Below are 57671 nucleotides of genomic sequence, written 5' to 3'. Positions count from 1 at the left end.
AGGTCAGCGAGATGCGCGCGAAGATGCGCGACAACCTGGGCACCCCCGCGACCGCCGCCGGCACCGCGCCGAATGCCTTCGAAGCCGCGGCGCCCTTCGATCTCAAGCAGGATGCCGGTGGTATCGTCGATATCGAATTTATGGTGCAATATGCGGCCCTTGCCTGGTCGTGGCAGCACCCGGAGTTGCTGCAGTTCACCGACAACATCCGCATCCTGGAAGGGTTGGAGCGGGCTGGCCTGATCGCCAGCGAGGACGTCCGTTTCCTGCAGGAGGCCTACAAGGCCTATCGCGCAGCCGCGCACCGTCTGGCGCTGCAGAAACAGCCAGGGGTAGTGGGCGGCGACCGTTTCCATGAAGAACGCCGCGGAGTGATGCGGATCTGGCGCGAGCTCGAGCTCGCCTGATCCCGGGCAGTACGCACAGGTCGCCGGCGGGGCTGGGTTCCGCGGCGACCGGACGACGAATTTCTGTGAGGAGCTGGCAAATATGTCGATGGCCGATCGTGATGGCGTGATCTGGTATGACGGCGAACTGGTGCAGTGGCGCGACGCGACCACCCACGTTCTGACCCACACCCTGCACTACGGCATGGGCGTGTTCGAGGGCGTGCGCGCCTACAACACCCCGCAGGGCACCGCGATCTTCCGCCTGCAGGCCCACACCGACCGTCTCTTCGACTCGGCGCACATCATGAACATGAAGATGCCGTTCACCAAGGAAGAGATCAACGAAGCGACCCGCGCCGCGGTCCGCGAGAACAACCTGGAAAGCGCCTACATCCGCCCGATGGTGTTCTACGGAAGCGAAGGCATGGGCCTGCGCGCCGCCGGCCTGAAGGTCCACGTGATAGTCGCCGCCTGGCACTGGGGCGCCTACATGGGCGACGACGCCCTGGAGCAGGGCATCAAGGTGCGCACCAGCTCCTTCACCCGCCACCACGTGAACATCTCCATGACCCGCGCCAAGTCCAACGGCGCCTACATCAACTCGATGCTGGCCCTGCAGGAAGCCATCTCCGGCGGCGCCGACGAGGCCATGATGCTCGACCCCGAAGGCTACGTGGCCGAGGGTTCGGGCGAGAACATCTTCATCATCAAGGACGGCGTGATCTACACCCCGGAAGTCACCGCCTGCCTGAACGGCATCACCCGCAACACCGTGCTGACCCTGGCCAACGAGCTGGGCATCAAGGTGATCGAGAAGCGCATCACCCGCGACGAGGTGTACATCGCCGACGAGGCCTTCTTCACCGGCACCGCCGCCGAAGTCACCCCGATCCGCGAGGTGGACGGCCGGCAGATCGGCATCGGCCGCCGCGGCCCGGTGACCGAGCAACTGCAGAAGGCCTACTTCGACCTAGTCACCGGCAAGACCAGCGCCCATCCGGAGTGGCGCACACTGGTACGATAAGCTGCAAGCATCGAGCCTCAAGCCGCAAGCGGGAGCACTTCCGGCTTGCGGCTTGAAGCTTTCAGCTTGAAGCTTCCCGACTATGAATATTCTGATCGTAGGTCCCTCCTGGGTCGGCGACATGGTGATGGCGCAGACGCTCTTCGAGTGCCTGAAGCGCGAACACCCCGACTGCCAGATCGACGTGCTGGCGCCCGACTGGAGCCGGCCGATCCTCGAACGCATGCCCGAAGTGCGCCAGGCCCTGAGCTTCCCGCTCGGCCACGGCGTGCTCGACGTCGCCGCGCGCCGGCGCATCGGCAAGTCCCTGGCCGGCCGGTACGACCAGGCGATCCTCCTGCCCAACTCGCTCAAGTCCGCCCTGGTGCCGTTCTTCGCCGGCATTCCCCGGCGCACTGGCTGGAAGGGCGAGATGCGCTTCGGCCTGCTCAACGACATCCGCAAGCTCGACAAGCAGCGCTACCCGCTGATGATCGAGCGCTTCATGGCCCTGGCCTACCCGCCGGGCACCGAGCTGCCCAAGCCCTACCCGCAGCCGCGCCTGGCCATCGACCCGGCCAGCCGCGACGCGGCCCTGGCCAAGTTCGGCCTGAGCCTGGACCGCCCGGTGCTGGCGCTGTGCCCCGGGGCCGAGTTCGGCGAGGCCAAGCGCTGGCCCGCGGAGTACTACGCCAAGGTCGCCGAGGCGAAGATCCGCGCCGGCTGGCAAGTGTGGATCTTCGGCTCGAAGAACGACCACCCCGGCGGCGAGGACATCCGCTCGCGGCTGATCCCCGGCCTGCGCGAGGAGTCGCTGAACCTCGCCGGCGAGACCGCCCTGGCCGAGGCCATCGACCTGATGTCCTGCGCGTCCGCCGTGGTCAGCAACGACTCCGGCCTGATGCACGTGGCCGCCGCGCTGAACCGCCCGCTGGTGGCGGTGTACGGCTCCACCTCGCCGCAGTTCACCCCGCCGCTGGCCGATGCCGTGGAAATCGTCCGCCTGGGCCTGGAATGCAGCCCCTGCTTCGACCGCGTGTGCCGCTTCGGCCACTACAACTGCCTGCGTGAACTGCCGCCCGGGCAGGTACTGCAGGCACTCGACCGCCTGGTCGCGGACCCGGTCGACGTCGAATGAGGGTACTGCTGATCAAGACGTCGTCCCTGGGCGACGTCATCCATACCCTGCCGGCGCTCACCGACGCCGCCCGGGCCATCCCCGGCATCCAGTTCGACTGGGTGGTCGAGGAAGGCTTCGCCGAGATCCCGGCCTGGCACCCGGCGGTGGCCCAGGTCATCCCGGTGGCCATCCGGCGCTGGCGCAAGAACCTCTGGCAGACACTGAAGAACGGCGAGTGGCGGCGCTTCAAGAAACGCCTGCGCGAGGTCGACTACGACCTGGTGATCGATGCCCAGGGCCTGCTCAAGAGCGCCTGGCTGACGCGCTACGCGAAGAAGGTGCCGGTCGCCGGGCTGGACAGGGAATCCGCGCGCGAGCCGGCGGCCAGCCGCTTCTACGACCGTGGCTACCGCGTCGCCTGGGGCCAGCATGCGGTGGAGCGCGTGCGCCAGCTGTTCGCCCAGGCGCTGGACTATCCATTGCCCGCGGGCGTCGGTGACTACGGGCTGGACCGCGGCCTGCTGATCGATCAGAGCGCCGGCGAGCCTTATCTGGTCTTCCTGCACGGCACCACCTGGGTCACCAAGCACTGGCCCGAGGCCTACTGGCGCGAGCTGGCCGAGCGCATGGGCGAGCGCGGCTGGTCGGTCAGGCTGCCCTGGGGCAACGACAACGAGCGCCAGCGCGCCGAGCGCATCGCCCAGGGCTTGGAAAACGCCTCGGTGCTCCCCAAATTATCCCTCGCAGGCATGGCCAAGGTCCTGGCCGGCGCTTCCGCCTGCGTGGCGGTGGACACCGGGCTCGGACACCTGGCCGCCGCCCTGGACGTGCCGACGCTGTCGCTGTTCGGCCCGACCAACCCCGGGCTGACTGGCGCCTATGGGCGTTCCCAGGTGCACCTGGCCAGCGACTGGCCCTGCGCACCCTGCCTGCAGAAGACCTGCACCTACCAGCCGACGGCCGAAGACAAGCGCCAGTTCGACCTGCGGCAAGAGCAGCCCCTGTGCTTCACGCGCCTGAACCCGCAGCGCGTGGCACTGCAACTGGAGGCGTTGCTGCTGGCCCCGGAGACGCTTCGATGACCCTGGCTTTCGTCCTGTACAAGTACTTCCCGTTCGGCGGGTTGCAGCGCGACTTCATGCGCATCGCCCTGGAATGCCAGAAGCGCGGCCATGGCATCCGCGTCTACACGCCGATCTGGGAAGGCGAGGTGCCGCCCGGCTTCGACGTGCGCGTGGCGCCGGTCAAGGCACTGTTCAACCATCGCCGCAACGAGAAGTTCAGCGCCTGGCTGGCCGCGGACCTGGCCCGCGACCCGGTGGACCGGGTGATCGGCTTCAACAAGATGCCCGGCCTGGACGTCTACTACGCCGCCGACGGCTGCTTCGAGGACAAGGCGCAGACCCTGCGCAACCCGATCTACCGCCGCTGGGGCCGCTACAAGCACTTCGCCGATTACGAGCGGGCGGTGTTCGCCCCCGAGTCGAAGACCGAGGTGCTGATGATCTCCGAGGTGCAGCAGCCGCTGTTCATCAAGCACTACCACACCCCGATCGAGCGCTTCCACCTGCTGCCCCCGGGCATCGCCCAGGACCGCCGGGCGCCGGCCAACGCCGCGGAAATCCGCGCCGACTTCCGCCGCGAGTTCAAGCTGGCCGACGACGACCTGCTGCTGGTGCAGATCGGCTCGGGCTTCAAGACCAAGGGCCTGGACCGCAGCCTCAAGGCCCTGGCGGCGTTGCCGCGGGCGCTGCGCAAGCGCACCCGGCTGATCGCCATCGGCCAGGACGACCCCAGGCCCTTCCTGCTGCAGGTCAAGGCCCTGGGCCTGTCGGACCAGGTGCAGATCCTCAAGGGCCGCAGCGACATCCCGCGCTTCCTGCTCGGCGCCGACCTGCTGATCCACCCGGCCTACAACGAGAACACCGGCACCGTGCTGCTGGAGGCCGTGGTGGCCGGGCTGCCGGTGCTGGTCACCGACGTCTGCGGGTACGCCCACTACATCGCCGAGGCCGATGCCGGCCGCGTGGTGCCTTCGCCCTTCGAGCAGGACGCCTTCAACCGCATGCTGGCGCAGATGCTCGAAGACGACGCGGCGCGCGCCGCCTGGTCGCGCAACGGCCTGGCCTTCGCCGACACGGCGGACCTGTACTCCATGCCGCAGCATGCCGCGGACGTGATCCTCGCGGAGCGCCCATGAACATCCAACTCCCCGCTCTCCCTGCTTTTCCCGTAGGAGCGAGCTTGCTCGCGAACCCGCTTGACGCCACACCCATCGGGAAACGCGTTCGCGAGCAAGCTCGCTCCTACGAAGGGCTCCCGCCATGAAGCTCGAGCTGCACGAGCCCTTCGAGCGCCTGTGGGCCGGCAAGGACCCCTTCGTCGAGGTGGAACGCCTGCAGGGCAAGGTCTACCGCGAGCTGGAAGGCCGCCGCACCCTGCGCACCGAGGTCGATGGCCGTGGCTACTTCGTCAAGATCCACCGCGGCATCGGCTGGGGCGAGATCTTCAAGAACCTGCTCAGCGCCAAGCTCCCGGTGCTCGGCGCCGGCCAGGAGCAGCGCGCCCTGGAGCGGCTGCACCAAGCGGGCGTCGCGACCATGACCGCGGTGGCCTATGGCGAGCGCGGCAGCGACCCGGCGCGCCAGCACTCGTTCATCGTCACCGAGGAGCTGGCCCCCACCGTCGACCTCGAACAGCTCTCGCTGAACTGGCTGCGCGAGCCACCGGCGCCGCGCTTCAAGCGCGCGCTGATCGACGAAGTGGCGAAGATGGTCGGCACCATGCACCGCGCCGGGGTGAACCACCGCGACTGCTACATCTGCCACTTCCTGCTGCACACCGACCGGGCGCCGACGCCCGACGACCTGCGCCTGTCGGTGATCGACCTGCACCGCGCCCAGACCCGCGCCGCCACGCCGCGCCGCTGGCGCGACAAGGACCTGGCCGCGCTGTACTTCTCGGCGCTGGATATCGGCCTGACGCAACGCGACAAGCTACGCTTCCTGCGCGGTTACTTCCGCAAGCCCCTGCGCGACATCCTACGCGAGGAGGCCGCTCTGCTCGCCTGGATGGAGCGCAAGGCCGCCAGACTCTACGATCGCAAGCAGCGCTACGGAGACCTGCTCTGATGTCGGGCTGGACCCTGGAACCCGCCTACAGCCACCTGTCCGCCGACTTCGGCAGCCTGGACGCGGTGTTCGCCCTGCAGGGCGAGCGCCTGACCAAGGACCCCAAGTCCGAAGTGATCCGTATCGAGCGCGACGGCGTGCGCTACTACGTCAAGCGCTACAACAGCGCCGGCAAGGGTTACCACCGCTACCTCGCGCGGCCGCGGATCAAGGCCGAGTGGCAGAACCTCAAGCAGTTCGCCAAGTGGGGCATCCCCACCGCCGAAGTGGTGGCCTGGGGCCTGGAGCGCCGGCGCGGCGCCTTCGTCCGCGGCGCCATGATCACCCGCGAGGTGCCGGGCACCGAAGACCTGGCCGCGCTGGCCCGGCGCAACGACCCGCGCCTGCGCGACCGCGCCTGGGTCGACCACGTCAGCCGGCAGCTGGCGGCGCACACGCGGCTGATGCACGACCACCACTTCACCCACAACGACCTGAAGTGGCGCAACATCCTGGTCGATTCCGCCGGCACCGTGTATTTCATCGACTGCCCGATCGGCGACTACTGGGTCAGCTTCATGCTGCGCCACCGCATCACCAAGGACCTGGCGACCCTGGACAAGGTGGCCAAGCACCACCTCACCGCCACCCAGCGCCTGCGCTTCTACCTGCAGTACCGCCGGCGCGAGCGGCTGAACGCCTCGGACAAGCAGCGCGTGCGGCGCATCGCCCATTTCTACGAGGGACGCGAGTGAACGACTTCATCGCCGACGACGACCGCGAGCGCCTGCAAAGCCAGGGCCTGGCCGGCTTCGACGCGCTCTGGACGCTGCCGCTGGAGGCAGTGGACGAGCCCAACACCGAGCGCGGCGGCTGGAGTAGCGTGTTCCGCCTGGAGCTGGACGGCGGCGCGTACTACCTCAAGCGGCAGAGCAACCACCTCACGCGCAGCCTGCTGCGCCCGGGCGGCGAGCCGACCTTCGCCCGCGAGTTCCGCAACATCCAGCGCTACCAGCAGCTGGGCATCCCAGCGTTGCAGGCGGCCTTCTTCGGCGAGCGCCGCGAGGGCGGCGAACGCCGCGCCATCCTGGTGACCCGCGCGCTGGACGGCTGGCGCGACCTGGACGCCTGGCTGAAGGACTGGTCCGGCCTGCCGCCCGAGCGCCGCCAGGCGATCCTGCACGCCTGCGGCATGCTCGCCCGGCGCCTGCACGAGGCCGGGCAGATGCACGGCTGCTTCTATCCCAAGCACATCTTCCTGCGCGAGGCCGGGGACGGCTTCCAGGCCTGCCTGATCGACCTGGAGAAGACCCGCCCGCTGTGGTTCGGCCTGCGCGACCGCGTCAAGGACCTGGAGCCGCTGCTGCGCCGCGCCCCCGACTGGAGCGAGGTGGACGTGCGCCAGCTGCTCGCCGCCTACCTGGGCAGCGCGGCCAGCGGCGCCGAGGTGGACCACTGGTACAAGCGCCTGGGCGCGCGCCGGCGCAAGAAGGAGAAACGCGGGTGAGGCTGGGCGAACTGCGTAACGCCGGGCGCCAGCCGACGCTGCCGCTGCGGCTGGAACTGGCCGATGGCGCCGGCCCCGCCGAGCTGCGCCTGGACAGCCTGCTGCGCGTGCTGCCGGGCCGGCGCTACGTCGGCGCAGGCAACTGGCGCGGGCGCCAGGTGCTGGCCAAGCTGCTGGTCGGCGGCAAGGCCGCGCGGCACTTCCAGCGCGAGCTGGCCGGCGTGCGCCTGCTCGCCGAGCAGGGCCTGACCACGCCGCTGCTGCTGGCCGACGGCCTGGGCGAAGGCGAGGGCGGCTGGCTGCTCTTCGAGTTCCTCGACGGCGCCCACAGCCTGGGCGACGCCTGGCGCGCGGTGGAGGCCGAGCCGGCGTTGTCCGACGCCCAGCAGACGGTGCTCGGCGAGGCCCTGGCGGCCATCGCCGAGCTGCACGCCAAGGGCCTTTGGCAGGAAGACCTGCACCTGGACAACCTGCTGCGCCACGACGGCCGCCTGTACCTGATCGACGGCGCCGGCATCCGCGCCGAGACGCCCGGCCAGCCGCTGTCGCGCAAGCACGTGCTGGAAAACCTCGGGGTGTTCTTCGCCCAGCTGCCGGCCAGCCTCGACCCCTTCCTCGAAGAGCTGCTGGTGCACTACCTGCTGGTCAACGGCGAGCACGCGCTGCCGCTGGAGGCCCTGCAGAAGGAGATCGCCCGGGTGCGCCGCTGGCGCGTCGCCGACCTGCTGAAGAAGATCGGCCGCGACTGCAGCCTGTTCAGCGTGCGCCGCGGCGCCTTCGGCCTGCGCGCGGTGCGCCGCGAGGAAGAGGCCGGCCTTGCGCCGCTGCTGGCCGAGCCGGACGCTTTCATTGACCGGGGGCATGTCTACAAGACCGGCGGTGCCGCTACCGTGGCGAAAGTGGAGCTGGCTGGCCGGCCGCTGGTAGTGAAACGTTACAACATCAAGAACCTGCTGCACTGGCTCAAGCGCTTCTGGCGCCCCAGCCGCGCCTGGGCGTCCTGGCGCGAGGGCAACCGCCTGGAAGCCCTCGGCATCGCCACCGCGAAACCCCTGGCGGTGCTGGAACGGCGCTGGCTGTGGCTGCGCGGGCCGGCCTTCCTGATTACCGATTACCTGGGCGGGCAGGATATAATCGCCCGTTTCAAACCCCATCTGGACGATCCGGACGGGGCCGGCATGCCGCCGGAGGCCGAGCTGAAGGCCCTGGACAGCCTGTTCGCGGCGCTGCGGCGCGAGCGCATCAGCCACGGCGACCTCAAGGGCCACAACCTGTTCTGGCAGGGCGAGGGCGATGGGGGGCGCTGGGCGCTGATCGACCTCGACGCCATGCACAAGCACCACGGCCAGGCCGGTTTCGAACGCGCCTACGCCCGCGACCGCGCACGTTTCCTGCGCAACTGGCCGCAGGACAGCGCGCTCCACCGGCTGCTGGATGAACGCATACCCAAGGCCGGCGTCCAAGCGCAAGACCGACCCGGGAAGTGAAGGCTCCGACGAGCCGACGAAGATCATCGCCTGGGCCCCGCTGACGGGGCCGGGCTTTACCAAGAGGCAACACCAGTGGCATTGACCATCCTCGGCCTGTCCGGCGCCGTAAGCCATGACCCTTCCGCCGCCCTGTACATCGACGGCAAGCTGGTCGCGGCGGTCGAAGAAGAGCGCTTCGTCCGCGACAAGCACGCGAAGAACCGCATGCCCTACGAGTCGGCCAAGTTCTGCCTGGAGCAGGCCGGGATCAAGCCGTCCGACGTCGACGTGGTGGCCATTCCCTTCGCCCCCATCAGCCTGTTCGGCAAGGCCCGCTGGCACTACGCCAAGCGCTACGCCTACGCCCCGGACCGCGCGCTGGACGCCATCCTGCTCGGCAACCGCCGCTACAAGCGCTACTACAAGCGCATCGAATGGTGCCTGCAGCAGTTGGGCTTCGACCTGAAGAAGGTCAAGATCCAGCCGGTGGAGCACCACCTGGCCCACGCCTCCAGCGCCTACCACTGCTCCGGCTTCAAGGAGAAGACGGCGATCCTCGGGATCGACGGCAAGGGCGAGTACGCCACCACCTTCTTCGGCTGGGGCGAGAATGGCAAGATCCACAAGATCAAGGAATTCTACGACCCGGACTCCCTCGGCGGCCTGTACGGCGCGATCACCGAGTACCTCGGCTTCGACATGCTCGACGGCGAGTTCAAGGTCATGGGCATGGCGCCCTACGGCGATGCCAGCAAGTACGATTTCTCGCGCCTGGCCAAGTTCGAGAACGGCGAGCTGATCATCAACACCGACTACGCCAACGTCATCGGCTTCCGCCGCTACAAGGAAAAGGGCAAGGGCTACTACTTCTCGCCCAAGCTGATCGAGTGGCTGGGGCCCAAGCGCGAAGGCGACATCGCCGACGACCCGTACATCCACTACGCCGCCAGCATCCAGGCGCTGTTCGAGAAGCTGGCGCTGGAGATGATGGACTACTACCTGGGCGACATCCTCCGCGAAACCGGCAAGATCGCCTTCGCCGGCGGCTGCGCGCTGAACGTCAAGCTGAACCAGAAGATCATCTCGCGCCCGGAAGTGAAGGAGCTGTACGTGCAGCCCGCGTCCAGCGACGCCGGCACCGCGGTCGGCGCCGCCGCCTACGTGTCCTGGGAGCGTGGCGTGCCGGTGGAGAAGATGGAGCACGTCTACCTCGGCCCGCAGTACAGCAACGAAGACGTCATCGCCGCCTGCGCCCGCCACGCGGCGGCGCCGGCCTGGCGCAAGATCGACAACGTGCCCGAGCTGATCGGCAAGGTGCTGGCCGACGGCAACCCGGTGGCCTGGTTCCAGGGCCGCATGGAGTTCGGCCCGCGCGCCCTCGGCGGGCGTTCCATCCTCGGCTGCCCGAGCGTGCCGGGCGTGGCCGACCGGATCAACGCGCAGATCAAGTTCCGCGAGCGCTGGCGGCCGTTCTGCCCGTCGATGCTGGATACCGTCGGCCCGCAGATGTTCAAGATCAACCACCCGGCGCCGTTCATGACCTTCACCTTCGAGGTCAACGACGAGTGGAAGACCCGCGTGCCGGAAGTCGTCCACGAGGACGGCACCTCCCGCGCCCAGGTGCTCAAGCGCGAGTTCAACCCGCGCTACTACGACCTGATGAAGGAGCTGGAGAAGCTCACCGGCAACGGCGTGGCGCTGAACACCTCGCTGAACCGCCGCGGCGAGCCGATGATCTGCTCGCCGACCGACGCGCTGAACATGTTCTACGGTTCGGACCTGCAGTACCTGATCATGCAGGACATCCTCGTGGTCAAGGAAGGTGCGCCGGCCTATGACTCGTTCGGCTGAACCGCGGGTACTGCAATTCTGCCACGGCTATGACGGGCCTTTCCTCGACTGCGCCCGTCAGTACGCCAGCCTGTTCGCCGGCACCGGCTACCGGGTGACCACGGTGTTCCTCACCGGCGCGCCCGACGCCGAGGTGGCTGCCGGCTGCGCCAGCGACGAGGTGCTGTTCCTCGACTACAGCTCGAAGGACGTGCGCGGCCTCAAGCTGCGGGCCATCCGCGACCTGCGCGAGATCGCCCGCTCGCGCGACTTCCGCTTCTGCATCGCGCATCGCTTCAAGCCGACCTGGGTGGCCATGCTCGCCACCCGCCTGCCGGTGATCGGCGTGCACCACGGCTTCGGCGACTACCGCCGGCTCGGCCGCAAGCTGTTCGCCAAACTGTTCGCCAAGCGCCTGAGCCTGCTGGCGGTGTCCAACGCGGTGCGCGACGAGCTGCGCCAGTGCCTGCCGGCCTGGCCGGCCGAGCGCATCGAGACGCTGTACAACCGCGTCGACGTCGACGCCCTGCAGGCCGAGCAGGTGGAGCGCTACCCGGCGCGCCAGCACCTGCGCCTGGCGGACAACGCCTGGGTGGTCGGCAACGTCGGCCGCCTGCACCCGGACAAGGACCAGGCCACGCTGCTGCGCGGCTTCGCCGCGGCGCTGCCGCAACTGCCGCCGGCCGCGCTGCTGGCGATCCTCGGCAAGGGCCGCCTGGAGGAAGACCTCAAGGAACTGGCCCGCGAGCTGGGCATCGCCGAACGGGTGCTGTTCCTCGGCCAGGTGCCGGACGCGCGGCGCTACTTCAAGGCCTTCGATGTGTTCGCCCTGAGTTCCGACCACGAGCCCTTCGGCATGGTCCTGCTGGAGGCCATGGCCGCCGGCGTGCCGCTGATCTCCACCGCCGGTGGTGGCGCCGGCGAGATCGTCGAAGGCCTGGGCATCCTCTTCCCGCTGCGCGACGACGCGGCGCTGGCCCAGGGCCTCGGGCACCTCGCCGCGCTGGATCGCCAGCAGCGCGAGGCCTGCGCCCGGCTGATGGACGAGCGCCTGCGCAGCCGCTTCTCCGACGAGGCGGTGCGCCGGGAGTTCTGGAGCCTGCCGCTGGTCCGCGCGCTGACGCGCGGTGCTTCCGAATAGACTGCCCGCTGGCCGGGATGCGAAAAGGTGAGTCTTGAAAGTCCTGTTTCTGGTTCAGAAAGAACAACGCGCCATTCTCGACCGCCTCTACGACGGCATCGCCGAACACTGCGAATGCGACCTGCGCTGGCTGAGCAGTGACGAGCAGGCCAACCTGCGCCGCTACTTCCGCGAGCAGGTGGACGTCACGCGCTACGACCGCATCCTGTTCTTCCTGCGCTTCAAGAAGGAAATGCGCCAGGCTTCCTTCATCGCCAGCGTGCCGAACCTGGTGATCCTCGAACACGACGCCTACCAGAACTACATCCCCTGCAAGTACACCGGCAAGTTCAGCGCCCACTACCGGCGCATGCCCTGGGCGCGGGTGATCAGCTCCGGCGCGGTGGTCGCCCGGCGCCTGCGCGAGGAGGGCTTCGACGCCGTCTTCGTGCCCAAGGGCTACGACCAGGACCTGCTCCACGACCTGGGCCGCGAGCGCGACATCGAGCTGGCCTTCGTCGGCAGCACCGGCAGCGTGGCCTACAGCGGGCGCAAGGCGCTGCTCGACGAGCTGGGCAAGGTGGAGAACCTGCTGGTCACCAAGACCAACTCCGGCGCGGACTACCTGAACACGCTCAACCGCATCCGCTTCTTCGTCAGCGCGGACGTCGGCATGGGCGAGTACATGATCAAGAACTTCGAGGCCATGGCCTGCGGCTGCGTGCTTTTCGCCTACGATCAGGGGGAAGAGGAGAACCGCGCGCTGGGCCTGGCCGACATGCAGAACGTCGTCTTCTACCGCGACATCCCCGAGCTGCGCCGCAAGCTGCAGGTGCTGCGCGAGGACCCCGCCCTGGCCGCGCGCATCGCCGAACAGGGCCGCCGGCTGGCCGAGGAAGGCTTCGGTTTCAGCCGCATCGGGGCGCGCATCGTCGAGGCGATGGCACCACCCTTGCGCCCTCGCCCGCAACCGGGCAGGCTGGAACGATTACGCCGGGTCTTGGGAATTTGAACATTCATGCGTCGAAGCTTTCGCGGCGGCCGTCGGGGCCGGAGGTGGTCGTGGCCAAGCCGCTGATCTCCGTGCTGGTACCCTGTTACAACCGCGAACGCTACATCGAGGAGGCCCTGCTGAGCATCCTCGAGCAGGACTACCCGAACTTCGAGCTGATCGTCGTCGATGACGGCTCCCAGGACGCCAGCGCCGAGAAGATCGAGGCCTTGCGCCAGCGCTACGGTTTCCAGTTCTACCGGCAAGCCAACCAGGGCGTGAGCGCCGCCCTGAACACGGCCCTGGGCCATGCCCGCGGCGAGTTCATCGCCACCCCCGACTCCGACGATGTGATGCTGCCGGGCCGCCTGTCGCTGCAGGCCGCCTACCTCGAGGCGCACCCGGATGTCGGCTGTGTCGGCGCGCGGGTGATCTACGTCGACGCCGAAGGCCGGCGGCTGAAGGCCGAGGAGGGCAAGCCGCTGCGCAGCTACAGCTTCGTCGAGCTGCTGTCCCGCGCCCACGCCATCGGCGCCCCCGTGGCCATGTATCGACGCGAGGCATTGGACCGTGCCGGCGGCTATGACCCGGAGATTCGCATCCAGGATTTCCAGATCACCCTGAAGATCGCCCGCCTGGGTTATCGCACGGATGTGTTGCCGGAGCTGGTGACGCTCTACCGCAGGCACCCGGGCAACATGTCCAAGACCGCCTACCAGCGGCAGCTCGACTACGACCTGATGGCCATCGCCCCCTACCGCGGCCAGCCCGGCTACTCGCAGGGTTTCACCTGCGTGATCAACAAGGCGCTCAAGCACTCGGTGGTGTCGGACAAGGCCTATGCCCTGCGGCTTCTGCTGAGGCTGCCGCCGTGGCGCTGGAACCGCGTGACCTGGCGCCGCCTGCGCCACCTGTTGTTCAAGTTCCACGAGGGATGAGCGCGTTCGGGATGAAGTCGATGTTATTGCAGGCATGGCAGACCTGGCGGCCCGCCGCGGGCCGGGGTGGCGTGCCTGTCGCCCGCCGGGACCGCGTGGCCGAGGCGATGCTGGGGTTCGGCGTGTTCTGGACCCTCGCCGGGGTGCTGCTGACGCCGACCATGAAGTTCTACTACACCATGGTGGCGCTGTTCGTGTACCTGCCGGCGCTCTGGCTGGTGATCGCCCGCCGCGCCGAACTGGGGCGGCTGATCGGCGAGCGCAGGGAAATGTGGTTGTTCCTGGCGCTGTTCGCCTGGGCCAATCTCTCGCTGCTGTGGGCCGTCGGGGATTTCGACCGATTGTCGCGGGTCAAGCAGTCGAGCCTCTTCGTGTTGCTGGTCTGCGGCTGGTTGCTCTGGGCGCGGGCCAGCGAGCCACGCCTGCGCGGTACCCTGATAGCGCTCGGCCTGCTCAACAGCCTCTATTGCCTGGCCGCGCTGCTCTGGGCCCCGGCCTACGCGCCCGGGCGCCTGAACGGCTTCGGTGGCTTCCTCGACAATCCCAATGCGGCCGCCTACGCCACGGCCTTCCTGCTGGTGATGGCGCTGCCGCTGCGCCCGGCGGGGCGCGGCTGGCGGCTGGCCTGGTTGCTGCTGCAGCTTCCCCCGCTGTTCTACGTCGCCCTGTGTGGCAGCCGCGGAGCGTTGCTGGCGCTGATGGCCACGGCGACGTTCTGCCTGGTGCTGCTGCCGGGCTGGCGCTGGCGCCTGGCTGCCCTGTCGACCCTGGTCGGCGGGGCCGCGCTGTTCTGCCTGGAGCCGAGCCTGATGGAACGGGGGGATTCGGAGCGGCTGGAACTGTTGCGCAGCGCCTTGCCGATCCTGCGCGAGCATTTCTGGATCGGCGTGGGCTATGGCACCACCTACGAGGTCCAGGGCTGGGCCGGCGGTTACCATGGCAGCACCCACAACTTCCTGCTGCATACCGCCTTGCAGTACGGGATTCCGGCGCTGCTCGTCTGGCTGGCGCTCTGGGCGATGCTGGGGCTGCGGGCCTGGCGTAGCCGCCATACGCAACTGGGCCTGGCGCTGCTGCTGCTGTGGGTCTTCGCCAGCGTGGCCATGCAGTTCGACGTGTTCAGCCTGTGGGAGCGCACCCGCGCCATGTGGCTGATGCCCTGGGCGGTATTCCTGCTCGGCCTGAGCCTGGAGCGCCCGGCCGGGGAGGCCGGCGGCGAACTCAACCGGCGTTGAGGATGCCCTGCAGTTCGCGGGCGTCCCAGCGTACCTTGCCGTGGCGCAGGTAGCCCGCGCTCAGCTCGTTGCCCTTGTCCGCCAGCAACCACTGCCGATCCTCGGCGTAGCGCAGCATATGCGCGAAGTTGCGCTTGCGCTGCAGGCGGCCGAGGGCGCGGCGCTGGGTCTTCATGTCGGCGATGTCGATCAGCCCCAGTTCGCCCTGCGGGGTCTGCACCACGTTGCCCAGGTGCAGCGAGCGGAAGTACACGCCGCGTTCGTGCAGGCGGGCGATCAGCTCGCCCAGGCGCTCGCGCAGGGCGCCGTCGGCCTGGCCGGCGGCGATCAGCTGGCGCAGCGTCTGGCCCGGCAGCGGGCGGTAGTGCACCAGGTCGCGGGCGATGGCGGGCACGCGGTAGACGCCGATCACCTCGGGGCAGGGGATGCCCAGCCGCTGCAGGGCCTGGGCGTTGTCGGCGAAGCGCCGGGCATAGGGGTAGAGCGCCGCCGAGGAGACCAGCCGCTTGCGCCGGAACAGCTTGACGAAGTTGCCGTCGGGCAGGCGCAGGACCTTGTCGCCATGGCCGTCGGCTTCCAGCACGGTGGCACCGGCGCGCAGCGATTCATAGGCGGGAAGGTCTAGCTGTTGCATACCGGGGTTCCTGGACGGGGCCGGCTATAGTAGCCCAGGCGCCGGGCAAACGAGAGGCCTGTGTTATAATCGCCGGCCTTTTCAGCGTGCGATTCTTTCATGACCGGCAAAGACACCGCAGAGCCCTCGAGCCTGAAGATCTACTTCCGCCTGCTCACCTACGTGCGGCCCTACTGGGGCATGTTCGCCCTGAGCATCGTCGGCTTCCTGATCTTCGCCGCCACCCAGCCGATGCTGGCCGGCATCCTCAAGTACTTCGTCGACGGCCTGACGCACCCGGACGCCAAGCTGTTCCCCAACGCCCCCTGGCCCTGGCTGCGCGACCTCTCGCTGCTCTACGCGGTGCCGCTGCTGGTAGTGCTGATCGCGGTCTGGCAGGGCATCGGCTCCTTCCTCGGCAACTACTACATCGCCCGCGTCTCCCTGGGCCTGGTGCACGACCTGCGGGTGGCGCTGTTCAACAACCTGCTGACGCTGCCCAACCGCTATTTCGACAGCCACAACTCCGGGCACCTGATCTCGCGCATCACCTTCAACGTGACCATGGTCACCGGCGCCGCCACCGACGCCATCAAGGTGGTGATCCGCGAAGGCATGACCGTGGTCTTCCTGTTCCTCTCGCTGCTGTACATGAACTGGAAGCTGACCCTGGTGATGGTTGCCATCCTGCCGGTCATCGCCCTGATGGTGACCAGTGCCAGCCGCAAGTTCCGCAAGCAGAGCAAGAAGATCCAGGTGGCCATGGGCGACGTGACCCACGTCTCCTCCGAGACCATCCAGGGCTACCGCGTGGTGCGCAGCTTCGGCGGCGAGGCCTACGAGCGCGAGCGCTTCCTCGACGTGAGCCGGGAGAACACCGAGAAGAACCTGCGCATGAACAAGACCTCGGCGATCTACACGCCGATGCTGCAACTGGTGATCTACAGCGCCATGGCCGTGCTGCTGTACCTGGTGCTGCTGCTGCGCGGCGACGCCACCGTCGGCGACCTGGTGGCCTACATCTCCATGGCCGGCCTGCTGCCCAAGCCGATCCGCCAGCTCTCGGAGGTCAGCTCGACCATCCAGAAGGGCGTGGCCGGCGCCGAGAGCATCTTCGAGCAGCTCGACGAGAAGCCCGAAGTGGACCATGGCAGCGTCGAGAAGGAACGCGTGCAGGGCCGCCTGGAAGTGAAGAACCTCAGCTTCACCTACCCGGGCAGCGAGAAGCGCGTGCTCAACGACCTCAACTTCAGCGTCGAGCCGGGGCAGATGGTCGCCCTGGTCGGCCGCTCCGGCAGCGGCAAGTCGACCCTGGCCAACCTCATCCCGCGCTTCTACGACCACAGCGAGGGCAAGATCCTCCTCGATGGCGTGGACGTCGAGGACTACCGCCTGCGCAACCTGCGCAAGCACATCTCGCTGGTCACCCAGCAGGTCAACCTGTTCAACGACAGCGTGCTCAACAACATCGCCTACGGCGACCTCGCCAGCAAGCCGCGCAGCGCGGTGGAGAAAGCCGCCGAGGACGCCTTCGCCCGCGAGTTCATCGACCGCCTGGCCGAAGGCTTCGACACCGAGGTGGGCGAGAACGGCGTGATGCTCTCCGGCGGCCAGCGCCAGCGCCTGGCGATCGCCCGCGCGCTGCTCAAGGACGCCCCGGTGCTGATCCTCGACGAGGCCACCTCGGCGCTGGACACCGAGTCCGAACGGCACATCCAGGCCGCCCTGGAGAAGGTCATGGAGGGCCGCACCACCCTGGTGATCGCCCACCGCCTGAGCACCATCGAGCGCGCCGACCTGATCCTGGTGATGGACCAGGGCCACATCGTCGAGCGGGGCACCCACGACGAGCTGATCGCCCTCAACGGCTACTACGCGCGCCTGCATGCCAGGCAGTTCGCCGACGAGCCGGCCGAGGACGGCATCGGCGAGTCGGCCTGAATGGCCCTGCTCGATCGCCTGCGCGTCGTCCGCGAGCGCGGCTGGACACCCATCGACGCCGCGGCCTACGCCGAGGCCTGGCAGCGCTTCGGCGGCAGCGTGGCGACCCACCCGCAGGTGGTGGAGCGCCTGGCGGGCCTGGCCGGCATCCCGGTGCGCTACCTGGGCTGGGTCGCCGACGGCCAGCTGCGCGCCGCCATCCCCACCTGGGGCCGGCACCTGGCGCTGTCCAAGGAAGTGCTCAAGCGCGAAGGCAAGAAGGCGCTGTTCGACCTGGGCAATGCCGAGGTCATCCTGCCGATCGCCGAGGATGCGCGCATTGCCCTGCGCCATCGGGTGCGCTATCTGTCCGAGCTGAACCAGCCGCAGGTGACCGACGCCCGCCGGCAGGACGAGGAACTGGCGCTGAACCGCGCGCCGGCGGACTTCTCCAAGAAATTCCGCTACAACCAGCGCCGCGAGCTGCGCCTGCTGGAAGAGGCCGGCGGCGTGCTGCAGCCGATGGACGAGTTGAGCCCGGCCGAGCAGGCGCGCATCTACGCCGAGCTGTTCCAGCGCCGCTGGGGCTTCGAGGTGCCGGGCAAGGCGCGCCTGGCCGAGGTGCTCGGGCTGATGCGCGAGTTCATGCGCGGCTCGCTGGTGCGCCTGGACGGCGAGCCGGTGGCGATCCAGATCCTCTACCGCGTCGAGTCGCCGAAGTGGATCAGCGTCGAATACATCAACGGCGGCGTGGCCCCGGAGAACCGCGAGTTCAGCCCCGGCAGCGTGCTCACCCACGTCAACACCCAGCAGGCCTGGGCCGAAGCCGAGGCGCTGGGCAAGCCGCTACGCTATTCCTTCGGCCGCGCCGACCGCGAATACAAGGACCGCTGGTGCCACCGGGTGCCGGTGTTCCAGGTGTAACGGCACAATCCCGTCATTCCCGCGAACGCGGGAACCCAGTGGCTGTGTAGGAGCGGACTCCGTCCGCGATCGACCCCGGAGAACCCCATGAGCGCCCGCAAGCAGCAACTGCTCAAGGAACACCGCCGCAAGAAGCGCCTGGTGCTGCTCGTCGCGCTGTTGGCGCTGGTCGCCCTCGGCGTGTTCGCCCCCTGGTGGAGCGTGCCCCTGGCCGTGCTGCTGGGCTGGGTGGCCCACGAGGCCTGGTTCGCCGACCACCTGTTCTACTCGCCGCGCGACGACTACCGCTACGACTTCCCGGAAGGCCAGCTGAGCCTGCCGGCGTCCCTCGGCCCCCACGGCCTGCACGTCGCTACCGATGCGCTGCCCGGGGACTACGAGACGCTGCTCCTGCAGATCCGCGTCAGGGCCAACTGGCTGGGCCGCTGGCTCGACCCGCAGGTGCTGATCGAGGGCAACGAGGGCATCGACCGCCAGGACTTTGAGCGCGGCGTGAACGGCGTGCGCTACCTCAACCTGTCCGGCCAGGGCGCGGCCCTGCGTGGTGGGCACCTGCGCATCCGCGGCCGCCACTGCCGCCTCGACAGCCAGGGCACCCTGCACGCCTTCCACAACCCGGACTACGCCGAGCGTCGGCTGATGGTCATCGCGCCCCACGCCGACGACGCCGAGCTGGCCGCCTTCGGCCTGTACAGCCGCGCCGAGGAGGTGAGCATCGTCACCCTGACCCAGGGCGAGATCGAGGCCGGGTACTACCAGCGCCTGGGCCTGGACCAGGCCGCCGCGGCGCGCCTGAAGGGCCGCCTGCGCACCTGGGACAGCCTGGCCGTGCCGCTGTGGGGCGGGGTGCCGGCCAGCCGCTGCGTGCAACTGGGCTACTACTGCCTGCAACTGCCGGCGATGTGCGGCGAACCGGACAAGGGCTTCGGTTCGCGGGAGTCCGGCGAGAGCGACATCCGCGACCTGCGCCGGCACAACCCGCTGCAGCTGCCGGCCGACGCCGACGGCGTGCCCAGCTGGAACAACCTGGTGGCGGACCTGGTGGCGCTGCTGGAGCACTTCCGCCCCGAGGTGCTGGTCACCCCGCACCCGCAGCTGGACCCCCACGCCGACCACGTGCACGCCACGCGGGCGCTGCAGGAGGCCATCCAGCTCAGCGCCTGGAAGCCGCAGACCCTGCTGCTCTATGCCAACCACCTGCACGACAACGACCGCTGGCCCATGGGCCCGGCCGAAGGCGGCGTGGCCCTGCCGCCGTGCATCGAAGCGCTGCCGGCCGACGCCCTGTGGAGCCCGGCGCTGGACGCCGCCACGCGCATCGACAAGGCCCAGGCCCTGGCCATGCAGCACGACCTGACGGTCCCGCTGCCGGCCAAGAAGCGCCTGCGCCGGCTGATCCAGCGGGCCCTGGCCGGGCGCTGCTGGCCGGCCAGCGGCGAGGACGAATTCTTCCGCAAGGCGGTGCGCCGCCACGAGCTGTTCTGGGTGCGCCCGCTGCGCTGAACGACCGGTGCCCGGCGCGAGGCCGGGCGAGCGGCTATGGTATTATCCGCGGCGATTTCGACCTGCGGAGTTCCCATGAAACTGACCATGCCCCGTTTCGATCAGGCCCCTGTGCTGGTGGTCGGCGACGTGATGCTCGACCGCTACTGGCACGGCGCGACCTCGCGCATCTCGCCCGAGGCGCCGGTGCCGGTGGTGCGGGTCGAGCAGCATGAGGACCGCCCCGGCGGCGCGGCCAACGTCGCGCTGAACCTGGCCGCCCTGGGCGCCCCGGCCTTCCTGGTCGGCGTCACCGGCGAGGACGAGGCCGCCGCCAGCCTGGCCGACAGTCTTGGCGCGGTGGGCGTGACCACCCGCTTCCAGCGCATCGCCGGGCAGCCGACCATCGTCAAGCTGCGCGTCATGAGCCGGCATCAACAGTTGTTGCGGGTGGACTTCGAGGAACCCTTCAGGACCGACGCCCAGGCCCTGGCCCGCGAGACCGAGGCGCTGCTGGACCAGGTCCGCGTGCTGGTGCTGTCGGACTACGGCAAGGGCGCGCTGAAGAACCACCAGGCGCTGATCCAGGCTGCGCGCAAGCGCAACATCCCGGTGCTGGCCGACCCCAAGGGCAAGGACTTCTCCATCTACCGCGGCGCCAGCCTGATCACCCCGAACCTCTCCGAGTTCGAGGCCATCGTCGGCCGCTGCCAGGACGAGAACGAGCTGGTGGCCAAGGGCCTGAAGCTGCTCGGCGACCTGGAGCTGGGCGCGCTGCTGGTGACCCGCGGCGAGCACGGCATGACCCTGCTGCGCCCCGGCCACCCGGCGCTGCACCTGCCGGCCCGCGCCCGCGAAGTGTTCGACGTCACCGGCGCCGGCGACACCGTGATTTCCACCCTGGCCGGCGCCCTGGCCGCCGGCGAGGACCTGCCCCAGGCCGTGGCCCTGGCCAACCTGGCCGCCGGCATCGTGGTCGGCAAGCTCGGCACCGCCGCCATCAGCGCTCCCGAACTGCGCCGCGCGGTGCAGCGCGAGCAGGGCTCCGAGCGCGGCGTGCTGGGCCTGGAGCAACTGCTGCTGGCCATCGAGGACGCCCGCGCCCACGGCGAGAAGATCGTCTTCACCAACGGCTGCTTCGACATCCTCCACGCCGGCCACGTCAGCTACCTGGAACAGGCCCGCGCCCAGGGCGACCGGCTGATCGTGGCGGTCAACGACGACGCCTCGGTGGGCCGCCTGAAAGGCCCGGGCCGGCCGATCAACAGTGTCGACCGGCGCATGGCGGTGCTCGCCGGCCTCGGCGCGGTGGACTGGGTGGTGAGCTTCAGCGAGGACACCCCCGAACGCCTGCTCGCCCAGGTGCGCCCGGACGTGCTGGTCAAGGGCGGCGACTACTCCGTCGACCAGGTGGTCGGCGCCGACATCGTCAGCGCCTACGGCGGCGAAGTGCGCGTCCTCGGCCTGGTGCCGAACAGCTCCACCACCGCCATCGTCGAAAAAATCCGCCAGAAGCGCTAACGTCGATATCCCCTGGACGTAGGGCGTATAACCGTTCGCGGTTATACGCCGCCTGACCTTGGCTGAACCTCTGCTCGCTGCCAAACTCGAAGCGCCCCTCACCCGTCGCGTCAGACTCGGAAGCTCCGGCCGAATCCCATACGGACTCCAGGGCGCTCCGGGCTCGACCTCGAAGCCGCCGATGTGGCCGGGCGTAACGGCGTACAACCGCGAACGGTTGTACGCCCTACGTTTCCACTGACCCCTCTGCCATGCGTTCCCGGCAAAGCGGTCATGGTCCCCCCGCCGTCTCACGGCGCATGATCCCCGGCATCCCATCCCCCCGTGGAGCGAGATGCCATGACCACCGACGTGCAGGGCCGCGCCCTGGCCGTGCTCAACCGGGTGGCCCAGGCCGACTGGCCGGACCGCCTGAAGCTGCGCAAACCCTTCGAGAAGCTGCTCTACACCGGTAGCCGCACCGGCTTCCGCATGGCCAGCCAGCGTGCCGCCAAGCAAACCAAGACGCCGCGCAAGGTCGACCCGGACGAGCTCTTCGACCTGACGCTGTCCGACGAACAGCAGATGCTGGTGGACATGCTCGAAGGCTTCGCTGCCGAGGTGCTGCGCCCGGCCGCCCACGATGCCGACGCCGACGCCGGGGTGCCCGCCGAACTGCTCAACCAGGCCCTGGAACTGGGCCTGGCCTACTACGGCGTGAGCGAAGTGCACGGCGGCATGGCTGGCGAACGCACCGTGCTGACCAACGCGCTGATCGCCGAGGCCCTGGCCCGTGGCGACCTGAGCCTGGCCGCGGCGCTGCTGGTGCCGCTGTCGGCGGCCAACTGCATCCGCCGCTGGGCCAGCCCGCAGCAGCAGGCGCAGTGGCTGCCGGCGTTCGTCGGCGAGGACGGGCCGCCGCTGATCGGCCTCGCCGTGGGCGAGCCGCAGTTGCTGGCCGACCCCGCGCAACTGAAGACCCAGGCACGCAAACGCGGCCGCCATTACCTGCTGTCCGGCGAGAAGTGCCTGGTGGTACGCGGGCTGGATGCCAGCCAGTTGCTGGTCGCCGCGCAGACCGCCGACGGCCCGGCGCTGTTCCTGGTCGACGCCGCCGCCAAGGGCGTGGAGCGCCGCCCCGAGCCGGCCATGGGCCTGAAGGCCGCCGGCACCGCACGCATCCGCCTGAAGGGCGTGAAGGTCGACGCCGGCCGCCGCCTGGCCGCGGAGAAATTCGACTACCAGGCTTTTCTCGACCTCAGCGGCCTGGCCTGGTGCGCCCTGGCCCTGGGCACCGCGCAGGCGGCGCTGGACTACGTGATCGGCTACTGCAACGAGCGCGAGGCCTTCGGCGAGCCCATCAGCCACCGCCAGGGCGTGGCCTTCATGGTCGCCGACATCGCCATCGAACTGGACGCCATGCGCCTGATGACCTGGCGCGCCTGCGCCCTGGCCGAGCGTGGCCAGCCGTTCCACCGCGAGGCCTACCTCGCCCGCCTGCTCTGTGCCGAGAAGGCCATGAAGATCGGCACCGACGCCGTGCAGTTGCTCGGCGGCCACGGCTTCACCAAGGAACACCCAGCCGAGCGCTGGTACCGCGACCTGCGCGCCCTGGCCGTGATGGCCGGCGGCCTGCACCTCTGAGGAGCGCCTGCATGTACCTGGAAACCCCGAAGAAATTCCGTGGCCTGGTCAACCAGGCGCACCAGGTGGCGGAAAACTACCTGCGGCCGATCTCGCGCAAGTACGACAAGGCCGAGCACGCCTACCCCAAGGAGCTGGACCTGCTGGCCGCGCTGCTGGACGGCATGAACGCCGGCTCGCCGGACGCCGTGGGCGCCACCTCGGCCAGCAAGCGCAAGGGCGCGGCGGCGGAGGAGGGCGTGAAGAACGGCGGCAACCTCTCCGCCTGCCTGGGCGTGATGGAAATGTGCTGGGGCGACGTCGGCCTGCTGCTGGCCATGCCGCGCCAGGGCCTGGGCAACGCCGCCATCGCCGCGGTGGCCAACGACGAGCAGCTCAAGCGCTTCGGCGGCACCTGGGCGGCCATGGCCATCACCGAGCCGGGCTGCGGCTCGGACTCGGCGGCCATCCGCGCCACGGCCACCCGCGACGGCGACCACTACGTGCTCAATGGCGAGAAGATCTTCGTCACCTCCGGCGCCCGCGCCGACGCGGTGGTGGTCTGGGCCACCCTGGACCGCGGCCTGGGCCGCGCGGCCATCAAGTCCTTCGTGGTGGAGAAGGGCACCCCGGGCATGACCGTCACTCGCCTGGAGAAGAAGCTCGGGATCAAGGCCTCGGACACCGCCTCCATCAGCTTCAGCGACTGCCGGGTGCCGGCGGCCAACCTGCTGGGCAACGCCGAGATCGACGTGCAGAAGGGCTTCGCCGGCGTCATGGAGACCTTCGACAACACCCGACCGCTGGTGGCGGCCATGGCGGTCGGCGTGGCCAAGGCCTCGCTGGACCGCGCCCGCGAACTGCTGAAGAAGGCCGGCTGCCGCTTCGACTACGCCAGGCCGCTGCTGAGCGTGTCCCACGCCGAGGCGACCCTGTACCGCCTGGAGGCGGAATGGGAGGCCGCACGCCTGCTGACGCTGAAAGCCGCATGGATGGCCGACAACCGCCAGCCCAACTCCAGGGAGGCCTCCATCGCCAAGGCCAAGGCCGGGCGGGTGGCCAACGAGGTCACCCTGAAGTGCGTGGAACTGGCCGGAGCCCTGGGCTACGGCGAGGACGAACTGCTGGAGAAATGGGCGCGGGACTCGAAGATCCTCGACATCTTCGAGGGCACCCAGCAGATCCAACTGCTGATCGTGGCGCGGCGCCTGTTGGGCAAGAGTTCCAGCCAGTTGAAGTGACCGGAGCAGCCGTTCACATGTAGGAGCGCGCCCTGCGCGCGATTCGCAGGCAGGGCCTGCTCCTGCAGGTTGGGGACGTACGCAGGCGTAATGCTCTTCGTAGGATGGGTTGAGCTTGCGAAACCCATGCGGTCGTGGCGATGGGTATCGCTTCGCTCAACCCATCCTACGGGGTGTTGTGTTTGCCGGAAGGCGTAGGAGCGGACCTTGTCCGCGATAGCCGGAGGTTTCGGCGCGATTCGCGGATGAGATCCGCTACTACGCCATCCCACCCGCGCCATTCCGATGTAGGAGCGCGCCCTACGCGCGAATCGCGGGCAGGGCCCGCTCCTACAGGGGGGCCTTCAGGCCGTGCGCCGGCCCTTGCCGGAATTGCCGTTGGCCGGCGGCAGGCTGTCGAGCCAGTCGCGGAAGCGGATGCGCTCGTCGCGCACCAGCCAGCCGTCCTGCTCGGCGAAGCTTTCCGAGAGCCACAGGCCGCGGGTCGCGGCTTTCACCAGTTCGCCCTTGCGCAGGGTGAAGAGCGAGCCGGTGGGCTGGCCGTGCTCCAGCGGCAGCAGGTAGAGGTCCGGCCGTCGGCGGTCCAGGCGGGCCACCAGCGGGCCGCTTTCCAGGCGCTCGTCGACGTGGAACAGGCTGACGTCGCGCACGTCCCTGGGTAGCTCCATGCGCATGTCGTAGACCAGTTGCAGCGAGGCAGTGGGCAGGTGCACGTAGGCCTGCGGGCGCTCCAGCAGGCGCAGGGCGCCGGCCTGCACCGGCCGTGCGGCGCCGGACAGCGGCGTCAGCGAGAAGTGGCTGGCCTCGCGGTAGCGCAGGGTGTCCTGGTAGGGCGTCGGCAGCCAGGTGTCGCCGAAGCGCCCGCCCAGCCAGCCGTCGGCGGTTTCCACCAGGCATTCCTCGGCCACTTCCTGGATGGCGGTGAGCAGCGGCAGGTTCAGCTCGTGGGATGGCACGTAGCCGGAAATCAGCTTGAGCACGGTGTCGCCGCGGTCGGCGCGCTGCTGGCGCACCAGCACCCAGTAGTCGCGGCCCTGCCAGTTGAGCGTCAGGCGCACCGACACGCCCAGGTTGGCGAGCTCGGCGGTGAAGTGCCGGGCATCGGCCACCTGTACCGGGCGGCGGCGCCCCAGGACCTGGGAGAAATTCAGCGGCAGGCCGAGGCCCTGGTAGACCAGGCTGTCGGGGTTGGCCTCGACCAGCAACGGCAAGGTCTTGAAGGCGGTCGGGTCCTTGCGGGCGAGCGTACGGGGCATGGGCGGTCCTCGTCGTACAGGGCGCGTCGGGCCGCCCGCGGGGTGGGCGGCCTGGCCGATCGTTCCGGGTTGCCAGTGGCTACGGCGTTGACGGCGAACTTCGAAAACCCTCGATTATTTCGAGGTTAACCCTGAAAGGGTCTTGGTTTTCGGCTGTTTTTCCTGTCAGCGAGCTTTTGGCGGCAATTTTGCGTGCCGCGGTTTTTCACCGCGGAGTCTGAGCATGGCACAGGAATGCGCCCTTTGTGTCAACCTTGGATGACTGCCGATCAACGGTCATGGCGGCACCGTACCCGGCTGGCAGCCCTCAGCCGCCGAGGACTTCGGCCGCCAGCGCGACGTTGTGCCGCAGGTGCTGCGGGTTGATGGTGCCGACGATGGCCGCGCCCACGCCGGGGTGGCCGAACACCAGCTCGAAGCTGGCGCGCACCGGGTCCTGGCCTTCGGCCAGGCAGGCGTGGCCACTGGCCAGGGCCTTCTTCACCAGGATGCCGCGGTGGTGCGCCAGGGCGTGATCGATCACAGCTTTCTCGGCCTGTTCGCCGAGGTTGTAGGTGACCATGGCGCAGTCGCCGCGCTGCAGCGCCAGCAGGCCGCCGTCGACGGTCTTGCCGGAGAAGCCGAAGCCGCGGATCAGGCCTTCCTGCTTGAGCCGCTCGAGGGTTTCGTAGACCTCGGTGTGCTGCAGGACGTGCAGGTCGTTGCCGTCGGAGTGCACCAGCACCAGGTCGATGTAGTCGGTCTCCAGGCGGCGCAGGCTGCGCTCCACCGACAGGCGGGTGTGGGCGGCGCTGAAGTCGAAGCGCGACTGGCCGCCGTCGAACTCCTCGCCGGTCTTGCTGACGATCACCCAGTCCTGGCGCTGGCCGCGCAGCAGCGGGCCGAGGCGCTCCTCGCTGCGGCCATAGGCCGGCGCGGTGTCGAGCAGGTTGATGCCCAGTCCGCGGGCCAGCGCCAGCAGGTCGGCGGCCTCGCGGTCGTCGGGGATGCGGAAGCCATTGGGGTACTTCACCCCCTGGTCGCGGCCCAGCTTGACGGTGCCCAGGCCCAGCGGCGAGACGTTCAGGCCGGTGCTGCCCAGCGGGCGGCGCAGCGCGTGCAGGCCGCTCATGGCAGCAGTTCCTCCCACACCGGGCGGGCCATGGGCGGGCGTGGCAGCTCCGGCAGCGCAGCGCCGGCGGCGGGGCGGATGCCGTCGCGGTCCAGGGCCTCGAAGACGCGGTCGGCGAAGTTCGGCGCCAGCGCCAGCTTGGTCGGCCAGCCCACCAGCAGGCGGCCCTGGTCGGCGAGGAAGGCGCAGTCCGGGCGCAGCAGGCCGGACTGCGCCGGTTCGGCGCGGTCCACCCGCAGGGTGGCCCAGCGCGCGGCCGACAGGTCGACCCAGGGCAGCAGCTTGCGCAGTTCGCGCTGGGCCTCGGCGATCTGCTCGGCTTCGCTGCGGGCCACGCCTTCGGCTTCGGCGATGTCGCCGCCGAGGTACCAGACCCACTGGCCGTCGGCGGCCGGGTGGGTGGTCACGGTGACCCGCGGCTTGGGCCCGCCGCCCACGCAGTGGGCGTACAGCGGCTTCAGCGTCGGCGCCTTGACCAGCACCATGTGCAGCGGGCGGCGCTGCATGGCCGGCTGGTCCAGGCCGAGTTCGCGCAGCAGCGCCTCGTTGCCGGCGCCGGCGGCGAACACCACGCGCTGGGCGCGGATGTCGCGGCCGTCGACGCGCAGGCCGACCAACTCGTCGCCTTCGCGCAGTGGCTCGATGCGTTCGCCGGCCAGCAGGCTGTCCCCGGCCAGCACCGCCAGGTGGGCGATGAGGCTGGGCACGTCCAGCACCAGTTCCGAGAGGCGGTAGGCCTTGCCCTTGAAGGCCTTGTCCTGCAGCGCCGGCGGCAGCTCGTCGCCCTTCACCTGGGCCACGCGGCTGCGCACCGCCTTGCTGGCGAAGAAGCTGGTGAGGTTGCCGGCCAGGCCGCCCGGCGACCACAGGTAGTGGGCGTCGGAGAGCACGCGCACGCCGCGCAGGTCCAGCTCGCCGTCGCCGGCCAGGCACTGGCGCCACAGCGAGGGCATGTCGGCGATGGCTTCCGAGGCGCCGGTCAGCGCGCCGTGCAGGGCGTACTTGGTGCCGCCGTGGATGATCCCCTGCGAGCGCATGCTCTGCACGCCGCCGAGCGCGGTGTTCTCCAGCAGCACGCTGGAGAAGCCGGCGCGACGCAGGCGGGCATTCAGCCAGAGGCCGGCGATGCCGCCGCCGACGACGAGGATGTCGGTGCTCAGGGGTTGGGTCATGGAAGGGCGCGCCTCGCGTGAAACGAAGCGCGCAGTATAACCGAGGGGGCCGTGGCTCAGTGGCCGACGCTGCGCGAGAACAGCTGGATCACCACCACGCCGCTGACGATCAGGCCCATGCCCAGCACGGCCGGGCCATCGAGCTTCTGCTGGTAGAGCACCAGCGCGGCGACGCTGACCAGCACGATGCCCAGGCCGGCCCAGATGGCGTAGGCGATGCCCACCGGGATGCTGCGCACCACCAGGGTGAGCATCCAGAAGGAGATGGCGTAGCCGACGATCACCAGCAGCAGGGGCAGGGGCGTGGACAGGCCTTTCACCGACTTCAGCGAAGCGGTGGCGATGACTTCGGCGACGATGGCGATGGCGAGATAGAGATAGCCGGGCATGTTCAGTCCTCCCCAGGAGCGGCCGGGCGGGCGGCCGATATTGCGAATAGCGACATTCTAGTGTTCCTGGCGATGGGATAAAGTCATTACCTATCTGCAAAGGAGATGAGTCATGCAGTGGAACCTGGACCAGTTACGACTTTTCGTCAGCGTCGCCGATCAATCCTCCTTCTCGGCGGCGGCGCGCCAGCTCAAGCGCGTGCAGTCGGCGGTGAGCTCGTCCATCGCGCTGCTGGAGAGCGACCTGGGCGTGAGCCTGTTCGACCGCAGCAGCGGCCGCCAGCCGGTGCTGACCGAGGAGGGCAGGGCGCTGCTCGACGAGGCCCGCGAGGTGCTGCGCCAGTGCGAGCGCCTGGAAAGCCGCGCCGCCGCCCTGGTGCGCGGCGAGGAAGCGCGCCTGCGCCTGGCCCAGGACGAGGCCATGCCCTACCAGCCGGTGCTTTCCAGCCTGCAGGCGCTGGCCCGGGCCTTCCCGACCCTGGAAGTGCAACTGGCCAGCGGCGCCCAGGGCGACGTGGCGCGCAAGCTGCTGGAGCGCCGCGCCGACCTCGGCCTGCTGTTCCACCACGAGGGCATGCCCGAAGCCCTGGAGCGCCAGCGCCTGGGCACCATCGAGATGGTCACGGTGTGCGGCGCCGGCCACGCCCTGGCCCGCCTGGACTACGCCGACCGACGCGAGCTGGCTCGGCACCGCCAGCTGCTGATGGCCCCGCAGGACAGCCATTACCCCGGCGGCGAGCAGATCAGCCCCCTGGTGTGGCGCGCCGACAGCTTCTACGCCATGGCCGAGCTGCTGATGCGCGACCTCGGCTGGGCCTGGTTGCCGCGCCACGTGGCGCAGTACCCGGCCTACCAGCCGCTGCTGGTGGAACTGGCCAGCGACTGGACGCCACCGCCGCTGGTGGTGGAGCTGGTCTGCCGCCGCGACGAGCCCCTGGGCCCGGCGGCGCAATGGCTGGGCAGATGCTTCGCCGAGCACCTGAAGGAATAGGACGCACGACTGTAGGAGCGGACTCCGTCCGCGATGGCTCGCCCCCGCGCCATCGATCGCGGATAAATCCGCTCCTACGGTAAGCCCCGCGCGAACGTCCGGGTGTTATTTGCTACTCTCCGCCGCCATGAACCGGACCCTCTATACCCTGCTGTTCCACCTGGGCCTGCCGCTGGTCGCGCTGCGCCTGTTCCTGCGTTCGCGCAAGGCGCCGGCCTACGCCCGGCGTATCGGCGAGCGCTTTTCCTTCGGCCTGCCGAAGATGCAGCCGGGCGGCATCTGGGTGCACGCCGTGTCGGTGGGCGAGAGCATCGCCGCGGCGCCGATGATCCGTGCCCTGCAGCAGCGTTATCCACAACTGCCGATCACCGTCACCTGCATGACGCCGACCGGCTCCGAGCGCATCCGCGCGCTGTTCGGCGACAGCGTGCAGCACTGCTACCTGCCCTACGATCTGCCCTGGGCCGCGTCGCGCTTCCTGGAACGGGTGAAGCCGCGCCTGGCGGTGATCATGGAAACCGAGCTGTGGCCCAACCATATCCACCAGTGCGCCCGCCGCGGCATCCCGGTGGCGCTGGCCAACGCCCGCCTGTCCGAGCGCTCGGCGCGCGGCTATGCGCGCTTCGAGGGGCTGACGCGGCCGATGCTCGGCGAGATGAGCTGGCTGGCGGTGCAGACCGAGGCCGAGGCCGAGCGCTTCCGCCGCCTGGGCGCGCGCCCGGAGTGCGTGAGCGTGACCGGCTCGATCAAGTTCGACCTGAGCATCGACCCCGCACTGCTCGCCCGCGCCGCGGCCCTGCGCCACGACTGGCAGACCGAGGGCCGGCCGGTATGGATCGCCGCCAGCACCCACGCGGGGGAGGACGAGATCGTCCTCGCCGCCCACCGCAAGCTGCTGGGGACGCATCCGGATGCCCTGCTGATCCTGGTGCCGCGCCACCCGGAGCGTTTCGACGGCATGTTCGAGCTGTGCCGCCGCGAGGGCTTCGCCACGCTGCGGCGTTCCAGCGGTGAGCCGGTGCAGGCAGCCACCCAGGTGCTGCTCGGCGACACCATGGGCGAGCTGCTGTTCCTCTACGCCCTGGCCGACGTCGCCTTCGTCGGCGGCAGCCTGGTGCCCAACGGCGGCCACAACCTGCTGGAGCCGGCGGCCCTGGGCAAGCCGGTGCTGGCCGGACCACAGCTGTTCAACTTCCTCGAGATAGCCGCGCAACTGCGCGAGGTCGGCGCCCTGCGCGAAGTGCTGGATGCGCCGACCCTGGCGGTGGCGGTGGGGCAACTGTGGGATGAGCCAGCGGTGGCGCAGCGCATGGCCGACGCCGGGTTGGGGGTGTTGCGGGCGAACCAGGGGGCTTTGCAGCGGTTGCTCGATGGGCTGGCGCGGTTGTTGGGGTAGGGTTTTCGTAGGAGCGAGCTTGCTCGCGAACGGTGCTGGCCTGTGGCTTCGGTGCCTTGGTCTGACTCCGCTCCCTCTCCCTAACCCTCTCCCTGAAGGGAGAGGGGACTGTTCGGCAGAAACGGGTATTGCGGAGTCAGCCGGAAACTCTGGCGTATCCGGCCGACACGGGGCTTGCAGCCGGCACGGACGGCTCCCTCTCCCTTCAGGGAGAGGGCTGGGGGTGTTGCGGGCGAACCAGGGGGCTTTGCAGCGGTTGCTCGATGGGCTGGCGCGGTTGTTGGGGTAGGGTTTTCGTAGGAGCGAGCTTGCTCGCGAATGGAGTTCGCCGGTGACTTCGGTGCTTTGGCTGGACTCCGCTCCCTCTCCCTAACCCTCTCCCTGAAGGGAGAGGGGACCGTTGGGCAGAGCTGGGTGTTCTGGAGTTAGCCGGCAACACCGAAGGTTTCCAGCTGAAACCATCACGTCTCTCGGCACGGACTAGCCCCCTCTCCCTTCAGGGAGAGGGCTGGGGAGAGGGGACGGTGGTGACCTCATGCACCGCCATGACCGGGAAACTCCGTTCGCGAGCAAGCTCGCTCCTGCAGAAAGGCGCCGTGTCAGAACGTCGGCGGCGTGATCACCCAGAGCACCACCGCATCCACGTCTCCCGGGTTGCCGTAGCGGTGTGGCTCCTGGCTGGAGTAGCTGAAGCTGTCGCCTTCGTTCAGCTGGAAGTGGCGCTCGCCCACCCACAGCTCGAAGGTGCCGCTGAGCAGGTAGCCGGCTTCCTCGCCGTCGTGGCTGTAGCTCTGCTGGCTGTAGGTGCCCGGCGGGAAGCGCGAGTGGAGGATCTCCAGCTGGCGGCTGGGCTGCGGGCTGAGCAGTTCGTCGACGATGCCGTCCTCGTAGTGCACGCTGGTGCGGGCGTTGCGCCGCACCACATAGCCGGCGTCGGCCGGGTCGGCCTGCACTTCGCTGGCGAAGAACCACTGGATGGTCACCCCCAGGCTGCGGGCGATGTTGAACAGTGCCGGGATCGACGGGTAGGCCAGGTTGCGCTCCAGCTGGCTGATGTAGCCGGCGGTGAGCTTGCTCTGCTCGGCCAGCTCGGCCAGTGTCATGCCGCGCCGCTTGCGCAGGCCGCGGATGCGCGTGCCGAGGAATTGCGCTTCGGGGCTGGCGGGGGCTTCCTGCGGGGCTTTCGGGCTCATGCGGCAAAGGTCCTGGAGAAAAACGGCTACAGGCTACAGGCTTCAGGCGGCAGGCTGAAGCGGCTCTTGCTTTTGCCTGAAGCCTGCAGCCTGTCGCCTGCCGCCGCCCCTATATCGCCCAGGCTGCCTTGAGGCCTTCGTAGATGGCTTCTTCGGCTGTGCGCGGCGCCAGGCAGTCGCCGATGCGGCGGAATTCCACCAGGCCTTCCAGTTCCGCGGCGAGGTCGTCCACCGGCTGGTGGCCCTGGCACAGCACGAGGGTGTCGATGTCTTCGAAGATCATCGGTTCGCCGCTGGCGCTGTGCTGCAGGTAGACGCTGCTGTCGTCGCAGCCGTACAGCCGCGCGTAGGGGGTGATCTCGATGCCCAGGCGGTGCAGCTCGCCGGCCAGGTGGTCGCGCACGTACAGCGGCAGGTTCTCGCCGGCGTGTGTGCCGTTCACCGCCAGGCGCACCTGGTGGCCGGCGCGTACCAGTTGCTCGGCGATGCCGGGGGCGATCCAGTCGCAGCGCCAGTCGGTGACCAGCACCGAGCGGCCGACCTGCACTTCGCCGCGCAGCACCTGCCAGGCGTCCACCACCTGCAGTTCGCCGCCGCGCTCGAACGGCGGCCAGTAGGGCCTGGCGCCGGTGGCGACTATCACCAGGTCGGGTTTCTCGGCTTCCACCAGGGCGCGGTCGACGCGGGTGTTGCGGCGCACTTCCACGCCGGCCAGTTGCATCTCGCGCTGCAGGTTGGTGGAGGCGCCGCCGAACTCGGCGCGGCGCGGCAGCAGTTGCGCCAGGTTGACCTGGCCGCCGAGCTGCGCGCCGGCTTCGCAGAGGATCACCTCATGGCCGCGCTGGGCCGCCACCGCCGCGGCCTTCATGCCCGCCGGGCCACCGCCGGCCACCAGCACGCGCTTGCGCTGCACGGCCGGTTCGATGCGCCCGTACTGCAGCTCGCGGCCGGTTTCCGGGTGCTGGATGCAGGAGATCGGGTAGCCGCGGTGGAAGTGGCCGATGCACGCCTGGTTGCAGGCGATGCAGGCGCGCACGTCTTCGACGTGGCCGGTTTCGGTCTTGCTCGGCATCTGCGGGTCGCAGATCAGCGCGCGGGTCATGCCGCACACGTCGGCCTGGCCGCGGGCGATGATCAGCTCGGCTTCCTGCGGCTGGTTGATGCGCCCGGTGACGAACAGCGGGATGTCCAGGCGCGCCTTGAAGGTCGCGGCGTTGCTGGCCAGGTAGGCGGCCTCGATGGCCATCGGCGGGACGATGTGGATGGCGCCGCCGAGGGAGGCGGAGGTGCCGGCGACTATGTGCACGTAGTCCAGTTCGCCCTGCAGCGCCCGCACGGCCTGCAGCGATTCGTCCTCGGTGAGGCCCTCGGGGTCGCGTTCGTCGGCGGAGATGCGCAGGCCAACGATGAAGTCCTCGGCGGTGGCTGCGCGCACGGCGGCGACCACTTCGCGGGTGAAGCGCAGGCGCGCGTCGAGGTCGCCGTTGTAGCCGTCCTTGCGCTGGTTCACCCGTGGGTTGAGGAATTGCGCCGGCAGGTAGCCGTGGCTGGCCACCACTTCCACGCCGTCCAGCCCGGCCTGGTGCAGGCGCCGCGCGGCGGCGGCGTAGCCGGCGACTATCTCGTCGATCATGCGCTGGTCCAGCTCGCGCGGCATCACCCGGAAGCGCTCGTTGGGCGAGGCCGAGGCGGAGTAGGCCACCGCCAGCAGGCCGTCGCTGGACTCCATGATCTCGCGCCCGGGGTGGAAGATCTGCGACAGCACCACGGTGCCCTCGGCGTGGCAGGCCTCGGCGACGCGGCGGTAGCCGGGGATGCATTCGTCGTCGGTGGCCATCAGCACATGGGAGGTGTAGCGGGCGCTGTCGTGCACCCCCGCCACCTGCATCACGATCAGCCCCACGCCACCCTTGGCGCGGGCCTGGTGGTAGGCCACCAGTTGGTCGTTGACCAGGTTGTCGGTGGGCATCGAGGTGTCGTGCCCGGTGGACATGATGCGGTTCTTCAGGCGCTTGCCACGGATTTCCAGCGGGCTGAACAGGTGCGGGAAGGCATTCGTCACGGACTTCGTCCTTTCTTGTCGTTCTGCGGGAGGTCAGGCGTTGCGGGCCTGCCAGTCGACCGGGTAGAGGGCGTAGAACACGCAGGCCTTCTCGCCTTCGTAGGCCAGGGGCGTGCGCTCGGGCACCCAGATCACGTCGCCCGGCGCGGCCTCGATGACGCGCTCGCCCAGGCGCAGGCGGAAGTGGCCTTCCAGCACCACGATCAGTTCGTCGTAGAGCACCGTCCATTCGATGGAACAGCCGTCGAAGCGGGCCAGGCCGGCGCCCATGGTCTGGCTGTCGGCCGGGCCGATCAGGCGGCAGATGGCCGCGCGCTCCGGCGGCTGGCCGGCGTAGGGCTGGAACTGCAGGGCGGACTGCTGGAAGTGGATGACGTCGGGCACGGCGTGGACTCCTGGAGCGAGGTTTTGTTGTTATCCAAGTAACGCCATGGAAATTTACCTTCAGTAAAAAATCAACTTGTTTTTTTAAAAATGACTGGGTAGTTTCGTGTCCATGCCCCGTCGCCGACGGGGTGTGCCCAGCGACGTACTCCACAACAACTACAAGAGGAGATGCGCATGAACCGTGCTCCACGGTGTCTTCCCGCGCCGGCTGCCCCACGCCGCAGCGCCCCTTCGCCTCTGACTGCCAGCTGCCATCCGCGAGTTGTTCCGGTACGCCCAACCCACCTCCGCCGTGCCACCGCGGTGGCCACGGTTCGCATTCACAGAGGGTCCGCTCGATGATTTCGCGCAAGAACGCTTTGCAACCCCTGCTGCTGCTCCTGGGACTCGGTCTCGGCAGCGCCCAGGCGCAGGATTCCATGGTCGTGGTCGGCTATGGCGGTGCCGGGCAGAAGGCCCAGGACCTGGCCTTCTTCCAGCCCTTCGCCAAGGCCAGCGGGGCGCGCCTGACCCAGGCCGAGTACAACGGCGAGATGGCGCGCATCAAGGTGATGACCGACACCGGCCACGCCGACTGGGACGTGGTGCAGATCGAGGGCCCGGACCTGGCGCGCAACTGCGACCTGGGCATGTTCGTGCCGCTGGACTGGAAGCAACTGGGCGGCGCCGACCAACTGGTGCCCAACGCCGCCAAGGAGTGCGGCTCGGCTGCGCTGGTCTGGGGCGTGGCCATCGCCTACGACGCCGACAAGCTGAAGACCGCGCCCAGTGGCTGGCAGGATTTCTGGGACCTGCAGAAATTCCCCGGCAAGCGCGGAATGCGCAAGCGCGCGGTGTACAACCTGGAGTTCGCCCTGATGGCCGACGGCGTCGCGCCGGCGGACGTGTACAAGGTGCTCTCCACCAAGGCGGGCGTCGACCGCGCCTTCGCCAAGCTCGACCAGATCAAGCCGTCGATCCAGTGGTGGGAGGCCGGCGCCCAGCCGCCGCAGTGGCTCGCCGCCGGCGACGTGGTGATGACCACCAGCTACACCGGGCGCATCGCCGATGCCCACAAGAGCGGGCGCAACCTCGACCTGGTCTGGCCGGGCGCGCTGTACGGCATGGACTACTGGGCGATCATCAAGGGCTCGCAGCACGTCGACCTGGCCAAGCGCTTCATCGCCTTCGCCAACCAGGCCGACGCCCAGGTGGACTACGTGCACAACATCCCCTACGGCCCCACCAACAAGCAGGCCGCCGAACGCCTGCCGCAGGACCTGGCGCGCTGGGTACCGACCGCGCCGGCGAACATCAAGGTGGGCCTGGCCATGGACGACGAGTTCTGGGCTGACCATGGCGAGGAGCTGGAGGAGCGCTTCAACGCTTGGGCGGCGCAATAGGTCAGGAGCGGCTGCAAGCTACAAGCTACAAGCTGCAGGCAAGAGCGAAGAGCCGGTCCCCCCTGTAGGAGCGAGCTTGCTCGCGAACCAAACCCGGCACCGTGCCCGCCCGGTTCGCGAGCAAGCTCGCTCCTACGAAGAGCCCCGCACATGCTCTTCCCTGTAGCCTGTAGCCTGTAGCCTGTAGCCTGTAGCCTGTAGCCCGAACAACAAGAGGAACCCCGGCATGACCATCCCGATGCCCTCCCGTGAAACTTGCTCCGCCGAGGAGTGGGGGCTGCGCGAGGAGTTGGCCGCCTGCTATCGGCTGATCGCCCATTTCCGCATGAGCGACCTGATCTTCACCCACATCTCCCTGCGCCTGCCCGGGCCGCAGCATCATTTCCTGATCAATCCCTATGGGCTGATGTTCGACGAGATCACCGCCTCCAGCCTGGTGAAGATCGACCTGGACGGCAATCCGGTGGAGCCGACGCGCTACAAGGTCAACCCGGCCGGCTTCGTCATCCACAGCGCCATCCACGCCGCCCGCGAGGATGCCCGGTGCGTGCTGCACACCCACACCCGCGCCGGCTGCGCGGTGGCCTCCCAGGCCGGGGGGCTGTTGCCGCTGAACCAGATGTCGATGGAGTTCTACGGGCGCCTGGGCTACCACGACTACGAAGGCATCGCCCTGTCCTTCGACGAGCAGCGGCGCCTGGTGCGCGACCTCGGCGACCACCTGGGGATGATCCTGCGCAACCACGGCCTGCTGACCGTGGGCGAGAGCGTGAAGCAGGCGTTCCTGCGCATGTACTACCTGGAGAAGGCCTGCGACATCCAGGTCGCCGCCCAGGCCGGCGGCGAGCTGGTGATCCCGCCGGACGCGGTGTGCCGGCGCACCGAGCGCCAGTTCAACGAACCGGCGCGGCCGCAGGCCGAGGGCGAGCTGAGCGACCCGGATGGCTACGACCTGGCCTGGGAGGCGCTGCTGCGCATGCTCGAGCGCACCGCGCCGGACTACAGGAACTGACGTAGGGCGTATAACCGTTCGCGGTTATACGCCGCCTGACCGTGCCGGTCGTCCACGCCAAGGTCGACCTCGAGCGGTCCGCAACCCCGGTCAAACGGCGGATAACGTCGAACGTTATCCGCCCTACGCCCCTGCATGGAAATGACGGGGGGCGGTGTAGGAGCGGATCTCATCCGCGATCCGCGCCGGAACCTCCGGCTATTGCGTAGGGCGTATAACCGTTCGCGGTTATACGCCGCCTGACCGTGCTGGTCGTCCACGCCAAGGTCGACCTCGAGCGGTCCGCAACTTCGGTCAAACGGCGGATAACGCCGTAGGCGTTATGCGCCCTACGGGTTAAGCGACAAGCCCGGCTTTCGCCGGGCTTGTCGTTCATTGCTGGGTCCGCGCCTTGCTGCTGCTTTCCAGCTGCTGCTCGGCGGCCTTGGCCAGGTCCGGCGGGAGGAAGTCCTTGTCCGGGTTGTAGTCGGCCTTGAGGTAGGTGCCCAGGGCCTGCAGGTCGGCCGGGCTGAGGGTGCCGGCGGTCTGCTTCAGGCGCAGGTTGTCGAGGATGTAGTCGTAGCGCGCGTTGTTGTAGTCGCGCACGGCGCTGTACAGCTGGCGCTGGGCGTCGAGCACGTCGACGATGTTGCGGGTGCCGACCTGGTAGCCGATCTCGGTGGCTTCCAGCGAGCTCTGGTTGGAGATGATCGCCTGGCGCCGCGCCTTCACCGTCTCCACGTCGGTGTTCACCGCGCGGTGCTGGTTGCGCGCGTCCTGCACCACCTGGCGGCGCTGGCTTTCGCGCAGTTGCTCGCTCTGGTTCAGGCGCTGGTACGACTCGCGCACCTGGGAGCTGGTCAGGCCGCCGCTGTAGATCGGGATGTTCAGCTGCACGCCGACGCTGGTCTGGTCCACCCACTTGCCATAGGTGGGGCCGGTACCGCTGTTGGTGAAGCCCAGGGCGTCGTTGTCGCCCTTCTGGTACTGCACCACCGCGTCCACGGTCGGCAGGTGCCCGGCCTTGCGCTGGCGCAGCGTTTCCTCGGCGGCGGTGACCGCGAAGTTGCTGGCCTGCAGGGCGATGTTCTGCTGCACCGAGGTGTCCACCCAGGCCTTGGCGTCGTTGGGCGTGGGCACCACCACCGGCAGCGAGTGGAGGATGCCCTCGATGCCGCTGTAGTCGCGGTTGGTGAGCGTCACCAGGGCCTGGAAGGCATCTTCCACGGCCTGCTCGGCGACGATGCGGTTGGCCCGCGAGGTGTCGTAGCCGGCCTGGGATTCGAGCACGTCGGTCTTGTCCGACAGGCCGACGTCGAAGCGTTCGTTGGACTGGTCGAGCTGGCGCTTGAAGGCCGCTTCCTCGGCCTTGCTGGCGGCCAGGTTGTCCTGGGCGCGGAGCACGCCGAAGTAGGTCTCGGCGGTCTGCAGTATCAGCCGCTGCTGGGTGGCGGAGAATTCCAGCTGGGCCTGTTCGCTGATGTTTTCCGCGGCCTTGAGCTGGAACCAGCGGTCGGCGCGGAACAGCGGCTGGCTGAGGCTGGCCTGGACCAGCTGGCTGCTGCGGTTGAGGGTGGCGTCCGGCGTGTCCAGCGAGGTGCGGGTGTTGCCCAGGCTGCCGCCGGCGTTGATCTGCGGCAGCAGGCCGGAGCGGGCCTGGGGCACGACTTCCTTGCGCGCCAGGTAGTCGGCCTGGGCGGCGGCGAGGTCGGCGTTGTTGTCTACGGCATCCTTGTAGACGTTGATCAGGTCGGTCTTGCTCGGCAGTGGAGCGACGCTCGACGTGGGCTGGGCTGCCCAGACGAAACCTGTGGAGGCGGCCACGGCGACAGCCAGGGAGAGTCTGCGCAGCATTCGTTCGTCCTAGAAAGTGTGCGGGTGGGGCAAGGCTACGGTCGCCCCGATTGGCGGTCAAGGCGCCATCTTGGGGCAATTCGTTGCAGGAGTGTAGTTGCCGGTGTGTGACCGCGAAGTCGCTTCGGATACTTTCGGCCCGGCGGCATTGGCCAAGCGCCGAACTCTTGTTTAGACTGCGGACGTTCTTGTCGGGGTGCCCCATTGCGAGGGGCTGAGATCGGATAGTTCCGGATCCCGTTGAACCTGATCGGGTTAGCACCCGCGTAGGGAACAAGAAGTCCGCGTCCCCAGTGCCTTTCCGGCCGGCCCCAGCCCTCCCCGGACGCGTCCTTTTCTCCGCAGTGCCTTGCGGCCCCCGCGTCACCCAGGTTCTCCCGACAATCAACCCAGGAGAGCCAGGATGAGCACCCAGAAGAACAACGTCACCCGCCTTGAACAGCTCGACCGCCAATCGGCGCAGCCCTTCCCCAACTCGCGCAAGGTCTACCTGACCGGCTCGCGCCCGGACATCCGCGTACCGGTGCGGGAAATTTCCCTGGCCGACACGCCCACCGCCTTCGGCGGCGAGAAGAACCCGCCGGTGTACGTCTACGACACTTCCGGCCCCTATACCGACCCGGCCGTACGCATCGACCTGCGCAAGGGCCTGCCCGACGTGCGTTCGCGCTGGATCGACGAGCGCGGCGACACCGAGATCCTCCCCGGGCTGACCTCCGAGTTCGGCAAGGCGCGCCTGGCCGACGCCAGCCTCGACGCCCTGCGCTTCGCCCACGTGCGCACCCCGCGCCGGGCCAAGGCCGGGCACAACGTCACGCAGATGCACTACGCGCGCCAGGGCATCATCACCCCGGAGATGGGATACATCGCCATCCGCGAGAACATGAAGCTGCAGGAAGCCCGTGCCGCTGGCCTGCTCGACGCGCAGCACCCGGGGCAGAGCTTCGGCGCCAGCATCCCGCAGGAGATCACCGCCGAGTTCGTGCGTGACGAAGTGGCCCGCGGCCGCGCCATCATCCCGGCGAACATCAACCACACGGAACTCGAGCCGATGATCATCGGCCGCAACTTCCTGGTGAAGATCAACGGCAACATCGGCAACAGCGCGCTGGGCTCCTCGATCGAGGAAGAGGTGGAGAAGCTCACCTGGGGCATCCGCTGGGGCGCCGACACCGTGATGGACCTGTCCACCGGCAAGCACATCCACGAGACCCGCGAGTGGATCCTGCGCAACAGCCCGGTGCCGATCGGCACCGTGCCCATCTACCAGGCGCTGGAGAAGGTCAATGGCATCGCCGAGGACCTGACCTGGGAAATCTTCCGCGACACCCTGATCGAACAGGCCGAGCAGGGCGTGGACTACTTCACCATCCACGCCGGCGTGCTGCTGCGCTACGTGCCGCTGACCGCCAAGCGCGTCACCGGCATCGTCTCCCGCGGCGGCTCGATCATGGCCAAGTGGTGCCTGGCGCACCACCAGGAGAACTTCCTCTATACGCACTTCGAAGACATCTGCGAAATCATGAAGGCCTACGACGTCAGCTTCTCGCTGGGCGACGGCCTGCGCCCGGGCTCGGTGGCCGACGCCAACGACGCCGCCCAGTTCGGCGAACTGGAAACCCTCGGCGAGCTGACCCGCATCGCCTGGAAGCACGACGTGCAGGTGCTGATCGAAGGCCCCGGCCACGTGCCCATGCACCTGATCAAGGAGAACATGGACAAGCAGTTGGAATGCTGCGACGAGGCGCCGTTCTACACCCTCGGCCCGCTGACCACCGACATCGCCCCCGGCTACGACCACATCACCTCGGGCATAGGCGCGGCGATGATCGGCTGGTTCGGCTGCGCCATGCTCTGCTACGTGACGCCCAAGGAGCACCTGGGCCTGCCGAACAAGGACGACGTGAAGACCGGCATCATCACCTACAAGATCGCCGCGCATGCTGCCGATCTCGCAAAAGGTCACCCGGGCGCGCAGATCCGCGACAACGCCCTGTCCAAGGCGCGCTTCGAGTTCCGCTGGGAAGACCAGTTCAACCTCGGTCTGGACCCGGACACCGCGCGCGCCTTCCACGACGAGACGCTGCCGAAGGACTCGGCCAAGGTCGCGCACTTCTGCTCCATGTGCGGGCCGAAGTTCTGCTCCATGAAGATCACCCAGGAAGTCCGCGACTACGCCAAGGAGAACGGCCTGACCGACGAGCAGAAGGCCATCGAGGCCGGCTTCCAGGAACAGGCCGCGCGCTTCAAGGATGAAGGTTCGGTGATCTACAAACAGGTCTGAAGAATGGCGGCAGGCTTCAGGCGGCAGGCTGCAGGCAGGAGCGAAGCGCTCGCCTGGCACCGCCTGTGGCCTGTAGCCTGCCGCCTGTAGCCAATTTTCCCCTTGAGCCTTGCCCATCGTGACCAGTTTCCCTACGACCAATTATTCCCCGGCCATCGCCGTTGGCGCCGCCCAGCGCGTGCTCGGCCTGCGCGACCTGTTTTCCCTGTGGTTCTCCCTTGGCATCGGCCTGATGGTGCTGCAGACCGGCGCGCTGCTGGCGCCCGGCCTGGGCCTGGCCGGCTCGCTGCTGGCGATCTTCCTCGGCACCCTGGTCGGCGTGCTGCTGCTGGCCGCCGCCGGGGTGATCGGCAGCGACACCGGGCTGGCCGCCATGGCTTCGCTCAAGCTCAGCCTCGGTGGCCACGGCGCGGCGCTGCCGGCCGTGCTCAACCTGCTGCAGCTGGTGGGCTGGGGCGCCTTCGAGGTGATCGTCATGCGCGACGCCGCCAGCCTGCTGGCCGCGCGTGCCTTCGGCGAGGGCAGCCTGTGGACTAGCCCAGCCCTGTGGACCCTGGTGTTCGGCGCCCTGGCCACCCTGCTGGCGGTCAGCGGGCCGCTGGCCTTCGTTCGCCGCGTGCTGCGCAAGTGGGGTATCTGGCTGCTGCTGGCGGCCTGTGTCTGGCTGACCTGGGACCTGCTGCGCCGTGCGGACCTCGCGGCCATCTGGGCCCGCGGCGGCGACGGCTCGCTGCCGCTGGCGGTGGGCTTCGACATCGCCATCGCCATGCCGCTGTCCTGGCTGCCGCTGATCGCCGACTACTCGCGCTTCGGCAAGCACGCCGGGCAGGTCTTCGGCGGCGCCGCCCTGGGCTTCTTCATCGGCTGCTTCTGGCTGATGGGCCTGGGCGTGGCCTACACCCTGGCGTTCGCCCAGGGCAGCGACGCCAACGCCCTGCTGCTGGCCCTGGCCGGCGCCGGCATGGGCATCCCGTTGCTGCTGATCCTGCTCGACGAGTCGGAGAAGGCCTTCGCCGACATCCACTCGGCGGCGGTCTCCAGCGGCATCCTGGTGCCGCTGAAGGTCGAGCACCTGGCGTTGATCATCGGCGTGCTCTGCACCCTGATCGCCTGGTTCGCGCCGCTGGCGCAGTACCAGAATTTCCTGCTGCTGATCGGCTCGGTGTTCGCGCCGCTGTTCGGCGTGGTGCTGGTGGACCACTTCCTGCTGCGCCGCCGCGCCGCCGCCGAGGTTCGCCCAGGCCTGCGCTGGGGCTCGCTGCTGGCCTGGGCCGGCGGCGTGGTCACCTACCACCTGCTGGCCAACTACGCGCCGGACCTGGGGGCCACCCTGCCGGCGCTGCTGGTGGCCGGGGTGCTGCAACTGCTGCTGGGGCGTCTCGGCGCCAGGGGCTGACCGGCCTGCCGGCCGGATCGCGGACGGAGTCCGCTCCTACAGTCTGCAATGAGGCACGGCGTTTCCCGTAGGGCGTATAACCGTTCGCGGTTATCCGCCGTTGGCCGGAGCACCGGTGCCCGACGACGGCGGCGGATAACGCCCTAGGCGTTATGCGCCCTACAGGTTGGCGCCGAGCTTCGTGCTCATGCCGGTGAACGCCATTCGCGTCTACCCCACCACCGTTGCCCCATCTGTAGGAGCGCGCCCTGCGCGCGATTCGCGGGCAGGGCCCGCTCCTACGGTTCCAGGGAGGCACGGCCGTAGGAGCGGACTCCGTCCGCGATTGGGCGCCCGGCTACTGCGCCCCACGCCCCGGGAAATAGTAGGGCTTCACGATCCCATTGAGCCGCGGATAGGGAATCTTCAGCTCCGGGTGCCCGACCGAGTGCGGGGCGATGCGGTCGATGTCGTACTTCAGCGTCAGCGCGCCAAAGGTCAGGGCGAAGTGCGGGGTCTTCTGGAACGGCCAGTCCCTGAGGAAGTTCGCGTCCTGCTCCACCAGCTTGTTCTGCACCACCCAGGCCTGGTGGGCCAGGCGCGCGGTGTCCCAGAACGCCTGTTCCTGGCCGGGCAGCAGCACGTCCTGCAGCGTCAGCACCTTGTGCAGGCGGCGGTCGTAGTTGATGAAGGCGCGGCCCGGGCGGCCGTACTCGCCGCCGGTGAAGACGTAGCTGGACAGTTCGAGGATCACCAGGCCGTCATGCTGCTCGCGTATCTTCGCCTGCAGGTAGCTGCTCCAGCCCGGCCTGGCGCTGGCCAGGAAATCCCGCTCGTAGCCGGCGAGGCTGGCCGGGCGCGGGTCGTCCGGGGTTTCCCGGGTGAGTTCGAGCAGCTGCTGCTCGATGGCGGCGTCGAGCGCGGGTTCGCCGTCGAAGCCCAGGGTGTCCAGGTTGAACAGCGGGCACTGCTCGCCCTGGCAGCCCGGCTGCAGGTGTTCGAAGGTGGTGTGGCGGGCGCTCAGCGGGTCGCCCAGGCCCGGGCCGAAGAGGCTCTGGCAGCCGCCGAGCGCCAGCAGCAGGCCCGCGGCGGCAAGGGTTTTCAGAAAATGCATGGGAGTCCTTCTTTGCGTGTCCGGCGGCGATCGGCCGCGCGGCTTGGACCGGCGAAGCCGCGCCGGGTTCGCCGCGCCGCCGAGTGTAGCAGTGTCGCGCGGCTCCCCGCCGGGCGGTGGCGGAAAGAGGCTGCACGGGGCACGGCGTCGCGCTAGGATGGCGCGAAGTTCAACCGATCAGCGAGTGTGTGGGATGGCGGATATCTTCAAGGCGGGCCCTGACGATGTGGAGATCACTCGGCGCGAGGAATGCTTCCGCGGCTTCTATCGCATCGAGCGTCTGCACCTGCGTCATCGCCAGTTCGCCGGCGACATGGGGCCGCTGATCAGCCGCGAGCTGTTCGTCCGCCACGATGCCGTCTGCGTGCTGCCCTACGACCCGCACCGCGACGAGGTGGTGCTGATCGAGCAGTTCCGCGTCGGCGCCATGGAGGCCGGGGTCAACCCCTGGCTGCTGGAGTTGGTCGCAGGCTTGATCGACAAGGACGAGGAACCCGAGGAAGTCGCCCGCCGCGAAGCCGTCGAAGAGGCCGGCCTGAACCTCGGCGCGCTCTGGCCGATCAGCCAGTACCTGCCCTCGCCCGGCGGCAGCAACGAGCTGGTGCACCTGTTCGTCGGCCGTTGCGACAGCAGCCTGGCCTCGGGCATCCATGGCCTGGAGGAGGAGGGCGAGGACATCCGCGTCCACGTGCTGGCCCTGGAAGATGCCCTGCAGGCCGTGCGCGACGGGCGCGTCAACAACGCCGCGAGCATGCTCGCCCTGCAATGGCTGGCGCTGAACCGTGCCGAGGTCCGTGGGCTATGGGTGTGAACCTGCTGCGCGAGCGCTACCGCGTCGACCTCGCCGGGCTGCAGGCCACCTGCGAGGCCAACTACCTGCGCCTGATGCGGTTGCTGCCGGACATGCGCGAGGTGCAGTCGCAACGCCGCGTGGCGCTGAGCGAGGGCGAACGCCTGCTCGGCGTGCTGGCCCTGGAGGTGATCGAGGCCTGCCCCTACACCACCACCCTGCAGGTGCGCCAGGAGCTGGGCCTGCCCTGGCTGCCCGCGCCGCGCCTGGAAGTGCGCGTCTACCATGACGCGCGCATGGCCGAAGTGGTTGGTGCCGAGCAGGCGCGCCGCCTGCTGGCCATCTACCCTTATCCGAACCAGGCCATGCACCAGCCGGACGAGAAGAGCCAGCTCAACCTCTTCCTCGGCGAGTGGCTGAGCCATTGCCTGGCCTGCGGCCACGAGCTGGAGCCGGTGCTGCAGCGCTGAAACATGGGTAGTGGCACTGCGCCATGATAGAATGTCGTTCGTCTGGCCGACGGCGAGCTTACTGTGAACTGTGACTCTTTCCCGGTTTGCCCGGCACCGGGGCTGTCACCATACTTCCTTCAACGACGACGCCTCGCCTGACAGGAGAAGGCGCATTGCCTGCGAAAGAATTTTCCTCAAATGAGCCGGTGCTGCTGGTGCAGCTCTCCGACAGCCATCTGTTCGCCGAGCATGATGGCCGACTCCTTGGCATGGATACTGCGGACAGCCTGAAGCAGGTGGTGAAGCGGGTTCTCGAGGAGCAGCCGCAGGTCGACCTGGTCCTGGCGACTGGTGATATCTCGCAGGACGGTTCCGTGGAATCGTACCGACGTTTCCTGGATATCTGTTCCAGCATCCAGGCGCCGAGCCGCTGGTTCCCCGGCAACCACGACGAGCTGGCGCCCATGCGCGAAGTCTGCGCCGACAGCGACCGGCTCGACCCGGTGCTCGACCTGGGCGCCTGGCGCATCGTCCTGCTCGACTCCACCATTCCCGGCGCGGTGCCCGGGCAGGTGTCCGCCGAGCAGCTCGCCCTGCTGGACGAGGCCCTGCACGGCGCGCGCGAGCGCCACGTGCTGGTGGCCTTCCACCATCACCCGGTGAGCATCGGCAGCCAGTGGATGGACCGCATCGGCATCCGCAACCCGCAGGACCTGTTCGCCGTGCTCGACCGCCACCGCCAGGTGCGCTGCCTGCTCTGGGGCCACGTGCACCAGGAGATCGACCGCCTGCGCGGCGACGTGCGCCTGCTGGCATCGCCTTCCACCTGCGTGCAGTTCGCCCCGGGCAGCGAGGACTTCGGCGTGGACAGCCTGGCGCCGGGCTACCGCTGGTTGCGCCTGCTGCCCGATGGCGGCGTGCAGACCGGCGTGTCGCGGGTCACCGGCATCGATTTCCAGGTGGACTACAGCGTCCAGGGCTACTGACGCGTGCGGCTTGCAGGCAGCGGCTCGCTGCTTGTAGCCTCCCGCACCATGACCGACATCCTCTATATCCACGGCTTCAACAGTTCCCCGGCCTCGCAGAAGGCCCGCCAGCTGATGGCTGTCATGGGCCGCCTGGGCCTGCAGGCGCATCTGCGGGTGCCCGAGCTGCACCACCACCCGCGCCAGGCCATGGCCCAGCTCGAGGCGGCCATCGGCGAGCTCGACAGGCCCTTGCTGGTCGGCAGTTCCCTGGGCGGCTACTATGCGACCCATCTTGCCGAGCGGCACGGCCTCAAGGCCCTGCTGATCAACCCGGCGGTGCTGCCCCACGGCCGTTTCGACGGCTACCTGGGGCCGCAGAAGAACCATTACAGCGGCGAGGAGTGGGTGCTGACCCAGGAACACGTCGACGCCCTGGCGGAACTCGAAGTGCCGCCGCCGGTCGATGCGGCGCGCTACCAGGTGTGGCTGCAGACCGGCGACGAAACCCTCGACTACAAGGTGGCCGCGGTGTTCTACCGGGCCTGCGCCTTGCGCATCGAGGCCGGCGGCGACCACAGCTTCCAGGGCTTCGCTCGCTGGCTGCCGGCGCTGCTGGCCTTCGCCGGGGTGCCGGCGAGCCGCTGGCACGACCTCGATTTCTCCACTTTCGACTGAATTTGCTGACTGAAAAGGGACCCCATGGCCCAGCAGAACGCCTATACCGCAGAAGCCATCGAAGTCCTCTCCGGCCTCGATCCGGTGCGCAAGCGCCCGGGCATGTACACCGACACCACGCGGCCCAACCACCTGGCCCAGGAAGTCATCGACAACTCCGTGGACGAGGCCCTGGCCGGCCACGCGAAGAGCGTGCAGGTGATCCTCCACGAGGACAACTCGCTGGAAGTGATCGACGACGGCCGCGGCATGCCGGTGGACATCCACCCCGAAGAGGGCGTGCCGGGGGTCGAGCTGATCCTCACCAAGCTGCACGCCGGCGGCAAGTTCTCCAACAAGAACTACCAGTTCTCCGGCGGCCTGCACGGCGTGGGCATCTCGGTGGTGAACGCGCTTTCCACCCAGGTGGAAGTGCGCGTCAAGCGTGACGCCAACGAATACCGCATGACCTTCGCCGACGGCTTCAAGGCCAGCGACCTGGAAGTCGTCGGCAGCGTCGGCAAGCGCAACACCGGTACCACCGTGCGCTTCTGGCCCGACCCGAAGTATTTCGACTCGCCGAAGTTCTCCGTCAGCCGCCTGAAGCACGTGCTCAAGGCCAAGGCCGTGCTCTGCCCGGGGCTGCTGGTCAGCTTCGAGGACAAGAGCAGCGGCGAGCGCGTCGAATGGCACTACGAGGACGGCCTGCGTTCCTACCTGGCCGACTCGGTGTCCGAGCTGCCGCGCCTGCCGGAAGAGCCCTTCTGCGGCACCCTGGCCGGCAGCAAGGAGGCGGTGGACTGGGCCCTGCTGTGGCTGCCCGAGGGCGGCGAGTCGCTGCAGGAAAGCTACGTCAACCTGATCCCCACGGCCCAGGGCGGCACCCACGTCAACGGCCTGCGCCAGGGCCTGCTCGACGCCATGCGCGAGTTCTGCGAGTTCCGCAACCTGCTGCCGCGCGGCGTGAAGCTGGCGCCGGAAGACGTCTGGGAGCGCATCGCCTTCGTCCTCTCGATGAAGCTGCAGGAACCGCAGTTCTCCGGGCAGACCAAGGAGCGCCTGTCCTCCCGCGAGGCCGCGGCCTTCGTCTCCGGGGTGGTCAAGGACGCCTTCAGCCTGTGGCTCAACGCCAACCCCGAGCTGGGCCTGCAGCTGGCCGAACTGGCCATCAGCAACGCCGGCCGCCGCCTCAAGGCGGGCAAGAAGGTCGAGCGCAAGAAGATCACCCAGGGCCCGGCGTTGCCCGGCAAGCTGGCCGACTGCGCCGGCCAGGACCCGATGCGCGCCGAGCTGTTCCTGGTGGAGGGCGACTCCGCCGGTGGCTCGGCCAAGCAGGCGCGGGACAAGGAGTTCCAGGCGATCATGCCGCTGCGCGGGAAGATCCTGAACACCTGGGAAGTGGACGGCGGCGAAGTCCTGGCCAGCCAGGAAGTGCACGACATCGCCGTGGCCATCGGCGTCGACCCGGGCGCCGCCGACCTGACCCAGCTGCGCTACGGCAAGATCTGCATCCTCGCCGACGCCGACTCCGACGGCCTGCACATCGCCACCCTGCTGTGCGCGCTGTTCGTCCGCCACTTCCGCCCGCTGGTGGAAGCCGGGCACGTCTACGTGGCCATGCCGCCGCTGTACCGCATCGACCTGGGCAAGGAAGTCTTCTACGCCCTCGACGACGCCGAGCGCGACGGCATCCTCGACCGGCTGCTGGCCGAGAAGCGCCGCGGCAAGCCGCAGGTCACCCGCTTCAAGGGCCTGGGCGAGATGAACCCGCCGCAACTGCGCGAAACCACCATGGACCCGAACACCCGGCGCCTGGTGCAGCTGACCCTGGAAGACGCCGAGGGCACCGTCGAGATCATGGACATGCTGCTGGCCAAGAAGCGTGCCGGCGACCGCAAGTCCTGGCTGGAGACCAAGGGCAACCTGGCCGAGGTCCTGGCCTGATGCGCCGCGTCCTGGCCGCCCTGGCGGCCGTGCTCGGCTGCGCCCAGGCCCTGGCGGACGCACCCGCGGCGGGGCAGGGGCCGGCCCTGCAGTTCCTTTCCGAGCACGCGGTGGAAGGCATGCCCGGCGGCAACCTGTCGGGGCTGGCGCTGTGCGGCGGCGAGCTGTGGACGGTATCCGACCGCGACGACGACCGCCTCTACGGCCTGCGTCCGGACGAAGCCCCGGGCAGCGTCTGGCAGGCCCGCGCCGAGACCTTCAGCGTGCCCGGGCTGCCCGACAGCGGCCTGTCCTGGGGCGCCCGCGCGCGCACCTGGCTGTACGGCCTGGTGCGCGGTGGGGCCATGGACTTCGAAGGTGTCAGCTGCGACGGCAAGGGCAACCGCTACCTGGTCAGCGAGGCCTATGCCGGCGTGCTGCGGGTACCTGAGGCCGGCGCCGCGCAATGGCTGGAGCTGCCGCCGACGCTGCTGCGCCAGGCCCGCGCCAGCGGCCTGCTGATGGTCAACAACGCCTACTACGAAGGCCTGGCCATCGACGCCGACGGCAAGCGCCTGTGGCTCGCCGCCGAACGCCAGCGCCGCGGCCTGCTGCGCCTGCGCAACGACAACGGCAGCTGGAAATGCGACGGCGCCTGCGTGCTGCTCAGCGAGGGCGGCACGGCGCTGCCGCCGCCGCAACTGGAAAGCGACAAGCCGCTGGCCCTGGACTTCTCCGACCTGGCGCTGTACCAGGGCAAGCTGTTCACCCTGGAACGCCTGGTCCACCAGGTCTGCCGGCGCAACGCCGACAGCGGCGCCGCCGAGCGCTGCTGGTCGTTCGCCGACGGCGCCCTGGCCCCGCAGCGCCGCTACGCCTTGCCCTATGGCGTGGCCGAGGCCCTGGTGATCGACGACAAGGGTGCCTGGATCGGCCTGGACAACGGCGATGCGGCGCGCGCCGACGGCGATGCGCGGCCCTACGTGTTGCGCTTCGCCGCCCCGGCGGAGGGCTGGCTGGGTGGCAAATGAGCGAAGCACAACCCGGACGCCGCCTCGGCAAGGTCATGATGCTGCTCGCCTGGCTGGCCGGCATCGGCCTGGCCACGCACTTCTTCGGCCTGTGGGAAAAGCGCCAGCACAACCCCAACGTCCAGCCGCAGTCGCTGCACGGCGACGGTTACGTGGAACTGCGCCTGCTGGGCAACCGCCAGGGCCACTACGTGTTCGACGGGCTGATCGACGGTACGCCGGCGACCTTCCTGCTGGACACCGGCGCCAGCGCCGTGGCCGTGCCGGAAGCACTGGCCCTGCGCCTGCAGCTGCAGCGTGGCGCGCCCATCGACCTGGACACCGCCAACGGCCGCACCCGGGGCTGGCGCACGCGCCTGCAGCGCCTGGAGCTTGGCGACATCCTGCTGCGCGACGTGCCGGCGATCATCGCCCCGGGCATGGGCGGCAACGAGGTGCTGCTCGGCATGAGCGCCCTCAGACAACTCGAATTCTCCCAGCGCGACGGCACCCTGGTGCTGCGCCAGAACACTTCCCCGTGAGGCACGCATGAGCGAAACCCTCGATCTGAGCCTGGAAGGCGTGGAGCGCCGCTCCCTCGCCGAGTTCACCGAACAGGCCTACCTGAACTACTCCATGTACGTGATCATGGACCGCGCCCTGCCGCACATCGGCGACGGCCTCAAGCCCGTGCAGCGGCGCATCGTCTACGCCATGAGCGAGCTGGGCCTGGACGCCGACTCCAAGCACAAGAAGTCGGCGCGCACCGTCGGTGACGTGCTGGGTAAATACCACCCCCACGGCGACTCGGCCTGCTACGAGGCCATGGTGCTGATGGCCCAGCCGTTCTCCTACCGCTACCCGCTGGTGGACGGCCAGGGCAACTGGGGCGCGCCGGACGATCCCAAGTCCTTCGCCGCCATGCGCTACACCGAGGCGCGCCTGTCGCGCTACGCCGAGACCCTGCTCTCCGAGCTGGGCCAGGGCACCGCGGACTGGGTGCCGAACTTCGACGGCACCCTGGAGGAGCCGGCGGTGCTGCCGGCGCGGCTGCCCAACCTGCTGCTCAACGGCACCACCGGCATCGCCGTGGGCATGGCCACCGACGTGCCGCCGCACAACCTGCGCGAAGTGGCCGCGGCCTGCGTGCGCCTGCTCGACCAGCCGGACGCCGGCGTCGGCGAACTGCTCGAGCACGTGCAGGGCCCGGACTTCCCCACCGAGGCGGAGATCATCACCCCGCGCGCCGACCTGCAGAAGATCTACGAAACCGGCCGCGGCTCGGTGCGCATGCGCGCCGTGTACCGCGTCGAGGACGGCGACATCGTGGTCACCGCGCTGCCGCACCAGGTCTCCGGGGCCAAGGTGCTGGAGCAGATCGCCGCGCAGATGCAGGCCAAGAAGCTGCCGATGGTCGCCGACCTGCGCGACGAGTCGGACCACGAGCACCCCACCCGCATCGTCATCATCCCGCGTTCCAACCGCGTGGACGCCGACGAGCTGATGACCCACCTGTTCGCCACCACCGACCTGGAAAGCTCCTACCGGGTGAACCTCAACGTCATCGGCCTGGACGGCAAGCCGCAGGTCAAGGACCTGCGCCAGCTGCTGACCGAGTGGCTGACCTACCGCACCGACACCGTGCGCCGTCGCCTGCAGTTCCGCCTGGACAAGGTGGAGAAGCGCCTGCACCTGTTGGAAGGCCTGCTGATCGCCTTCCTCAACCTCGACGAGGTGATCCACATCATCCGCACCGAGGAGCAGCCCAAGCCGGTGCTGATGGAGCGCTTCGCCCTCACCGACGTGCAGGCCGACTACATCCTCGACACCCGCCTGCGCCAGCTGGCGCGCCTGGAAGAGATGAAGATCCGCGGCGAGCAGGAAGAGCTGGCCAAGGAACGCGCCAAGCTGCTGGCGATCCTCGGTTCCAACGCCAAGCTGCGCAAGCTGGTGCGCGACGAGCTGATCGCCGACGCCGAGGCCTATGGCGACGACCGCCGCTCGCCGATCGTCGAGCGCGCCGAGGCCAAGGCCCTCTCGGAAACCGAACTGATGCCCACCGAGCCGGTCACCGTGGTGCTCTCCGACAAGGGCTGGGTGCGCTGCGCCAAGGGCCACGACATCGACGCCGAAGGGCTTTCGTACAAGGCCGGCGACACCTTCAAGGCCGCCGCGCCCGGGCGTTCGAACCAGTACGCGGTGTTCATCGACTCCACCGGGCGCAGCTACTCGCTGGCGGCCCACAGCCTGCCGTCGGCGCGTGGCCAGGGCGAGCCGCTGACCGGCCGCCTGACGCCGCCACCGGGCGCCAGCTTCGAGCGCGTGCTGCTGCCCGAGGACAGCGCCCTGTACGTGCTGGCCTCGGACGCCGGCTACGGCTTCGTGGTCAAGGGCGAGGACATGCAGGCCAAGAACAAGGCCGGCAAGGCCCTGCTCAGCCTGCCCAACGGCGCCCAGGTGATGGCGCCGCGGCCGGTGGCCGACGTCGAGCAGGACTGGCTGGCGGCGGTGACCACCGAGGGCCGCCTGCTGCTGTTCAAGGTCTCCGACCTGCCGCAGCTGGCCAAGGGCAAGGGCAACAAGATCATCAGCGTGCCGGGCGAGCGCGTGGCCAGCCGCGAGGAATACCTGACCGACCTGGCAGTCCTGCCGCCGGGGGCGACCCTCGTGCTGCAGGCCGGCAAGCGCACCCTGTCGCTGCGCGGCGACGACCTGGAGCACTACAAGGGCGAGCGCGGCCGGCGTGGCAACAAGCTGCCGCGTGGCTTCCAGCGGGTCGATGCGCTGCTGGTCGAGTCGCTGTCTCAGGACTGAAACGCTCTGCGATACACTCTGCCTCTGGAGCTATGGCGCCGGTTAAGGGATGATAGGTCCCTTTGACACCGGCGCCTTGGCTCCATTGTCGTTTTGGTTAGTGGTTTTTTGTAGCAAGTGACGCCGATCTTCGGCGAATTAACGGTGATTGCACGATGAGCGCCCTGCGCGTCCTCGCATGTCTTTCCCTCGTCGGCCTCCTCGGGCTGGCGGGCTGTACGGTGAATCGACCGACCCAGCTGTACCAACTGGACGCCGGGGCGACCCCGGTGCCCACCCGCGACAACGGTATCGCCGTACTGCTCGGGCCGGTGCAGCTGGCCGACTACCTGCAACGTGAGTCCATGGTCCAGCGCCAGGCCGATGGCATCCTCAACCTGTCCACCGAGGCGCGCTGGGCCGGCAGCCTGGAAACCAACGTCAGCCAGTTGCTGGTGCGCCAGTTGTCCAGCAGCCTGGACACCACCCGCCTGGCACTGTTCCCGGAACAGCCGGGGTTCACCCCGCAGGTGCAGGTGATGCTGACCATCAGCCGCCTGGATTCCGGCCCGAAGGAGCCGGCGGTGCTGGATGCGCGCTGGCGCCTGCTCGACCAGAAGGGCACGCTGCGCGACAGCCGCGTGTTCCATGAAGAGGAAAAGCACGACGGCAGCCTGCAGGACCAGGTCCGCGCGCAGAGCGAGCTGCTGCGCCGCCTCGCCGGGCAGCTGGCCCAGGACGTGCGCCCGGTGGCGGTGGCCGCCGAGCAGCCGGCGGCGCCACGCAAGCCGGCAGCGGCCGCCGAACAGGCCGCCAAGCCCAAGGAAGAAGGGCCGAAGATGCCGCTGGTGGTGCCCATCCACAACAACGTCGAAGTCTTCCGCTTCTGATCGCCGACGGCCCGCGGGCGCCCTGCGCGCGGGCCGCTCTTCGTTGACGAATTCTTGACCATGACGGTGCTAACAAGGCTGCGGTTCTGCCGGCGCCGTTGATCGGAATCCCTTCGGTCGGCGCCCGGCGGGGGTAGGTCCTTGCCACCGTTCATCTCCTCGTCGCCCTTGCCCTCCCGGCTGGCCAGCCTGGGCCCGGCCGCCCGCGCCTGGCTGCTGGGGGCGCTCGCCCTGCTGCTGTTCTGCGCCCAGGCCAAGGGGCGGGCGATCATCGGTTTCGACGCGCGCTTCGTGCTGTTCGCCCAGGAGATGCTGCGCCACGGGCCGAGCCTGTTCCCCAGCACCTACGGCGAACCCTACCCGGACTACCCGGGCACCTCGACGCTGCTGGTCTACCTGCTGTCGCTGCCTTTCGGCCGCGTCGACAGCCTGGGCGCCTGGCTGCCTTCGGCGCTGGCCGCGGCGGCCGTGGTGGCCCTGGTGTACCGCCTGCTGGAGCCGATCTCGCCGCGCTGGGCGCTGCTCGCCGTGGCCCTGTTGCTGCTCACTGCGACCTTCGTCAGCGAGACCCGCGCGGTATCGCTGGACCAGATGGTCTCGGCCCTGGCCCTGGGCGCCTTCTACCTCGCCCGGCGCGACCACGGGCGCCCGCTGCCGCCCTTGCTGGCGCGGCTGGGGGCGCTGTTGCTGGGTGGCTTCCTGGTCCGCGGTCCGCTGGGCCTGGTGATTCCCGCCGCGGCGGTCTGCGCCTTTTGGCTGGCGGCGCGGGACTGGCGCCGGCTGCTGGTCTTCGGCCCGTTCGCCGCGGCCCTGCTGGTGCTCGCCTGCCTGGCGCTGCTGGGCGCGGCCCAGCTGAGCGGCGGCCCCGGCTTCGTCCGGGACGTGCTGCAGATGCAGGTCATCGGCCGTCTCGACGGCAGCGCCGGGGCCAGCTCGCCCTTCTACTACTTCCTCAGTGCGCCCGGCAATTACGCCCTGGCCTTCCCCCTGGCGCTGCCGGCGCTGCTGCTGCTGCCCTGCGCACGCGGGCGGGGTGAAGACGAGGGCACCCGGACCCTGCTGCTGGCCTGTGTCCTGGCTGCGCTGCTGGTGATGCTCGGCCTGTCCGTGCCCCAGGCCAAGAAGGCCCGCTACATCCTGGCGGCGGCGCCCTACCTGGCGATAGTCGCCGCCTACCCCTTCCAGGTGGCAGGCAGCCGCCTGGCCTCGGCGTTGCGCTGGGTCATGCAGGCCCTCTGGGCAATCCTGCCCGGGGTGCTGGCGCTGGCCCTGGCATTCGCCTGGCGGCGACTGGGCGGGCACTTGCAGAGCTATCACCTCGCCCTGTACGGCACCCTGGCCTCGTTGCTGGTCCTGCAGGGCTCTGCCCTGTGGATGCTGCGCCACCCGCGGCTACGGGCGCCGGGGCTGGCCGGTTGCGCCGCGCTGGCGCTGTGGGCGGCCTACATCCTCGCCGTCGAGCCCATGGAGCGCGGGCTGTACGGCACGCGTGCCTTCGCCCTGGCCGCCGACGCGGCCATGGCCGCCAGGCCGGCGCCGGTGGTTTTCGTCGGCCTGGGCAGGGACGCCAAGGCGATCAAGTACCTGGTCAACCTCGACCACGACCTGGCGCCGCGCTTCATCGACCAGGACAGCCAGTTGCAGGGGCTGCAGGGGCCGCTCTACCTGGTGATGTCGGCCGCGCGCCGGGATGCCTTGCGGGAGCCGCCGGTGGCTGGCCTGAAGCCCCTGGTGGCGGCGGATTTCGACCATGAGCCCCATGTGCTGCTGTACCTGCCCGCAGCGCAGCAGGCGCACGAATGAAGGGCAGGGCGGGTAGGCAGGAGGGCCGCAAGGCCGGCCAGCCCACGGGGGCGGCCGGCCTTCGGCTCAGGAGGTGCGCAGGGCGCGCATGCGGGTGAGCTGGCGTTCCAGCATCGATGGGTAGGGTTCCTTCAGCCATTCCACGCAACTGGCCTCGGCCGGGTTGGCGATGGCGCGGACGCGGGCGCGCTGGCGCACCTGCTCGTCCTCGGCGATGACGCGCTCGATCAGCAGCAGGTTGCGGCTGTGCTGGCTGAGGTTCAGGGCGTTCTGCACGGCGCTTTCCTGCAGCAGTTCGGCCTGGGCCAGTTCCGCCAGCTCGTCGCCCTGGGTCAGGCCCAGTTGCAGTTGCAGGGTGATGCCGCTGTCCACCACCTCGATCTGCAGGGCGTGGCCGAGGGCGCGCATCAGCTCGCCGCAGCACAGGGCGTGGGTGAGGTAGTCGTCGTCGTCGCGGGCGTGGAAGAGGATCAGGCTGCCGCCGTCGCTGAGGGTGAACAGCTGGCCCTTGTACAGGCGCGCGGCCTGCTCCAGGCAGTCGCGGTAGCGTTCCAGCAGGTCCACCAGGCGGCTGCGCGGCAGGCGCCGCAGCTGCTCCTGGTTGCCCAGCTGCACGGCCAGCACGGCGCAGGGGTTGGGCAGCACCGGCTCGGGTTCTTCCTCGGCGGTTTCCTCGGTCTCGTCAGCTTCTTCGACGAAGTCCTCGGAAAATTCCTCTGCGGCCAGGGGCGCTTCTTCGTGCAGTTCGTCCTCGGCGAAGATGTTCTCGTCGAACTCATGCTCGTCGCGCGGCAGGTCGAGGCGGGGTTCGCGCTTGTCGTCCGGCTCGCCGGCGGTTTCGCCCTCGGCGTCCTTCTCGACGGGGTCTTTCGTGGGCTTCGCCGGCGCCGGTGCGGCGGCCTTCGGCGCTGCTTTGCGGGGCGCGGGGGCGGGGGCCGGTTCCGGGGCCGGCGGCTTCTCCGGCACCAGGCGGGCCTGGAGCTGGCGGGCCAGGTCGCCGATCTCGTTCTGCAGGCCGGCGCCGGGGGCGGGGTCGTCCGGGTCGCGCAGCCACACGCGCAGCTGCAGCAGCGGGGTGGAGATGTGGCGGCCCAGGCGCAGGCTGAGGGTCAGGGTGAGCAGCAGCAGGATCAGGCTGATCAGGCCCATGCTCTGCAGGCTGACCATCATCGGCTGCTGGAACTGCTCCATGTCCAGGCTGATGCGCAGCTGGCCGGCCATGACCTCCTGGAAGGTGATCTGCGTCGAGTAGACCCCCTCGGTGTCGCCCAGCAGGCCCTGCTTGGGCCGCGAGCCGGCCTCGGCCAGGGTGCGGCCGTCGGCGCTGTAGATGGCGGCATGGGCCACCAGCGGGTTCTTGGTCAGGTTGCCCAGCAGCACGTTGAGGCTGAGGATGTCGTTGGACACCAGCAGTTCGGTGGCCGAGGCCGCGGTCTGGGTGGTCAGGCTCTGGCCCACGGCATCGGCCTGCTGGTGCATGGCCTGCTTGAACTGCATGCCCATCACCCAGGCGTAGATCAGCAGCGCCGCCGCCACCAGCACCAGGCTGTGGATGGCGATGCGCAGGGCGATGGGCACCCGGCGCTGGCGCAGGGCGTGGTACAGCAACAGGAAGAAATTGTCGGGCTTGACGGACGTGGGCCGGGTCACAGCGGGCTCGGTCTTCTATGAAAGGACAGTCCCGGCAGTATAACGGCGCCCTGGGAAGGGGCAAAGCGCCGGTCCGCCCGTGATCCGGCCGGCGCGCACGATCCGATCGGCGGTTGTGCCGCCGGCGGGCGAGGCGACGGCCGAGAAAGGCGGTAGAATGTGCGCTTTTTCCATGGCGGAGACTGCGCCTTGCGCGAAATCGTCCTGATCAACATCACCGGGGAAGACCGCCCCGGCCTCACCGCGGCCATCACCGGCGTGCTGGCCCAGGGCGGGGTGAACATCCTCGACATCGGCCAGGCGGTGATCCACGACACCCTGTCCTTCGGCATCCTGGTGGAGATCCCCGACACCGAGCGGGCCTCCGCGGTCCTCAAGGACGTGCTCTTCACCGCCTACGAACTCGACCAGCAGGTGCGCTTCACCCCCGTTTCCGAGGCCGACTACCAGCAATGGGTCGGCGGCCAGGGCAAGCCGCGCCAGATCGTCACCCTGCTGACGCGCCGGGTGACCGCCGAGCAGTTGCAGCGGGTCAGCTCGATCACCGCCAAGTACGGGCTGAACATCGACCACATCGACCGCCTGTCCGGGCGCATGCCGCTGGACATGCCGGCCGAGCGCGGCAAGGGCTGCATCGAGTTCTCCGTGCGCGGCGAACCGGCCGACCCGGTGGCGCTGCGCGCCGAGTTCCTCAGCGTGGCCCAGGAGCTGAACGTCGACATCGCCTTCCAGCGCGACTCGCTGTACCGCCGCAACCGCCGCCTGGCGGTGTTCGACATGGACTCGACGCTGATCGAGGCCGAGGTCATCGACGAGCTGGCCAAGGCCGCCGGCGTCGGCGAGAAGGTCGCCGAGATCACCGAGCGCGCCATGCGCGGCGAGCTGGACTTCCGCGCCAGCTTCAAGGAGCGCCTGGCGCTGCTCAAGGGCCTGTCCGAGGACGTGCTCGAAGAGATCGGCGCCTCGCTGCGCCTGACCGAGGGCGCCGAGACGCTGTTCGCCGAGCTCAAGCGCCTGGGCTACAAGACCGCCATTCTCTCCGGCGGCTTCACCTATTTCGCCCGCCAGCTGCAGGCGAAACTGGGCATCGACTACGTCTTCGCCAACGAGCTGGAGATCGTCGACGGCAAGGTCACCGGCGTGGCCGTCGAGCCGATCGTCGACGCCCAGCGCAAGGCCGACCTGCTGCGCGAACTGGCGGCGAAGGAAGGCCTGCAGCTGGAGCAGACCATCGCCGTGGGCGACGGCGCCAACGACCTGCCGATGCTCGGCCTGGCCGGCCTGGGCGTGGCCTTCCGCGCCAAGCCGCTGGTCAAGCAGTCGGCCAAGCAGGCCATCTCCACCCTGGGCCTGGACGGCATCCTCTACCTGCTGGGCTTCCGCGACCGCGAGGGCGTGGACGGGCGTTGAGCCACGCCGCCGCCGTCGAATGCCGGTGTGGCGGCCAACGGCGGATAACCGCGAACGGTTATTCGCCCTACGGTTCAGGGCGGTGCCGTAGGGCGCATAACGCCTACGGCGTTATCCGCCGCCATCGAACACCGGTGTGGCGGCTAACGGCGGGTTATTCGCCCTACGCGAACCTTGGCCTCCTGCTCCTCCCTTAACCTTGTCATTCCCGCGAACGCGGGAACGCAATGGCTTGGGGGCTTGGTGTAACGCGTCGCTCCGAGTGCGTTGATGTCTCTTGTTTCGCCCCCTCGGGCGAGTCCCTTTTGTCAAACGGTGGAAGGCCACCCCCGCAAAAAGGAACCAAAAAGGCTTGC

Annotated in this window: 48 protein-coding genes and 1 riboswitch (1 of these 49 running past the window's edge); of the genes, 37 read left to right on the top strand and 11 right to left on the bottom strand. The window is 69.1% G+C overall.

Going from position 1 to position 57671, the window contains the following annotated elements; genetic code table 11:
* The 14 genes from glnE to VV867_RS07810 all read left to right on the top strand — a co-directional run.
* Positions 1 to 407, top strand: partial view of a bifunctional [glutamate--ammonia ligase]-adenylyl-L-tyrosine phosphorylase/[glutamate--ammonia-ligase] adenylyltransferase gene (glnE, locus tag VV867_RS07875; protein ID WP_328566052.1) — the end only. Its footprint begins 2542 nt before the window's first position; 407 of the gene's 2949 nt are visible here — the last part of the coding sequence; its start codon lies off the left edge, out of view; the stop codon is at positions 405 to 407.
* Between the two features lie 82 nt (positions 408 to 489).
* The gene (gene ilvE, locus VV867_RS07870) at positions 490 to 1413 is read left to right on the top strand and encodes a branched-chain-amino-acid transaminase (RefSeq protein WP_275628393.1); all 924 of its coding nucleotides are present in this window, start codon (positions 490 to 492) and stop codon (positions 1411 to 1413) included.
* A gap of 82 nt (positions 1414 to 1495) precedes the next feature.
* A complete protein-coding gene (waaF, locus tag VV867_RS07865; protein ID WP_328566051.1) occupies positions 1496 to 2530 on the top strand; it encodes a lipopolysaccharide heptosyltransferase II in 1035 nt (344 codons plus the stop codon).
* The gene (gene waaC / locus VV867_RS07860; RefSeq protein WP_275628395.1) at positions 2527 to 3594 is read left to right on the top strand and encodes a lipopolysaccharide heptosyltransferase I; all 1068 of its coding nucleotides are present in this window, start codon (positions 2527 to 2529) and stop codon (positions 3592 to 3594) included. The genes waaF and waaC overlap by 4 nt, the downstream gene beginning before the upstream one ends.
* Positions 3591 to 4712, top strand: coding sequence for a glycosyltransferase family 4 protein (locus VV867_RS07855; RefSeq protein ID WP_328566050.1), 1122 nt, complete (start codon positions 3591 to 3593; stop codon positions 4710 to 4712). Before waaC ends, VV867_RS07855 begins: the two co-directional genes overlap by 4 nt.
* A 124-nt stretch (positions 4713 to 4836) precedes the next feature.
* Positions 4837 to 5643 carry a lipopolysaccharide core heptose(I) kinase RfaP gene (gene rfaP / locus VV867_RS07850; protein ID WP_328566049.1) on the top strand — a complete coding sequence of 269 codons (807 nt, stop codon included), beginning with the start codon at positions 4837 to 4839 and terminating at the stop codon, positions 5641 to 5643.
* Complete coding sequence (locus VV867_RS07845) at positions 5643 to 6377, top strand: lipopolysaccharide kinase InaA family protein (RefSeq protein ID WP_109935201.1); 735 nt, start codon at positions 5643 to 5645, stop codon at positions 6375 to 6377. Before rfaP ends, VV867_RS07845 begins: the two co-directional genes overlap by 1 nt.
* A complete protein-coding gene (locus tag VV867_RS07840; protein WP_109935200.1) occupies positions 6374 to 7129 on the top strand; it encodes a lipopolysaccharide kinase InaA family protein in 756 nt (251 codons plus the stop codon). The genes VV867_RS07845 and VV867_RS07840 overlap by 4 nt, the downstream gene beginning before the upstream one ends.
* Positions 7126 to 8616 carry a lipopolysaccharide kinase InaA family protein gene (locus tag VV867_RS07835; RefSeq protein ID WP_328566048.1) on the top strand — a complete coding sequence of 497 codons (1491 nt, stop codon included), beginning with the start codon at positions 7126 to 7128 and terminating at the stop codon, positions 8614 to 8616. The genes VV867_RS07840 and VV867_RS07835 overlap by 4 nt, the downstream gene beginning before the upstream one ends.
* A gap of 75 nt (positions 8617 to 8691) precedes the next feature.
* Positions 8692 to 10449, top strand: coding sequence for a carbamoyltransferase family protein (locus VV867_RS07830; protein ID WP_109935198.1), 1758 nt, complete (start codon positions 8692 to 8694; stop codon positions 10447 to 10449).
* Positions 10433 to 11569, top strand: a complete 1137-nt coding sequence (locus tag VV867_RS07825) for a glycosyltransferase (protein ID WP_109935197.1) — start codon at positions 10433 to 10435, stop codon at positions 11567 to 11569. Before VV867_RS07830 ends, VV867_RS07825 begins: the two co-directional genes overlap by 17 nt.
* 34 nt (positions 11570 to 11603) lie before the next feature.
* Complete coding sequence (locus tag VV867_RS07820; RefSeq protein WP_109935196.1) at positions 11604 to 12560, top strand: glycosyltransferase family protein; 957 nt, start codon at positions 11604 to 11606, stop codon at positions 12558 to 12560.
* A gap of 50 nt (positions 12561 to 12610) precedes the next feature.
* A complete protein-coding gene (locus tag VV867_RS07815) occupies positions 12611 to 13477 on the top strand; it encodes a glycosyltransferase family 2 protein (RefSeq protein WP_109935195.1) in 867 nt (288 codons plus the stop codon).
* Positions 13478 to 13548: 71 nt separating this feature from the next.
* Entirely contained in the window at positions 13549 to 14712 is a 1164-nt protein-coding gene (locus VV867_RS07810; protein ID WP_328566047.1) for an O-antigen ligase family protein, read from the top strand.
* Here the strand turns inward: VV867_RS07810 and VV867_RS07805 are convergent.
* Positions 14699 to 15346 (bottom strand): lipopolysaccharide kinase InaA family protein, encoded by a 648-nt coding sequence (locus tag VV867_RS07805; RefSeq protein ID WP_109935194.1) that lies wholly within the window; start codon positions 15344 to 15346, stop codon positions 14699 to 14701. The genes VV867_RS07810 and VV867_RS07805 overlap by 14 nt on opposite strands.
* 99 nt (positions 15347 to 15445) lie before the next feature.
* Here VV867_RS07805 and msbA point away from each other — a divergent pair, with 99 nt between their 5' ends.
* The 6 genes from msbA to VV867_RS07775 all read left to right on the top strand — a co-directional run bounded on the left by msbA (position 15446) and on the right by VV867_RS07775 (position 24015).
* Positions 15446 to 17266 carry a lipid A export permease/ATP-binding protein MsbA gene (gene msbA / locus VV867_RS07800; protein ID WP_109935193.1) on the top strand — a complete coding sequence of 607 codons (1821 nt, stop codon included), beginning with the start codon at positions 15446 to 15448 and terminating at the stop codon, positions 17264 to 17266.
* 6 nt (positions 17267 to 17272) lie between these two features.
* Positions 17273 to 18169 (top strand): GNAT family N-acetyltransferase, encoded by an 897-nt coding sequence (locus VV867_RS07795; protein WP_109935795.1) that lies wholly within the window; start codon positions 17273 to 17275, stop codon positions 18167 to 18169.
* An 87-nt stretch (positions 18170 to 18256) separates the two neighbouring features.
* A complete protein-coding gene (locus VV867_RS07790; RefSeq protein ID WP_109935192.1) occupies positions 18257 to 19672 on the top strand; it encodes a PIG-L deacetylase family protein in 1416 nt (471 codons plus the stop codon).
* Positions 19673 to 19747: 75 nt separating this feature from the next.
* The gene (gene hldE / locus VV867_RS07785; RefSeq protein ID WP_109935191.1) at positions 19748 to 21172 is read left to right on the top strand and encodes a bifunctional D-glycero-beta-D-manno-heptose-7-phosphate kinase/D-glycero-beta-D-manno-heptose 1-phosphate adenylyltransferase HldE; all 1425 of its coding nucleotides are present in this window, start codon (positions 19748 to 19750) and stop codon (positions 21170 to 21172) included.
* A 339-nt stretch (positions 21173 to 21511) separates the two neighbouring features.
* Positions 21512 to 22795 carry an acyl-CoA dehydrogenase family protein gene (locus VV867_RS07780; RefSeq protein WP_328566046.1) on the top strand — a complete coding sequence of 428 codons (1284 nt, stop codon included), beginning with the start codon at positions 21512 to 21514 and terminating at the stop codon, positions 22793 to 22795.
* An 11-nt stretch (positions 22796 to 22806) separates the two neighbouring features.
* The gene (locus VV867_RS07775; RefSeq protein WP_328566045.1) at positions 22807 to 24015 is read left to right on the top strand and encodes an acyl-CoA dehydrogenase family protein; all 1209 of its coding nucleotides are present in this window, start codon (positions 22807 to 22809) and stop codon (positions 24013 to 24015) included.
* Positions 24016 to 24359: 344 nt separating this feature from the next.
* Here the strand turns inward: VV867_RS07775 and VV867_RS07770 are convergent, their stop codons facing one another.
* The 4 genes from VV867_RS07770 to VV867_RS07755 form a co-directional block, all read right to left on the bottom strand.
* Positions 24360 to 25271: a metal ABC transporter ATPase gene (locus VV867_RS07770; RefSeq protein ID WP_328566044.1), complete on the bottom strand. Its 912-nt coding sequence runs from the start codon at positions 25269 to 25271 to the stop codon at positions 24360 to 24362.
* Positions 25272 to 25578: 307 nt separating this feature from the next.
* Positions 25579 to 26382: an aldo/keto reductase gene (locus tag VV867_RS07765; RefSeq protein ID WP_328566043.1), complete on the bottom strand. Its 804-nt coding sequence runs from the start codon at positions 26380 to 26382 to the stop codon at positions 25579 to 25581.
* Positions 26379 to 27554: an NAD(P)/FAD-dependent oxidoreductase gene (locus tag VV867_RS07760; RefSeq protein WP_328566042.1), complete on the bottom strand. Its 1176-nt coding sequence runs from the start codon at positions 27552 to 27554 to the stop codon at positions 26379 to 26381. Before VV867_RS07760 ends, VV867_RS07765 begins: the two co-directional genes overlap by 4 nt.
* A 56-nt stretch (positions 27555 to 27610) precedes the next feature.
* Complete coding sequence (locus VV867_RS07755; protein ID WP_109935185.1) at positions 27611 to 27943, bottom strand: DMT family transporter; 333 nt, start codon at positions 27941 to 27943, stop codon at positions 27611 to 27613.
* Between the two features lie 112 nt (positions 27944 to 28055).
* Here VV867_RS07755 and VV867_RS07750 point away from each other — a divergent pair, with 112 nt between their 5' ends.
* Together VV867_RS07750 and waaA are read left to right on the top strand one after the other, a co-directional pair.
* Positions 28056 to 28934, top strand: a complete 879-nt coding sequence (locus VV867_RS07750; RefSeq protein WP_328566041.1) for a LysR family transcriptional regulator — start codon at positions 28056 to 28058, stop codon at positions 28932 to 28934.
* Between the two features lie 127 nt (positions 28935 to 29061).
* Positions 29062 to 30330, top strand: coding sequence for a lipid IV(A) 3-deoxy-D-manno-octulosonic acid transferase (gene waaA / locus VV867_RS07745; protein ID WP_328566040.1), 1269 nt, complete (start codon positions 29062 to 29064; stop codon positions 30328 to 30330).
* 599 nt (positions 30331 to 30929) lie between these two features.
* Here the strand turns inward: waaA and VV867_RS07740 are convergent.
* The 3 genes from VV867_RS07740 to VV867_RS07730 form a co-directional block, all read right to left on the bottom strand.
* A complete protein-coding gene (locus tag VV867_RS07740) occupies positions 30930 to 31523 on the bottom strand; it encodes a helix-turn-helix domain-containing protein (RefSeq protein ID WP_109931889.1) in 594 nt (197 codons plus the stop codon).
* A gap of 109 nt (positions 31524 to 31632) precedes the next feature.
* Positions 31633 to 33585 (bottom strand): oxidoreductase, encoded by a 1953-nt coding sequence (locus tag VV867_RS07735; RefSeq protein ID WP_328566039.1) that lies wholly within the window; start codon positions 33583 to 33585, stop codon positions 31633 to 31635.
* Positions 33586 to 33618: 33 nt separating this feature from the next.
* On the bottom strand, positions 33619 to 33969 hold the full coding sequence (locus VV867_RS07730) for a cupin domain-containing protein (protein WP_089389959.1): 351 nt from the start codon (positions 33967 to 33969) through the stop codon (positions 33619 to 33621).
* Between the two features lie 341 nt (positions 33970 to 34310).
* Here VV867_RS07730 and VV867_RS07725 point away from each other — a divergent pair, with 341 nt between their 5' ends.
* Positions 34311 to 35354 (top strand): ABC transporter substrate-binding protein, encoded by a 1044-nt coding sequence (locus VV867_RS07725; RefSeq protein ID WP_089389960.1) that lies wholly within the window; start codon positions 34311 to 34313, stop codon positions 35352 to 35354.
* Positions 35355 to 35580: 226 nt separating this feature from the next.
* Positions 35581 to 36366: a class II aldolase/adducin family protein gene (locus VV867_RS07720; protein WP_328566038.1), complete on the top strand. Its 786-nt coding sequence runs from the start codon at positions 35581 to 35583 to the stop codon at positions 36364 to 36366.
* A 372-nt stretch (positions 36367 to 36738) separates the two neighbouring features.
* Here the strand turns inward: VV867_RS07720 and VV867_RS07715 are convergent, their stop codons facing one another.
* Positions 36739 to 38199 carry a TolC family outer membrane protein gene (locus VV867_RS07715; RefSeq protein WP_109931897.1) on the bottom strand — a complete coding sequence of 487 codons (1461 nt, stop codon included), beginning with the start codon at positions 38197 to 38199 and terminating at the stop codon, positions 36739 to 36741.
* 182 nt (positions 38200 to 38381) lie between these two features.
* Positions 38382 to 38489, top strand: a riboswitch (TPP riboswitch).
* A gap of 113 nt (positions 38490 to 38602) precedes the next feature.
* Here VV867_RS07715 and thiC point away from each other — a divergent pair.
* Together thiC and cytX are read left to right on the top strand one after the other, a co-directional pair.
* A complete protein-coding gene (thiC, locus tag VV867_RS07710) occupies positions 38603 to 40483 on the top strand; it encodes a phosphomethylpyrimidine synthase ThiC (RefSeq protein ID WP_328566037.1) in 1881 nt (626 codons plus the stop codon).
* Positions 40484 to 40601: 118 nt separating this feature from the next.
* Positions 40602 to 41879: a putative hydroxymethylpyrimidine transporter CytX gene (gene cytX / locus VV867_RS07705; protein WP_328566036.1), complete on the top strand. Its 1278-nt coding sequence runs from the start codon at positions 40602 to 40604 to the stop codon at positions 41877 to 41879.
* A 337-nt stretch (positions 41880 to 42216) separates the two neighbouring features.
* On the opposite strand, the gene VV867_RS07700 is transcribed toward cytX, so the two are convergent.
* Entirely contained in the window at positions 42217 to 42972 is a 756-nt protein-coding gene (locus tag VV867_RS07700) for an RsiV family protein (protein WP_328566035.1), read from the bottom strand.
* 193 nt (positions 42973 to 43165) lie between these two features.
* Between VV867_RS07700 and VV867_RS07695 the strand changes: the two genes are divergently transcribed.
* The 10 genes from VV867_RS07695 (at position 43166) to VV867_RS07650 (ending at position 54255) form a co-directional block, all read left to right on the top strand.
* Positions 43166 to 43783 (top strand): NUDIX domain-containing protein, encoded by a 618-nt coding sequence (locus VV867_RS07695; protein WP_089389967.1) that lies wholly within the window; start codon positions 43166 to 43168, stop codon positions 43781 to 43783.
* The gene (locus tag VV867_RS07690) at positions 43774 to 44232 is read left to right on the top strand and encodes a DUF1249 domain-containing protein (RefSeq protein WP_009613530.1); all 459 of its coding nucleotides are present in this window, start codon (positions 43774 to 43776) and stop codon (positions 44230 to 44232) included. The genes VV867_RS07695 and VV867_RS07690 overlap by 10 nt, the downstream gene beginning before the upstream one ends.
* 155 nt (positions 44233 to 44387) lie before the next feature.
* Entirely contained in the window at positions 44388 to 45200 is an 813-nt protein-coding gene (gene cpdA / locus VV867_RS07685; RefSeq protein WP_089389968.1) for a 3',5'-cyclic-AMP phosphodiesterase, read from the top strand.
* A 48-nt stretch (positions 45201 to 45248) separates the two neighbouring features.
* Positions 45249 to 45857 (top strand): YqiA/YcfP family alpha/beta fold hydrolase, encoded by a 609-nt coding sequence (locus VV867_RS07680; protein WP_089389969.1) that lies wholly within the window; start codon positions 45249 to 45251, stop codon positions 45855 to 45857.
* A 24-nt stretch (positions 45858 to 45881) separates the two neighbouring features.
* Positions 45882 to 47780: a DNA topoisomerase IV subunit B gene (parE, locus tag VV867_RS07675; RefSeq protein WP_089389970.1), complete on the top strand. Its 1899-nt coding sequence runs from the start codon at positions 45882 to 45884 to the stop codon at positions 47778 to 47780.
* Positions 47780 to 48790 (top strand): esterase-like activity of phytase family protein, encoded by a 1011-nt coding sequence (locus tag VV867_RS07670; RefSeq protein WP_328566034.1) that lies wholly within the window; start codon positions 47780 to 47782, stop codon positions 48788 to 48790. The genes parE and VV867_RS07670 overlap by 1 nt, the downstream gene beginning before the upstream one ends.
* Positions 48787 to 49311, top strand: coding sequence for a retropepsin-like aspartic protease family protein (locus tag VV867_RS07665; protein ID WP_328566033.1), 525 nt, complete (start codon positions 48787 to 48789; stop codon positions 49309 to 49311). The genes VV867_RS07670 and VV867_RS07665 overlap by 4 nt, the downstream gene beginning before the upstream one ends.
* 7 nt (positions 49312 to 49318) lie before the next feature.
* On the top strand, positions 49319 to 51583 hold the full coding sequence (parC, locus tag VV867_RS07660; RefSeq protein WP_109931909.1) for a DNA topoisomerase IV subunit A: 2265 nt from the start codon (positions 49319 to 49321) through the stop codon (positions 51581 to 51583).
* A gap of 155 nt (positions 51584 to 51738) precedes the next feature.
* Positions 51739 to 52452, top strand: a complete 714-nt coding sequence (locus tag VV867_RS07655; protein ID WP_328566032.1) for a PqiC family protein — start codon at positions 51739 to 51741, stop codon at positions 52450 to 52452.
* 141 nt (positions 52453 to 52593) lie between these two features.
* Entirely contained in the window at positions 52594 to 54255 is a 1662-nt protein-coding gene (locus VV867_RS07650; RefSeq protein WP_328566031.1) for a glycosyltransferase family 39 protein, read from the top strand.
* Positions 54256 to 54321: 66 nt separating this feature from the next.
* Here VV867_RS07650 and VV867_RS07645 read toward each other — a convergent pair whose 3' ends face one another.
* Positions 54322 to 55905, bottom strand: coding sequence for an AhpA/YtjB family protein (locus VV867_RS07645; protein WP_328566030.1), 1584 nt, complete (start codon positions 55903 to 55905; stop codon positions 54322 to 54324).
* A gap of 189 nt (positions 55906 to 56094) precedes the next feature.
* Here VV867_RS07645 and serB point away from each other — a divergent pair, with 189 nt between their 5' ends.
* Positions 56095 to 57315, top strand: coding sequence for a phosphoserine phosphatase SerB (gene serB / locus VV867_RS07640; RefSeq protein ID WP_089389977.1), 1221 nt, complete (start codon positions 56095 to 56097; stop codon positions 57313 to 57315).
* The last annotated feature ends 356 nt before the right edge of the window (positions 57316 to 57671 follow it).

Source organism: Pseudomonas sp. JH-2, assembly GCF_036231725.1.
Classification (GTDB): domain Bacteria; phylum Pseudomonadota; class Gammaproteobacteria; order Pseudomonadales; family Pseudomonadaceae; genus Pseudomonas; species Pseudomonas delhiensis.
This window is presented reverse-complemented; position numbering and strand designations above follow the sequence as displayed.

Excerpts from the sequence above, each read along its gene's own strand:
- thiC (WP_328566037.1), top strand. The coding sequence starts at position 38,603 with ATGAGCACCCAGAAGAACAACGTCACCCGCCTTGAACAGCTCGACCGC.
- VV867_RS07655 (WP_328566032.1), top strand. The coding sequence starts at position 51,739 with ATGAGCGCCCTGCGCGTCCTCGCATGTCTTTCCCTCGTCGGCCTCCTC.
- ilvE (WP_275628393.1), top strand. The coding sequence starts at position 490 with ATGTCGATGGCCGATCGTGATGGCGTGATCTGGTATGACGGCGAACTG.
- waaF (WP_328566051.1), top strand. The coding sequence starts at position 1,496 with ATGAATATTCTGATCGTAGGTCCCTCCTGGGTCGGCGACATGGTGATG.
- VV867_RS07755 (WP_109935185.1), bottom strand. The coding sequence starts at position 27,943 with ATGCCCGGCTATCTCTATCTCGCCATCGCCATCGTCGCCGAAGTCATC.
- waaC (WP_275628395.1), top strand. The coding sequence starts at position 2,527 with ATGAGGGTACTGCTGATCAAGACGTCGTCCCTGGGCGACGTCATCCAT.
- VV867_RS07780 (WP_328566046.1), top strand. The coding sequence starts at position 21,512 with ATGACCACCGACGTGCAGGGCCGCGCCCTGGCCGTGCTCAACCGGGTG.
- msbA (WP_109935193.1), top strand. The coding sequence starts at position 15,446 with ATGACCGGCAAAGACACCGCAGAGCCCTCGAGCCTGAAGATCTACTTC.
- VV867_RS07715 (WP_109931897.1), bottom strand. The coding sequence starts at position 38,199 with ATGCTGCGCAGACTCTCCCTGGCTGTCGCCGTGGCCGCCTCCACAGGT.
- VV867_RS07665 (WP_328566033.1), top strand. The coding sequence starts at position 48,787 with ATGAGCGAAGCACAACCCGGACGCCGCCTCGGCAAGGTCATGATGCTG.
- VV867_RS07690 (WP_009613530.1), top strand. The coding sequence starts at position 43,774 with ATGGGTGTGAACCTGCTGCGCGAGCGCTACCGCGTCGACCTCGCCGGG.
- parE (WP_089389970.1), top strand. The coding sequence starts at position 45,882 with ATGGCCCAGCAGAACGCCTATACCGCAGAAGCCATCGAAGTCCTCTCC.
- VV867_RS07720 (WP_328566038.1), top strand. The coding sequence starts at position 35,581 with ATGACCATCCCGATGCCCTCCCGTGAAACTTGCTCCGCCGAGGAGTGG.
- VV867_RS07790 (WP_109935192.1), top strand. The coding sequence starts at position 18,257 with ATGAGCGCCCGCAAGCAGCAACTGCTCAAGGAACACCGCCGCAAGAAG.
- VV867_RS07670 (WP_328566034.1), top strand. The coding sequence starts at position 47,780 with ATGCGCCGCGTCCTGGCCGCCCTGGCGGCCGTGCTCGGCTGCGCCCAG.
- VV867_RS07765 (WP_328566043.1), bottom strand. The coding sequence starts at position 26,382 with ATGAGCGGCCTGCACGCGCTGCGCCGCCCGCTGGGCAGCACCGGCCTG.
- VV867_RS07695 (WP_089389967.1), top strand. The coding sequence starts at position 43,166 with ATGGCGGATATCTTCAAGGCGGGCCCTGACGATGTGGAGATCACTCGG.
- VV867_RS07725 (WP_089389960.1), top strand. The coding sequence starts at position 34,311 with ATGATTTCGCGCAAGAACGCTTTGCAACCCCTGCTGCTGCTCCTGGGA.
- hldE (WP_109935191.1), top strand. The coding sequence starts at position 19,748 with ATGAAACTGACCATGCCCCGTTTCGATCAGGCCCCTGTGCTGGTGGTC.
- VV867_RS07760 (WP_328566042.1), bottom strand. The coding sequence starts at position 27,554 with ATGACCCAACCCCTGAGCACCGACATCCTCGTCGTCGGCGGCGGCATC.
- VV867_RS07825 (WP_109935197.1), top strand. The coding sequence starts at position 10,433 with ATGACTCGTTCGGCTGAACCGCGGGTACTGCAATTCTGCCACGGCTAT.
- VV867_RS07770 (WP_328566044.1), bottom strand. The coding sequence starts at position 25,271 with ATGCCCCGTACGCTCGCCCGCAAGGACCCGACCGCCTTCAAGACCTTG.
- rfaP (WP_328566049.1), top strand. The coding sequence starts at position 4,837 with ATGAAGCTCGAGCTGCACGAGCCCTTCGAGCGCCTGTGGGCCGGCAAG.
- waaA (WP_328566040.1), top strand. The coding sequence starts at position 29,062 with ATGAACCGGACCCTCTATACCCTGCTGTTCCACCTGGGCCTGCCGCTG.
- VV867_RS07855 (WP_328566050.1), top strand. The coding sequence starts at position 3,591 with ATGACCCTGGCTTTCGTCCTGTACAAGTACTTCCCGTTCGGCGGGTTG.
- VV867_RS07805 (WP_109935194.1), bottom strand. The coding sequence starts at position 15,346 with ATGCAACAGCTAGACCTTCCCGCCTATGAATCGCTGCGCGCCGGTGCC.
- VV867_RS07845 (WP_109935201.1), top strand. The coding sequence starts at position 5,643 with ATGTCGGGCTGGACCCTGGAACCCGCCTACAGCCACCTGTCCGCCGAC.
- parC (WP_109931909.1), top strand. The coding sequence starts at position 49,319 with ATGAGCGAAACCCTCGATCTGAGCCTGGAAGGCGTGGAGCGCCGCTCC.
- VV867_RS07700 (WP_328566035.1), bottom strand. The coding sequence starts at position 42,972 with ATGCATTTTCTGAAAACCCTTGCCGCCGCGGGCCTGCTGCTGGCGCTC.
- VV867_RS07750 (WP_328566041.1), top strand. The coding sequence starts at position 28,056 with ATGCAGTGGAACCTGGACCAGTTACGACTTTTCGTCAGCGTCGCCGAT.
- VV867_RS07775 (WP_328566045.1), top strand. The coding sequence starts at position 22,807 with ATGTACCTGGAAACCCCGAAGAAATTCCGTGGCCTGGTCAACCAGGCG.
- VV867_RS07680 (WP_089389969.1), top strand. The coding sequence starts at position 45,249 with ATGACCGACATCCTCTATATCCACGGCTTCAACAGTTCCCCGGCCTCG.
- VV867_RS07740 (WP_109931889.1), bottom strand. The coding sequence starts at position 31,523 with ATGAGCCCGAAAGCCCCGCAGGAAGCCCCCGCCAGCCCCGAAGCGCAA.